The organism is Pseudomonas sp. MIL9 (assembly GCF_016887925.1).
Classification (GTDB): Bacteria; Pseudomonadota; Gammaproteobacteria; order Pseudomonadales; family Pseudomonadaceae; genus Aquipseudomonas; species Aquipseudomonas mohnii.
Window position 1 is genome coordinate 112,281 of record NZ_JAFEHE010000003.1, and the last position, 54,180, is coordinate 166,460.

The 54,180-nt window shown below is 59.0% G+C and carries 60 protein-coding genes (2 of these 60 running past the window's edge); 35 read left to right on the forward strand and 25 right to left on the reverse strand.

Going from position 1 to position 54,180, the window contains the following annotated elements; genetic code table 11:
* The 7 genes from JQF37_RS03750 to JQF37_RS03780 all read right to left on the reverse strand — a co-directional run.
* Positions 1-17, reverse strand: partial view of an N-6 DNA methylase gene (locus tag JQF37_RS03750; protein WP_130210566.1) — the 5' end (the start) only. 1,531 nt of this gene lie to the left of the window's left edge; the window shows 17 of its 1,548 coding nt (coding positions 1-17); its start codon is at positions 15-17; the stop codon falls past the left edge of the window.
* Between the two features lie 9 nt (positions 18-26).
* Positions 27-680 (reverse strand): hypothetical protein, encoded by a 654-nt coding sequence (locus JQF37_RS31280; RefSeq protein WP_130210564.1) that lies wholly within the window; start codon positions 678-680, stop codon positions 27-29.
* Complete coding sequence (locus JQF37_RS03760) at positions 677-1,321, reverse strand: hypothetical protein (RefSeq protein WP_130210562.1); 645 nt, start codon at positions 1,319-1,321, stop codon at positions 677-679. The genes JQF37_RS31280 and JQF37_RS03760 overlap by 4 nt, the downstream gene beginning before the upstream one ends.
* A gap of 79 nt (positions 1,322-1,400) precedes the next feature.
* Positions 1,401-4,877, reverse strand: a complete 3,477-nt coding sequence (gene hsdR, locus JQF37_RS03765) for a type I restriction-modification system endonuclease (protein WP_130210560.1) — start codon at positions 4,875-4,877, stop codon at positions 1,401-1,403.
* Positions 4,878-5,069: 192 nt separating this feature from the next.
* A complete protein-coding gene (locus JQF37_RS03770; RefSeq protein WP_130210558.1) occupies positions 5,070-6,119 on the reverse strand; it encodes an alkene reductase in 1,050 nt (349 codons plus the stop codon).
* Between the two features lie 30 nt (positions 6,120-6,149).
* Positions 6,150-7,316 (reverse strand): MFS transporter, encoded by a 1,167-nt coding sequence (locus tag JQF37_RS03775; protein WP_130210556.1) that lies wholly within the window; start codon positions 7,314-7,316, stop codon positions 6,150-6,152.
* 66 nt (positions 7,317-7,382) lie between these two features.
* Positions 7,383-7,685 carry a metalloregulator ArsR/SmtB family transcription factor gene (locus tag JQF37_RS03780; RefSeq protein WP_047526527.1) on the reverse strand — a complete coding sequence of 101 codons (303 nt, stop codon included), beginning with the start codon at positions 7,683-7,685 and terminating at the stop codon, positions 7,383-7,385.
* A 169-nt stretch (positions 7,686-7,854) separates the two neighbouring features.
* Between JQF37_RS03780 and JQF37_RS03785 the strand changes: the two genes are divergently transcribed.
* A complete protein-coding gene (locus tag JQF37_RS03785; RefSeq protein ID WP_130210554.1) occupies positions 7,855-8,454 on the forward strand; it encodes an ACP phosphodiesterase in 600 nt (199 codons plus the stop codon).
* A 67-nt stretch (positions 8,455-8,521) separates the two neighbouring features.
* Here the strand turns inward: JQF37_RS03785 and JQF37_RS03790 are convergent, their stop codons facing one another.
* The gene (locus tag JQF37_RS03790; RefSeq protein ID WP_130210552.1) at positions 8,522-9,313 is read right to left on the reverse strand and encodes a lysophospholipid acyltransferase family protein; all 792 of its coding nucleotides are present in this window, start codon (positions 9,311-9,313) and stop codon (positions 8,522-8,524) included.
* Positions 9,313-10,068 (reverse strand): L-ornithine N(alpha)-acyltransferase, encoded by a 756-nt coding sequence (gene olsB / locus JQF37_RS03795; RefSeq protein WP_047526532.1) that lies wholly within the window; start codon positions 10,066-10,068, stop codon positions 9,313-9,315. The genes JQF37_RS03790 and olsB overlap by 1 nt, the downstream gene beginning before the upstream one ends.
* A 154-nt stretch (positions 10,069-10,222) precedes the next feature.
* On the opposite strand from olsB, the gene JQF37_RS03800 reads away from it, so the two are divergent.
* From JQF37_RS03800 to JQF37_RS03840, 9 genes are all read left to right on the forward strand, one after another.
* A complete protein-coding gene (locus JQF37_RS03800) occupies positions 10,223-11,101 on the forward strand; it encodes an acyl-CoA dehydrogenase family protein (protein WP_204149538.1) in 879 nt (292 codons plus the stop codon).
* A 180-nt stretch (positions 11,102-11,281) separates the two neighbouring features.
* Positions 11,282-12,376 (forward strand): serine hydrolase, encoded by a 1,095-nt coding sequence (locus tag JQF37_RS03805; protein WP_130210548.1) that lies wholly within the window; start codon positions 11,282-11,284, stop codon positions 12,374-12,376.
* Entirely contained in the window at positions 12,373-12,702 is a 330-nt protein-coding gene (locus JQF37_RS03810) for an amidase (protein ID WP_130210546.1), read from the forward strand. The genes JQF37_RS03805 and JQF37_RS03810 overlap by 4 nt, the downstream gene beginning before the upstream one ends.
* Before the next feature lie 149 nt (positions 12,703-12,851).
* Positions 12,852-14,027 carry a M20 aminoacylase family protein gene (locus JQF37_RS03815; RefSeq protein ID WP_130210544.1) on the forward strand — a complete coding sequence of 392 codons (1,176 nt, stop codon included), beginning with the start codon at positions 12,852-12,854 and terminating at the stop codon, positions 14,025-14,027.
* 81 nt (positions 14,028-14,108) lie between these two features.
* Complete coding sequence (locus JQF37_RS03820) at positions 14,109-15,419, forward strand: citrate-proton symporter (RefSeq protein ID WP_204149539.1); 1,311 nt, start codon at positions 14,109-14,111, stop codon at positions 15,417-15,419.
* On the forward strand, positions 15,413-16,855 hold the full coding sequence (locus JQF37_RS03825; protein WP_262984260.1) for an amidase: 1,443 nt from the start codon (positions 15,413-15,415) through the stop codon (positions 16,853-16,855). Before JQF37_RS03820 ends, JQF37_RS03825 begins: the two co-directional genes overlap by 7 nt.
* Before the next feature lie 92 nt (positions 16,856-16,947).
* A complete protein-coding gene (locus tag JQF37_RS03830; RefSeq protein WP_130210540.1) occupies positions 16,948-17,718 on the forward strand; it encodes a helix-turn-helix domain-containing protein in 771 nt (256 codons plus the stop codon).
* 102 nt (positions 17,719-17,820) lie between these two features.
* Positions 17,821-18,411 carry a YceI family protein gene (locus tag JQF37_RS03835; RefSeq protein ID WP_130210538.1) on the forward strand — a complete coding sequence of 197 codons (591 nt, stop codon included), beginning with the start codon at positions 17,821-17,823 and terminating at the stop codon, positions 18,409-18,411.
* A gap of 1 nt (position 18,412) precedes the next feature.
* Positions 18,413-19,570 (forward strand): phosphatidylserine/phosphatidylglycerophosphate/cardiolipin synthase family protein, encoded by a 1,158-nt coding sequence (locus tag JQF37_RS03840; RefSeq protein ID WP_130210536.1) that lies wholly within the window; start codon positions 18,413-18,415, stop codon positions 19,568-19,570.
* 116 nt (positions 19,571-19,686) lie between these two features.
* Here the strand turns inward: JQF37_RS03840 and bglX are convergent, their stop codons facing one another.
* Positions 19,687-21,978, reverse strand: coding sequence for a beta-glucosidase BglX (gene bglX, locus JQF37_RS03845; RefSeq protein WP_130210534.1), 2,292 nt, complete (start codon positions 21,976-21,978; stop codon positions 19,687-19,689).
* Positions 21,979-22,241: 263 nt separating this feature from the next.
* On the opposite strand from bglX, the gene JQF37_RS03850 reads away from it, so the two are divergent.
* From JQF37_RS03850 to JQF37_RS03875, 6 genes are all read left to right on the forward strand, one after another.
* Entirely contained in the window at positions 22,242-22,847 is a 606-nt protein-coding gene (locus tag JQF37_RS03850; RefSeq protein WP_090467557.1) for a LemA family protein, read from the forward strand.
* 28 nt (positions 22,848-22,875) lie between these two features.
* Positions 22,876-23,610, forward strand: a complete 735-nt coding sequence (locus JQF37_RS03855) for a TPM domain-containing protein (protein WP_204149540.1) — start codon at positions 22,876-22,878, stop codon at positions 23,608-23,610.
* A gap of 32 nt (positions 23,611-23,642) precedes the next feature.
* Positions 23,643-24,260 (forward strand): TPM domain-containing protein, encoded by a 618-nt coding sequence (locus JQF37_RS03860; protein ID WP_090467562.1) that lies wholly within the window; start codon positions 23,643-23,645, stop codon positions 24,258-24,260.
* Between the two features lie 136 nt (positions 24,261-24,396).
* A complete protein-coding gene (locus JQF37_RS03865) occupies positions 24,397-24,678 on the forward strand; it encodes a helix-turn-helix domain-containing protein (RefSeq protein ID WP_130211110.1) in 282 nt (93 codons plus the stop codon).
* Positions 24,675-25,031, forward strand: a complete 357-nt coding sequence (locus JQF37_RS03870) for a putative holin (RefSeq protein WP_130211109.1) — start codon at positions 24,675-24,677, stop codon at positions 25,029-25,031. The genes JQF37_RS03865 and JQF37_RS03870 overlap by 4 nt, the downstream gene beginning before the upstream one ends.
* Entirely contained in the window at positions 25,028-25,309 is a 282-nt protein-coding gene (locus JQF37_RS03875; RefSeq protein ID WP_239142505.1) for a phage holin family protein, read from the forward strand. The genes JQF37_RS03870 and JQF37_RS03875 overlap by 4 nt, the downstream gene beginning before the upstream one ends.
* Positions 25,310-25,333: 24 nt before the next feature.
* Here JQF37_RS03875 and JQF37_RS03880 read toward each other — a convergent pair whose 3' ends face one another.
* Positions 25,334-25,759 (reverse strand): helix-turn-helix domain-containing protein, encoded by a 426-nt coding sequence (locus JQF37_RS03880; RefSeq protein ID WP_130211107.1) that lies wholly within the window; start codon positions 25,757-25,759, stop codon positions 25,334-25,336.
* Between the two features lie 301 nt (positions 25,760-26,060).
* Between JQF37_RS03880 and JQF37_RS03885 the strand changes: the two genes are divergently transcribed.
* The 3 genes from JQF37_RS03885 to JQF37_RS03895 all read left to right on the forward strand — a co-directional run bounded on the left by JQF37_RS03885 (position 26,061) and on the right by JQF37_RS03895 (position 28,054).
* Complete coding sequence (locus JQF37_RS03885) at positions 26,061-26,339, forward strand: ogr/Delta-like zinc finger family protein (RefSeq protein WP_130211106.1); 279 nt, start codon at positions 26,061-26,063, stop codon at positions 26,337-26,339.
* A gap of 2 nt (positions 26,340-26,341) precedes the next feature.
* On the forward strand, positions 26,342-26,704 hold the full coding sequence (locus tag JQF37_RS03890; RefSeq protein WP_130211105.1) for a hypothetical protein: 363 nt from the start codon (positions 26,342-26,344) through the stop codon (positions 26,702-26,704).
* Between the two features lie 135 nt (positions 26,705-26,839).
* Positions 26,840-28,054: an SAM-dependent methyltransferase gene (locus JQF37_RS03895; RefSeq protein WP_130211104.1), complete on the forward strand. Its 1,215-nt coding sequence runs from the start codon at positions 26,840-26,842 to the stop codon at positions 28,052-28,054.
* Positions 28,055-28,091: 37 nt separating this feature from the next.
* Here JQF37_RS03895 and JQF37_RS03900 read toward each other — a convergent pair whose 3' ends face one another.
* Entirely contained in the window at positions 28,092-28,982 is an 891-nt protein-coding gene (locus JQF37_RS03900; protein WP_090317304.1) for a DMT family transporter, read from the reverse strand.
* A 288-nt stretch (positions 28,983-29,270) separates the two neighbouring features.
* On the opposite strand from JQF37_RS03900, the gene JQF37_RS03905 reads away from it, so the two are divergent.
* The 3 genes from JQF37_RS03905 (at position 29,271) to JQF37_RS03915 (ending at position 30,600) form a co-directional block, all read left to right on the forward strand.
* Positions 29,271-29,852, forward strand: coding sequence for a DJ-1/PfpI family protein (locus tag JQF37_RS03905; RefSeq protein ID WP_130211103.1), 582 nt, complete (start codon positions 29,271-29,273; stop codon positions 29,850-29,852).
* Positions 29,853-29,866: 14 nt separating this feature from the next.
* Complete coding sequence (locus JQF37_RS03910) at positions 29,867-30,172, forward strand: ribbon-helix-helix domain-containing protein (RefSeq protein WP_130211102.1); 306 nt, start codon at positions 29,867-29,869, stop codon at positions 30,170-30,172.
* 83 nt (positions 30,173-30,255) lie between these two features.
* Positions 30,256-30,600, forward strand: a complete 345-nt coding sequence (locus JQF37_RS03915) for a YegP family protein (protein WP_130211101.1) — start codon at positions 30,256-30,258, stop codon at positions 30,598-30,600.
* 55 nt (positions 30,601-30,655) lie between these two features.
* Here the strand turns inward: JQF37_RS03915 and JQF37_RS03920 are convergent, their stop codons facing one another.
* Positions 30,656-31,543 (reverse strand): dihydrodipicolinate synthase family protein, encoded by an 888-nt coding sequence (locus JQF37_RS03920; RefSeq protein ID WP_130211100.1) that lies wholly within the window; start codon positions 31,541-31,543, stop codon positions 30,656-30,658.
* A 29-nt stretch (positions 31,544-31,572) separates the two neighbouring features.
* Entirely contained in the window at positions 31,573-32,355 is a 783-nt protein-coding gene (locus tag JQF37_RS03925; RefSeq protein WP_130211099.1) for an aldolase, read from the reverse strand.
* A 110-nt stretch (positions 32,356-32,465) separates the two neighbouring features.
* On the opposite strand from JQF37_RS03925, the gene JQF37_RS03930 reads away from it, so the two are divergent.
* Positions 32,466-33,008 carry an XRE family transcriptional regulator gene (locus JQF37_RS03930; protein WP_130211098.1) on the forward strand — a complete coding sequence of 181 codons (543 nt, stop codon included), beginning with the start codon at positions 32,466-32,468 and terminating at the stop codon, positions 33,006-33,008.
* Positions 33,009-33,066: 58 nt separating this feature from the next.
* Here the strand turns inward: JQF37_RS03930 and JQF37_RS03935 are convergent, their stop codons facing one another.
* On the reverse strand, positions 33,067-34,086 hold the full coding sequence (locus tag JQF37_RS03935; protein WP_130211097.1) for a DUF4917 family protein: 1,020 nt from the start codon (positions 34,084-34,086) through the stop codon (positions 33,067-33,069).
* Positions 34,087-34,242: 156 nt separating this feature from the next.
* Here JQF37_RS03935 and yiaY point away from each other — a divergent pair, with 156 nt between their 5' ends.
* Complete coding sequence (gene yiaY / locus JQF37_RS03940; RefSeq protein ID WP_130211096.1) at positions 34,243-35,391, forward strand: L-threonine dehydrogenase; 1,149 nt, start codon at positions 34,243-34,245, stop codon at positions 35,389-35,391.
* 96 nt (positions 35,392-35,487) lie between these two features.
* Here yiaY and JQF37_RS03945 read toward each other — a convergent pair whose 3' ends face one another.
* The gene (locus JQF37_RS03945; protein ID WP_204149541.1) at positions 35,488-35,976 is read right to left on the reverse strand and encodes a DMT family transporter; all 489 of its coding nucleotides are present in this window, start codon (positions 35,974-35,976) and stop codon (positions 35,488-35,490) included.
* A gap of 77 nt (positions 35,977-36,053) precedes the next feature.
* Between JQF37_RS03945 and JQF37_RS03950 the strand changes: the two genes are divergently transcribed.
* The 5 genes from JQF37_RS03950 to JQF37_RS03970 all read left to right on the forward strand — a co-directional run bounded on the left by JQF37_RS03950 (position 36,054) and on the right by JQF37_RS03970 (position 39,974).
* Positions 36,054-36,962 (forward strand): LysR family transcriptional regulator, encoded by a 909-nt coding sequence (locus JQF37_RS03950; RefSeq protein WP_130211094.1) that lies wholly within the window; start codon positions 36,054-36,056, stop codon positions 36,960-36,962.
* A gap of 87 nt (positions 36,963-37,049) precedes the next feature.
* Positions 37,050-37,688 (forward strand): LysE family translocator, encoded by a 639-nt coding sequence (locus tag JQF37_RS03955; RefSeq protein WP_130211093.1) that lies wholly within the window; start codon positions 37,050-37,052, stop codon positions 37,686-37,688.
* A gap of 90 nt (positions 37,689-37,778) precedes the next feature.
* Positions 37,779-39,119: a sensor domain-containing diguanylate cyclase gene (locus JQF37_RS03960; RefSeq protein ID WP_204149542.1), complete on the forward strand. Its 1,341-nt coding sequence runs from the start codon at positions 37,779-37,781 to the stop codon at positions 39,117-39,119.
* A gap of 117 nt (positions 39,120-39,236) precedes the next feature.
* Positions 39,237-39,395, forward strand: a complete 159-nt coding sequence (locus tag JQF37_RS03965; RefSeq protein WP_007976786.1) for a KGG domain-containing protein — start codon at positions 39,237-39,239, stop codon at positions 39,393-39,395.
* 75 nt (positions 39,396-39,470) lie between these two features.
* Entirely contained in the window at positions 39,471-39,974 is a 504-nt protein-coding gene (locus tag JQF37_RS03970) for a DUF4142 domain-containing protein (RefSeq protein ID WP_130211091.1), read from the forward strand.
* A gap of 46 nt (positions 39,975-40,020) precedes the next feature.
* Here the strand turns inward: JQF37_RS03970 and JQF37_RS03975 are convergent, their stop codons facing one another.
* Positions 40,021-40,437 carry a low affinity iron permease family protein gene (locus tag JQF37_RS03975; protein WP_130211090.1) on the reverse strand — a complete coding sequence of 139 codons (417 nt, stop codon included), beginning with the start codon at positions 40,435-40,437 and terminating at the stop codon, positions 40,021-40,023.
* A 166-nt stretch (positions 40,438-40,603) separates the two neighbouring features.
* On the opposite strand from JQF37_RS03975, the gene tam reads away from it, so the two are divergent.
* Positions 40,604-41,374 carry a trans-aconitate 2-methyltransferase gene (gene tam / locus JQF37_RS03980; protein ID WP_130211089.1) on the forward strand — a complete coding sequence of 257 codons (771 nt, stop codon included), beginning with the start codon at positions 40,604-40,606 and terminating at the stop codon, positions 41,372-41,374.
* Between the two features lie 437 nt (positions 41,375-41,811).
* Here the strand turns inward: tam and JQF37_RS03985 are convergent, their stop codons facing one another.
* Positions 41,812-42,303, reverse strand: a complete 492-nt coding sequence (locus JQF37_RS03985; RefSeq protein WP_130211088.1) for a GNAT family protein — start codon at positions 42,301-42,303, stop codon at positions 41,812-41,814.
* An 82-nt stretch (positions 42,304-42,385) separates the two neighbouring features.
* A complete protein-coding gene (gene csiR, locus JQF37_RS03990) occupies positions 42,386-43,084 on the reverse strand; it encodes a DNA-binding transcriptional regulator CsiR (protein WP_130211087.1) in 699 nt (232 codons plus the stop codon).
* Between the two features lie 190 nt (positions 43,085-43,274).
* Between csiR and glaH the strand changes: the two genes are divergently transcribed.
* Both glaH and lhgO read left to right on the forward strand, forming a co-directional pair.
* On the forward strand, positions 43,275-44,261 hold the full coding sequence (glaH, locus tag JQF37_RS03995; protein ID WP_103406592.1) for a glutarate dioxygenase GlaH: 987 nt from the start codon (positions 43,275-43,277) through the stop codon (positions 44,259-44,261).
* Positions 44,262-44,326: 65 nt separating this feature from the next.
* A complete protein-coding gene (lhgO, locus tag JQF37_RS04000; RefSeq protein WP_130211086.1) occupies positions 44,327-45,577 on the forward strand; it encodes an L-2-hydroxyglutarate oxidase in 1,251 nt (416 codons plus the stop codon).
* A 66-nt stretch (positions 45,578-45,643) separates the two neighbouring features.
* On the opposite strand, the gene JQF37_RS04005 is transcribed toward lhgO, so the two are convergent.
* Positions 45,644-45,799 (reverse strand): hypothetical protein, encoded by a 156-nt coding sequence (locus JQF37_RS04005; protein ID WP_189340501.1) that lies wholly within the window; start codon positions 45,797-45,799, stop codon positions 45,644-45,646.
* 343 nt (positions 45,800-46,142) lie between these two features.
* On the opposite strand from JQF37_RS04005, the gene JQF37_RS04010 reads away from it, so the two are divergent.
* The 3 genes from JQF37_RS04010 (at position 46,143) to JQF37_RS04020 (ending at position 49,250) form a co-directional block, all read left to right on the forward strand.
* Positions 46,143-47,657, forward strand: coding sequence for an amino acid permease (locus JQF37_RS04010; RefSeq protein WP_130211085.1), 1,515 nt, complete (start codon positions 46,143-46,145; stop codon positions 47,655-47,657).
* Positions 47,658-47,809: 152 nt separating this feature from the next.
* Entirely contained in the window at positions 47,810-48,808 is a 999-nt protein-coding gene (locus JQF37_RS04015) for a methyl-accepting chemotaxis protein (protein WP_130211084.1), read from the forward strand.
* 37 nt (positions 48,809-48,845) lie between these two features.
* The gene (locus JQF37_RS04020; RefSeq protein WP_130211083.1) at positions 48,846-49,250 is read left to right on the forward strand and encodes a GFA family protein; all 405 of its coding nucleotides are present in this window, start codon (positions 48,846-48,848) and stop codon (positions 49,248-49,250) included.
* A 76-nt stretch (positions 49,251-49,326) separates the two neighbouring features.
* Here the strand turns inward: JQF37_RS04020 and JQF37_RS04025 are convergent, their stop codons facing one another.
* From JQF37_RS04025 to JQF37_RS04045, 5 genes are all read right to left on the reverse strand, one after another.
* Positions 49,327-50,148, reverse strand: coding sequence for a cache domain-containing protein (locus JQF37_RS04025; RefSeq protein ID WP_223272729.1), 822 nt, complete (start codon positions 50,146-50,148; stop codon positions 49,327-49,329).
* Positions 50,149-50,203: 55 nt separating this feature from the next.
* On the reverse strand, positions 50,204-50,950 hold the full coding sequence (locus JQF37_RS04030) for an FCD domain-containing protein (RefSeq protein WP_130211082.1): 747 nt from the start codon (positions 50,948-50,950) through the stop codon (positions 50,204-50,206).
* A gap of 223 nt (positions 50,951-51,173) precedes the next feature.
* Positions 51,174-51,893, reverse strand: coding sequence for an ABC transporter substrate-binding protein (locus JQF37_RS04035; RefSeq protein WP_130211081.1), 720 nt, complete (start codon positions 51,891-51,893; stop codon positions 51,174-51,176).
* Complete coding sequence (locus JQF37_RS04040; protein ID WP_130211080.1) at positions 51,890-53,263, reverse strand: glutamine synthetase; 1,374 nt, start codon at positions 53,261-53,263, stop codon at positions 51,890-51,892. Before JQF37_RS04040 ends, JQF37_RS04035 begins: the two co-directional genes overlap by 4 nt.
* A gap of 309 nt (positions 53,264-53,572) precedes the next feature.
* Positions 53,573-54,180: the 3' portion of a type 1 glutamine amidotransferase gene (locus JQF37_RS04045; protein ID WP_130211079.1), read on the reverse strand. The gene runs 112 nt beyond the window's last position; only the last 608 of its 720 coding nucleotides appear in the window; its start codon lies off the right edge, out of view; the stop codon is at positions 53,573-53,575.

Genomic DNA, 54,180 nt, shown 5'->3' on the forward strand with positions numbered 1-54,180 from the left:
ATGTCGCTGTTGGTCATGGTAGCGCTCTAAACAATGGGGTGGGCGATGACGCTCAGGCAGCTGATGTCGTCATCGGTGGGCGGGGCGGGCACGTGGCCGTCGCGCAAAAACAGTGGTTGGGTCCGGGGGCATAAGCCGGCCCAGAAGCCATCGCTCGCCAGTAACCAGTGTCGGTTCGGGCGGGCAGGCCAAACGTTGATCTCAGGGTTGCTCGGGCGCCGGGCGCTGAAGCAGCGGGTCAGGCAGTGACGCGATGAGTCCAGGGCAATCTGCGCCGGGGTCAGGTCACGCTGCCAATTGGGTGCGCAATGTACAGCACTCAGCCAGTTGATTTCACTGTCCTGATCAATGACGCCCAGGCAGCAGTCACCTTCGTGAATCGAGATTGCTGCATCGGGGAGCAGCTCGCCCAGGCGCAGGCGACAAATGACTTCGTCTTGTGGCGATTGCGTGAAGCCTTTTTGCTTGAGCTGTGTCACCAGTGTTTGCCACTGGGCATAGCCGGTCAGGTGCACCACCAGGTCGACATCGTCGGTGTAGCGCACGTCTTCCCGGGTGAATTCGTCGGTCAGCAATAAGGCGGTGGTGCAACCGCCGACAAAGGCGACCTCTTGGCACAGGTCTTCGCCGAGCGCCTTGGCCACGACTTCGAGCATCTGGATGTTCTGTGTACGGCTCATGGTTGAAGAATCTTCTCGCGCAGCAATTGGTTCGCCAGATTGGCTTCACGGGCGTTACCCAGGCGAACGGCATCGATCAGTGCCAGGTACTCATACAAGCGCGGGTCTTTTTTGACGGCGCCCGGTACGGTCTTGAACAGTGGCGTGATGGACTGCCCCTTGCGAGTGCCGTAGGCGTCAGGCCAGACGTAGATCAAATCGCCACCGCTCATCAACTTGTCCTGTAAAACAGGGGCGGAAAAGCTGGTCGGGATACCGCGGACAATTTCGGCGGGTTTGACCGGGAAGACATAGCGCAAGCCATGCTCGATAAAGCCCAACAGGGCTTTGCTGTTGACCTGGAGGAAATGGGAGCGAGGGTCCAGGCGCAGTAATCCGATCTCCAGGCAGCGTTTCAACGCTGCGCCGACCTCGGTTTTGCTGATACCCAGCGAGGCTTGCAGGGCGCGAACAGAGTAGCTCTCGTGATGGACTGGCGGATCTTGTTCCGAGTCGTCCTCCCAGCCTTGCCAGTCGTCCAGGCGGTCGGTATCGCTGAGCTTGGCCAGTGCTTCAATTTCGCTGTCGAGCTGTTGCTGTGACCGCTGGCGCTGCTCCAGGCAGATCAGTTTGATCAGCAACAGTATGTCTTGACTCTTCATGTGGCCTCAGCTAGCAACTGTCCTCTGTCCTGGGACTGAGGACAGTTAAAGCATTTCTGCTCAATGGCTGTCAACTGGCTCAGCCGACCGCTGGCCACAGGTTGTCGTTCAGGGCTTCCAGCACTTCGTCCAGTTTGCCGCCGAGGTAATCATTCAGGTTCTTGATACCCCCGTCGTTCGAGAAAGCTTCTCTGACTTGCTGCTTATCAATGACCACTTCATGCACCAATTGCTTGGCTAAACGATCCAGCCATTTGCGTTGAACGGGCGTCCACGGTTGAAGCGTATAGATTTTCTGCATGGCGTTCGCCACGCGCTGGTCGAAGGGCAGCAAGGCTTCGCCAATGGCGGCCTGGCGGATATAGCCAATGATGCTGGCGGCGATTTCCTGATTGGTCTGATTACGCCAGGCGCTTTTCAGGCTGACTTCGCTGAAGCCATGTTGATCCAGCAACAAGCGCACATTGCGCAGTTGCTCGCGTGTCAGGTCCTTGGGTCGATTGACCACCACGCCCAGCGCAGTGGATTGGTTGAGTTGGCTGTGGACGAAGTCGTGGAAGCTTTCGAGGTAGTCCTGGGGTTTCTGATAGGCGCCGTAGCTTTGCTCACGCACGAGCAACTCATCGCTGTGGGTGGAAATGATCGGGTAGTTTTCCGAGCCCAGCAACGTGCTGACGGCATTCAATTGGGTCAGCAACTGGCTATGCTCGCGAACGAACTCGGCCGCCTGTCTCGGCCCCAGATCATGCAGGTGTTTGTGCAACTGCGCGGGTTCCACCCCCCAGATGTCCTGCAACTCTTCGAGCTTTTTCTTTAGCGTGGGTTTGGTTTCAGCTTTGTGATCGGCTTTGCGCAGAATCCGCATGATGCGCTGGCTGAGTACATCGAGCACATCGTGGGCGTGGCTGCTGTCCTCCTGGTTGCCGGGCGCGTCATGACTGGCATCGCTGGTGAGTTCGCTGACCAGTTGCTCCAGCGAGACATTGGGGTTTTTCACCAGCGGTTTCATGGTGTCCACGGCTTCGAGGCTGGCGTAGAGGTCGACGGGGTCGTAGATGCGGAAAACCGTTTTGCCAATCTCGTCGCAACGCCTCGTTGCACGGCCTTTCATCTGTTCATAGAGAATGCGTGAGCGCACCCGGCGCATGAACACCAGATTGCAGATGGTCGGCACGTCGATACCGGTGGTCAGCAGATCGACGGTGATGGCGATGCTGGGGAGCGGTTCGTTTTTGTACTTGCGGATCAGTTGTTCAACCTTGTCGCTCTGGCCTGTGATGATTTGCACTGTCGCCTGGTTGTATTGCTCGCCGTAAACAGCTTTAAAGGCGTCGTTTAGCAGGTTTTTCACCCGTTCGGCATGGGCCTGATTGACGCAGAAGACCATGGTCTTTTCTTCGCCGAAGGGGTCCAGCTCATTGGCCAGGGCATCGCAGATGACTTTGTCAAAGGCAGGCGTGATCACGCGGCGGTTGAACGACTCAATGTTGAAGTTGAGTTCGTCCTCGAGCTCGGCGACATCGACTTCCCCAGTCTGGGTATCGATGACACTGACCGATTGTCCCTTGTCAAAGTGGATGCCGTGCTTGCTCAGTTGAGTTTCGTAGCGGATCGGCGGTTCGTGGTCGATCAGCCAGTCATCGGCCACGGCTTCGCGGTAGCTGTAGGTGAAGACCGGCTTACCGAAAATTTCGCTGGTGTGTTTGGCCGGGGTGGCCGTCAGACCAATTTTGCAGGCGTCGAAATAATCCAGCACGCGTCGGTACTGTGAGAGGTACTGATTGTGATCGCGCACCGCCAGTTCGCCCTCGCTCATTTCCTGATCGAGGGTATAACCGCGGTGGGCTTCGTCGACGATGATGCAGTCGAACTCACCCACCGAAGGCGGCGCGTCAGAGCGGAAAATCCGGCTAACCATGGCCTGTACGGTGGCCACCTGGATGCGGGTTTCCGCCTCGGCGGCCATGTCGCCCAACTCTTTGATGTCATAAATCTGGGCGAGGGTGTGGTTCTGCTCGAGGGTGGTGTCGTTGAACGAGTCGATCGCTTGTTGGCCGAGGGCGCTGCGGTCGACCAGAAACAAAATGCGTTTGAAGCGTTCAGTTTTCAGGAAGCGGTACATCAGGCCAATGATGGTGCGGGTTTTACCCGTGCCCGTTGCCATGGCCAGCAGGCAGTCGCGTTGGTTATTGGCCAAGGCTTGTTCGACGGCGTGAATGGCCTTTTCCTGATAGTCGCGCAATTTCAGGTAAGTAAAGCCTTCTTCCTTGAGCTTGGCTTCGGCCTCCTCACGGCTGCGCTTGAGCAGTTCGAGCAAATCATCAGGCTTATGGAAATCTTGCAGCGGTCGGGCGGTGTTGGCCGGGCTGCGCAGATCCCGGAACCAGGTGCCGGATTGCTCGGCCAGTTGCTTGATGAACGGGCGGCCGTTGCAGGCAAAGGCAAAGGGCACCTGGAAATGTTTCCCTTCACCGTCGTTCCAGGCCGTGGCGTGACCGGACAGCAGCCAGGGTTTTAGCTGGTCCTGGGCGAATTTGAATTCGCGTGAATAACGCTCTGCCTGGGGAATGCGGTCGGCAACATTGACGCGTTTACGCTTGGCTTCAACGATGGCCACCGGCGTCAAACCGGCAAACAGGACGTAGTCGGCATCAGCCTTTGGAATGCTGGTGGGCCACTCGGCGATGGCTTTGTTCTTGCCCTTTTCGGGGCGAGCGCCTTTGGCGTACGTCAGGTCGAGGGAGTCTGCTTCCCAGCCTGCATCGACCAACTGTTGATCAATGAGAATTCGGGTGAGGTCTTCGCTCAGGTCGAATTTTTTACTGGCCCGCATGGTGCGGTGCATGACCTGTGAAGAGGCCTGCGGCTGGGTTAGCAGCTGAATTTGCAGGTCTTTGATGCGTTGCTCGTGCTCGATGCGCAACTTCGCCAATTCGGCTTCATGTTGTTTGGCTTGCTGCTGATGGAGGCGCGATTCGGCGTCCATTTGCTCCGCGAGAACGGCGTACTCTTCAGCCTCACGCTTAATCAAGTCAGCCAACTGCTGGTTGTTTTCAAGTTGCTGGCTGGACTCGCTCAACTTGGTTTTCAGCAGCTCAATCTGGTTTTGTAGGTCGCGCAGTGGCGTGCTGGGGTCTTGCGGATTGACAAAGGGGCCGGGGCTGAACTTATCGCCTAGTTTGCCGAATGATTGGTGGTACCAAATGGCCAGGGCACGGGCAACTCTAAGCCCGTCCAATGCTTCACGGTGTTGAGTACGAAATTGGTGAGTGGCTTTATTGCCTTCGGTGCGCAGCGTGTGAAAAAGGTTGCGAATTTTTTGATCGAGCTGGATGTCGCGGCTTAATTTGTAGAGCAGGTCGGACTGTTTGGTATTGGCATCGAACTCAATACCGGCACGGCTGGCCAGGTCTTGAGCCAAAGCCTCGCCCAACTGACGCAACTTGATAAGGGTGGTATTGGGATCGCTGGAAAAGATCTGTTCGGCCGTGGTCGCCAACTGCAGGAATATGGGGTCATGTTCCTGGAGAAAGGAGAAATTACTGTTCGCGGCCATGGTCATTCCTATGCATGCTGATCCCTTAATGCGCGTCTTTGCATTTATTGCGCAAAGTTACGTGGAGCTTACCCAAGATGAAGCAGCTTTGACCATGGCTTGGCAGCGTTTGATCAGGCAGGGCATATGTTTGCGCAACAAAAAGCCCCAACTCTTACAAGTCGGGGCTTTTGCATTTTCAACGGCTGACCATTACAACGTCGGGTAGTCGATGTAACCCACCGGGCCTTTGCCGTAGAAGGTTTCCGGATGTGGCTCGTTCAGCGGCGCGTCGGCCTTCAGGCGTGCCGGCAGGTCCGGGTTGGCAATGAACGGTACGCCGAAGGCGACGGCGTCAGCCTTGCCGGCGGCCAGCCAGGCGTTGGCGCTGTCCTTGGTGAAGCGTTCGTTGATGATGTACGGGCCGCCGAAGGCTTCCTTGATTTGTGGGCCGAGGCTGTCGGTGCCTTCTTTCTCGCGCGAGCAGATAAACGCGATGCCGCGCTTGCCCAGTTCGCGGGCCACGTAGGTGAAGGTTTCGGCCAGGTTGTCGTCGCCCATGTCATGGGAGTCGGCACGTGGCGAGAGGTGTACACCGACACGGCCGGCGCCCCAGACTTCGATCGCGGCATCGGTCACTTCCAGCAACAGGCGCGCACGGTTTTCCAGGGAGCCGCCGTAGTGGTCGGTGCGCTGGTTGGTGCTGCTTTGCAGGAACTGGTCGAGCAGGTAGCCGTTGGCGCCGTGGATTTCCACGCCGTCGAAACCGGCGGCCTTGGCGTTCTCGGCACCGACGCGGTAGGCGTCGACGATATCGGCGATTTCAGCGGTTTCCAGGGCGCGCGGGGTCGGGTAGTCGGACAATGGGCGAACCAGGCTGACGTGACCTTTTGGCTGGATGGCGCTTGGCGCGACCGGTTTTTCGCCGTTCAGGTACGACTCATGGGAGATCCGGCCGACGTGCCACAGTTGCAGGAAGATCTTGCCGCCGGCGCCGTGGATCGCTTTGGTGACGTTGGTCCAGCCGCGTACCTGATCGTTGGACCAGATGCCCGGGGTGTCCGGGTAGCCGACGCCCATCGGCGTGACCGAAGTGGCCTCGCTGAGGATCAGGCCGGCGGAGGCGCGTTGTACGTAGTACTCGGCCATCAGCGCGTTCGGCACACGGCCTTCGTCGGCGCGGCAGCGGGTCAACGGGGCCATGATGATGCGGTTGGACAGTTCCAGGTCGCCCAGTTTGATCGGATCGAAAATAGTCGTCATTAATTAAAACCCTCGTGAGGTAATAGTGAATCAGTGGGTAGCAGGAGCCAGTTCGGGATTGCCGCTCTGGCGGAAAGTGATCAGGGTCGCCAGCAGGGCGAGCACCGCCAGCGCCGCGGCGGCGAGTGGCACGCTGGTCAGGCCGAACCCGTGGGCAATCACGCTGCCGCCCACCCAGGCGCCGAGTGCGTTGCCAACGTTGAACGCGCCGATGTTCAGGGTCGACACCAGGTTCGGCGCAGCCTTGCCGTAGGTCACCACGTTGACTTGCAGGGCCGGTACGGCGGCGAAACACGCGGTGGCCCAGAGGAACAGGGTGATTTCGGTGGGGATCAGCGCGACGCTGGTCCAGGTCAGTACGGTGGAGACCACGGCCATGGCGATGAAGACGCCGATCAGCGTTGCGGCCAGGCCTTTGTCCGCCAGCTTGCCGCCGATGATGTTGCCGACGGTCAGGCCCAGGCCGATGAGCATCAGGCTCCAGGTCACGCCACGGGGCGAGACGCCGGTGACTTCGCCCAGCAGCGGCGCGACGTAGGTAAAGAGGGTGAACACCGAGGCGGCGAACAGCACGGTCATGCTCAGGGATAACCAGATGCCGGCGCCTTTGAGGGCACGCAGCTCGGCACGCATGTCGAGTGTTTCTTCATCGCGCTTGGCCGGCAGAAAACGAATCAGGCCGATCAGCGCGATCACACCGATGACCGTCACCGCCCAGAAGGTCGAGCGCCAGCCAGCTTCCTGACCGAGCGCGGTGCCCAGCGGCACGCCGAGGACGTTGGCCAGGGTCAGGCCGGTGAACATCAAGGCCACGGCCGATGCACGTTTGTTCGCTGGCACCAGGCCCGCCGCCACCACCGAGCCAATGCCGAAGAAGGCACCGTGGCACAGCGCCGTCACCACACGGGCGAGCATCAGCAGGTTGTAGTCACTGGCCACCGCACACAGCAGGTTGCCGATAATGAATATGCCCATCAACGCCACCAGCGCAGCCTTGCGCGGCAGTTTGGCGGTGGCCAGTGCCATGAACGGCGCACCGATGGCCACGCCCAGGGCGTACCCGGTCACCAGCCAGCCGGCACCGGGGATCGACACACCGAGGTCGGCCGCCACGTTGGGCAGCAAGCCCATGATGACGAACTCCGTGGTGCCGATGGCGAAGGCGCTCAAGGCCAGGATGAGTAGTGAGAGGGGCATGGTTTAAATCCTTTTGGGCTGGCTGACGTTCGGGGGCGTAGAGAATTGGTTTTCCCGCCCCCGGGGTCAGAGCTCTTTGCTGAAGGTCTTGAGGAATTCCTGAATGGTTTCCTCGTTGCGCTTGAAGAAATGCCACTGGCCGACTTTGCGGCTGCTGATCAGGCCGGCGCGTTGCAGGGTCGCCAGGTGCGCGGACACCGTGGACTGCGACAAGCCGCAACGTTGATCGATCTGCCCGGCGCAAACGCCGTGCTCGTTGCTGTGGGTCTGGTCTGGAAATTCGACGTCCGGGTCTTTGAGCCAGTGCAGGATTTCTCGCCGTACCGGGTGCGCCAGGGCTTTTATTATTTCGTCGAGATTGAGGGTCATGGGTGTGGGCTCGTGATGATTAAAACGCTATATCGCGATGGGGCGAACTTTAAATCGGTATTTCGCGATATACAAATATGATTTGGCTCTGACCAACTCACATTTCGGTATATCGAGTTATAACGATACGTTGGTGTGTAGATACAAGGGGCAGTGCTAAGCTGCGACCATGAACTATCTCGCACATCTTCACCTCGGTGGCCAGCGTCCCGGTCAACTGCTCGGCAGTCTGTATGGCGATTTCGTCAAGGGACGGCTGCAAGGGCAGTTCGATCCGGAGATCGAAACGGCCATCCAGCTGCATCGCAGCATCGACGTGTTCACCGATCGCCACCCGTTGGTGGACGCTTCGTTGTCGCGGTTTTCCCTGACGCGCAGACGCTATGCCGGGATCGTCCTCGACGTGTTTTTCGACCACTGCCTGGCGCGGGACTGGGCGCTCTACGCCGATCGGCCACTGGAGCATTTCACTTCGGACGTGTACCGGGTGTTGTCCAGTGAACGGCAGTTGCCCGAACGGCTGGCGAAAATCGCACCGCACATGGTGGCCAATGACTGGTTGGGGTCTTACCGGGAGTTTGAGGTGCTGGAGCAGGTGTTGCGGGGGATTTCCCGGCGCTTGACCCGGCCTGAGGAACTGGCCGCCGCGATGCAGGAATTGCGGGTTTTGTATGAGCCGTTGAGCGAGGATTTCCGCTTGTTCTATCCGCAGCTTCAGGATTTTGCCCAAGCCAATGTGGGAGCGAGCTTGCTCGCGATGAGACCATAGCCGTCACCATTGCGGTGTCTGTTAGATGGCTATCGCGAGCAGGCTCGCTCCCACAGGGGATCTTTGTTCAGGCTGCGATGGCGGGGCGCATCGGGACCGGTTGTGTTTCCGGAATCGCCCCAAACAACGCCTTCTGCACCGCCTGCTGTGCCTCGAACGCCAGCGCCGCGCGTTCGCGACCTTCGCAAGCGATTGGCTTGAGCAGATGAATTTCGACTTGCCCCCGGTCGTTGGCAAACAAACGCATCAGGTGCGACAGCAAATCATCTTCGCCAATGAACGGTGCCAGCAGGCAAGGCTCACCGTCACGCACATAACGAATCGCCACCGGTTGCAGCGCCACCTCGGAATCAATGGCCGCCGACAACAAGCGACCGTGAAAGGTGCGCAGCGAACGGCCATCGGTGGTGGTGCCTTCCGGGAACATCAGCAGCGGGTGTGCCTGCTCCAGGTGGCGAGTCATCTGTTTGCGGATCAACTGGCTGTCGCCCGAACCGCGACGGATGAACAGGCTGCCGGCCTTGGCCGCCAGCCAACCCGCCACCGGCCAGGTCCGCACTTCGGCCTTGGACAGGAACGACAACGGCGTGAGCATCCCCAGCAACGGGATGTCGGTCCAGGACACATGGTTGCTGACCCAGAGCATCGACGTCTTCGGCAATTCCCCTTGTACCGTCACGTCGAAGGGCAGGGCGTTGCTCAGGCGCGCCATGAAAAAACGCGACCAGCGCTGACGGCGCTCCATCGAATGCGCCATGCCCAGACGCTCGAACACTCCGAACACGGTGGCCATGCTCAGGCCGAGCCCGACCACCAGCAGCACCCGTGCGATTCGCGCGTACACGCGCAACCGACGCATCACACAGCCGCCTTGAAGTGTTTGGCGTAACGCGGGCACAGCTCATCGCGCTTGAGCAGGATGAACACGTCGGCGACCTGGAAGTCTTCGTCCCAGCACGGCTCGCCGCAGATTTTCGCGCCCAGGCGCATATAGGCCTTGAGCAGCGGGGGCATTTCGGCGATCACGTTCGATGGAATATCCAGGGTCGGCAGCGGTTTTTTCGGTTCGGCCCGCAGGTGCTCGGTGCACAGGTAGCGTTCGCGCAGGCGCTGCATGATCGCGTGGGCCTGAATCCCGCCGTCCTGCATCGGAATGCTCGCGCAACCCATCAAGTAGCTGTAGCCACCCTGGTTCAGCACTTCGGCCAATTCGCTCCAGAGCACGGCGATGGTGCCGCCGTTGCGGTAGGCCGGGTCGACGCAGGTGCGGCCGATTTCCAGGATCGGGCCTTGCAGATGGATCAGGCCGTGCAGGCTGAATTCTTCTTCGCTGTAAAACCTGCCCAGGCTGCTGGCGGCGGTGTGATCGAGCAAACGAGTGGTGGCCACCAGGCGCCCGGTGTTGAGGTCACGCACGCCGATGTGGGCGCAGTGAACATCGTAGTCATCCATGTCCAGACCCAGTTCCGCGCCCTTGAGTGTGGCGTTGAATTCGCCGCTGAACACGTTGAAGCGCAGGGCCTGGGCTTCCTGAAGAGCCTCGATGCCGACCAGGCGTTCGGCTTGCAGGCGGCGTTCGTTGCCGGTGTCGCTGATGCGGGCGATCTGAGTCATGGCGAATCTCCGTGCGGGCTGTTCACTCGTCTTTGGGTGCAGCCGGTCGACTTTCTTTATGCAGCCGTGTTGTGCAAAGTCAGGCTATGTAGCGCCGGTGTCATCGCCGTTAAGCTTTGGTGATGCTTATATGACAGCCCACGAGGAGCCTCTTATGCCCTGGCAAAACCTGTTGATTCGCCGCGATCGCTTGCCCGCCAACCCGGACCTGGGTGAGGGCTTCGCGACCTTGTTGCACCTCTTGGGCGCGGTCACGCCCTTTGATTTGGCGGTGGCGGGGGGGCGGATGATGGCGACCCCGGGGCTGGCATTTCTGGTGGGGTATCAAGCAGCCTTGCGCATGTTGTGGCCGAGCGCGCCGTTGAGCCTCGGCGCGTTATGCGCCACTGAGCAACGCAGCCTGCGAGTGGCGGACATGCAAACCCGTCTGCACGATTTGCGCTTGAGCGGGCGCAAGGATTTTGTCACCGCTGGCGATGCCGCCGACTGGCTGTTGATCGCTGCGCGCAGTGAGGCCCCCGGCGACGATCCGTGCCTGAGCCTGGCGGTGGTCTATCCCGATGAGCCGGGCGTGCGAGTGGAAAAACTGGCTCCGATCCCGTTGATGCCGGACATCAGCCATGGCCGGGTGTTTCTGGACAACGCTTTGTGCGAGTTGCTGGCCGGGGACGGTTGGGACGCCTACGTCAAACCGTTCCGAACCCTGGAAGACATCTATGTGTTGAGCGCCATGACGGCGTGGCTGTACGGCGTCGGCCAGGACAGTGATTGGCCGCAAGCCTTGCAACTGCGCTTGCTGGCGTTGCTGGCCGGGTGCGCGGAAGTCAGCCGCCAGGCACCGAACAACCCGTGCGGGCATGTGTTGCTCGGCGGCTTGTTTGCGCAGTTCGAGGGGCTCAAGGCTGAAATCAATCAAGCGCTGGCCGAAGGCCCGCCACAGTGGGCGGCGATGTGGCAGCGCGATCAGGCGGTGATGGATCTGGCAGCGGGGGCACGGGGCAAGCGATTGGCCAAGGCGTTGGCGGCGATCTGACGGGTCCCTTCGCGAGCAGGCTCGCTCCCACGGGTGTTGTGCCATGCACAATATTTCACTCACCCAAAAACCTTGTGGGAGCGAGCTTGCTCGCGATGGCTATTGTTCTGGCGACACAAATTTCAAAACTGTCATCAACCTCGACTAGGCTCAGCAGGTTAACCCCCATGAGCACTCGTCATGCCCAAAGGCCTGTGGCTGTTTTTTGTGCTGCTGTTCAGTCTCGCGGTCCACGCGGAAAACTGGCCTGGCGAACAGTGGTCACCCGGCCCGAGCGTCACCGGGCCGGCGCTTCGGACGTTTGAGAATTACGCTTTCCCACCGCGCAACGACACCACTCGCCAGGGTATCCGCACCGATGCCTTGCTGGTGATTCGCGATGGCCAGTTGATCTACGAGCGCTACGCTGGCCCGACCACCGCCGCAACGCCACACCTGACCTGGTCCATCAGCAAGAGCCTGATGGCCACGGTGCTGGGCGTGGCCTACGGCGAAGGCCGGTTCAATCTGCAGGACCCGGTGGCGAAGTTCTACCCGCCGCTGAAAAAACACCCCGACATGAGCATGGCCGACCTGCTGCACTGGGCTTCGGGCCTGGACTGGCAGGAGGATTACGAATACGCGCCATTGAAATCCTCGGTGGTGGCGATGCTCTACACCCGTGGGCACCGCGACATGGCGGCGTTTACCGTCGATCAGGACGCCTACGCCGCACCGGGTCAGGTGTTTCGTTACTCCAGTGGTGACAGCGGTCTGTTGTCCGCTGCACTGAAGGGCATCGTCGGCCCGGCCCGCTATGCCGACTATCCGTGGACTGCGTTGTTTGAACCCCTGGGCATTCACCATGCCATCTGGGAAACCGACGCCACGGGTATCTTCGTCGCCTCGTCCTACGCCTACCTCACCGCGCGGGATCTGGCGCGGGTCGGCCTGTTGATGGCCCGCGACGGGCGCTGGGGCGAGCGCCAGTTGCTGCCCAAGGATTGGGTGGCCTTCAACCGCGAACCCTTTGCCCGTTATCACGCCAACCAGGATGACGCCGTGCCCGGCGGCCACTGGTGGCTCAACCGCGCCGTGGAGGGCGCGCCTCGGCCCTGGCCCGACGCACCCGCAGACACTTTCGCCGCACTCGGACACTGGGGGCAGGCGATGTACGTGATCCCCAGCGAAAACCTGGTGATCGTGCGCTACGGCGATGACCGCGACGACAGTTACCAACACAACCAATTACTCAAACTCGCGCTCAAGGCCTTTGGCGGCAAGGTGCAGCCATGAACCGTCGCAGCTTCGTTCGTCGCCGGCCGTTCAGCACCCTGCTGTTGATTGTGCTGATCGTCTTATTCGGCTGGATTTGGCGGGAGCGGGTGGCGCTGTCGGCGTTCCCGGACATCATCAGCGCCTACACGGCCAAGGAATATTGCTCGTGCCGCTACGTGATGAACAACGGCGCCGAGTACTGCCGTGGCTACGTGAAACAGTGGCTGCCCATCAGCGGCTTTACCGATGACGCCGCCAGCAAGCGCGTTACCGTCAGCGGTTTGGGACGCAGCAACAGCGCCGTGTGGATCGACGAGCGTCAGGGTTGCCGCTTGAACCCCTGACCAACAGGTTCCATCTGGCGGAACCACATTCGATTGTCCTCGCGCGCGAGTCGCGGTTATCTGGCGGTGAGCGCGACCTGCCTTGATGTGTCGCGAAATCACAGCGAACAAAAAGAACGGGAATACACCCGGCCCGAGGACAAATCGTCATGACCCGACATCAGCACATTCTTGCCTGGCTCAGCGACGTGGCCAGCGATCTGCACGCCACCCGCCAGGACATCCACGCCCACCCGGAACTCGGCTTCGAGGAAAACCGCACGTCGGCGCTGGTGGCCGACTCCCTGAAGGAGTGGGGTTACGAGGTACACACCGGGATCGGCAAGACCGGCGTGGTCGGCGTCCTGCGCAACGGCAGCAGCCCGCGCAAACTCGGCATACGGGCGGACATGGATGCGCTGCCGATCATTGAAAATACCGGTGCCACTTATAGCAGCCAGCACAAGGGCTGCATGCACGCCTGCGGGCATGATGGCCACACCGCGATGTTGCTGGGCGCGGCGCGTTACCTGGCGGCGACCCGTCAGTTCGACGGCACCCTGACCCTGATCTTCCAGCCCGCCGAAGAAGGCCAGGGCGGTGCCGAAGCCATGCTCGCCGATGGCTTGCTCGAGCGTTTCCCCTGCGACGCGCTGTTCGGCATGCACAACATGCCGGGCTTGCCGGCCGGACGCCTGGGCTTTCGCGAAGGGCCGATGATGGCCTCGCAAGATTTGCTGACGGTGACGATCGAAGGCGTCGGTGGCCACGGCTCGATGCCGCATCTGGCGGTCGATCCGCTGGTGGCGGCGGCCAGTGTGGTGATGGCGTTGCAGACCGTGGTTGCACGCAACATCGATGCGCAACAGGCGGCGGTGGTCACCGTTGGTGCATTGCAGGCCGGGGAGGCGGCCAACGTGATTCCGCAGCAGGCGATCCTGCGTCTGAGTCTGCGCGCGCTGAACGCCCAGGTGCGTGAGCAAACCCTCGAGCGGGTGCGGGCAATCATCGAATCCCAGGCCACGAGTTTCGGTTGCAGTTCGAAGGTCGAGCACCGCCCGGCGTACCCGGTGCTGGTCAATCATGGCGCCGAAACCGAGTTCGCCCGGCAAGTCGGCGTCGAGCTGGTCGGCGCCGATGCGGTGGACGGCAACACGCCCAAGCTCATGGGCAGTGAAGACTTCGCCTGGATGCTGCAACGCTGCCCCGGCACCTACCTGTTCATCGGCAACGGCGTGTCGCGGCCGATGGTTCACAACCCTGCCTATGACTTCAATGACGACATCCTGCTGACCGGCGCGGCGTATTGGGGCGCGCTGGCCGAGAGCTGGCTCAAGCCGGCCTGACCTCCTCACTTTCTACTGCCGCTGGAACGGGTGCGCGAAGACGCGCCCGTCATCACCCAACAGGTTTTTGGAGAGTTCCCCATGCAGACTTCGAGCACAGGTGTTTCGCGTACCCGGCAGGTGATCGCCGCCGTTATCGGCAATGCCCTGGAATGGTATGACTTCATCGTTTACGGCTTTCTGGCGAGCATCATCGCCCGGCAGTTTTTCCCGTCCGAGGACGAATACGCGTCGTTGCTAATGGCCTTGGCGACCTTTGGCGTCGGCTTCTTCATGCGCCCGGTGGGCGGCATTTTGTTGGGCATGTATTCGGATCGCAAAGGGCGCAAAGCGGCGATGCAGATGATTATCCGCCTGATGACCGTCTCCATTGCGCTGATCGCTTTCGCGCCCAATTACGCCGCCATTGGCATGGGCGCGCCGCTGTTGATCGTGGTCGCGCGGATGCTCCAGGGCTTCGCCACCGGCGGTGAATACGCCAGTGCCACCGCGTTCCTGGTGGAAAGCGCACCGGCGCACCGCAAGGGTTTGTATGGCTCGTGGCAGTTGGTCGGGCAATGCCTGGCGGTGTTTGCCGGCGCGGGCATGGTGGCCTTGTTCACCCATTTGCTGAGCCCCGAAGCGCTGGACAGCTGGGGCTGGCGGATTCCGTTCATGATCGGCCTGTTGATCGGCCCGGTGGGCTTGTGGATTCGCAAGCACATGGAGGAGCCGGAAGAGTTTCTCGAAGCACGCAAGCAAGCCAAAGGCGAGAGCCCGGGGTTGCTGCAAGTGATTCGTGAACACCGCCGCGCCATTCTGGTGTCCATGGGCCTGGCGTGCGGCGCAACGGTGTCGTTCTACGTGGTGCTGGTGAACATGCCGACCTTTGCCCACAAAAACCTCGGCCTGCCGCTGGATCAGGTGCTGTTGGTGCAGATGATTGCTGTGGCGGTGATGACCGTGGTGATTCCACTGTCCGGCGCGTTGTCGGATCGCCTTGGCCGCCGCCCAGTGCTGATGGCCTTCACCCTCGCATTCTTTCTGATGGTGTATCCGCTGTATGTGTGGGTGGCGGCCGCGCCGTCGGTGGAGCGCCTGTTGGTGATGCAGCTGTTGCTGTGCAGCGCGATCGGCGGGTTTTTCGGCCCGGCACCGACGGCACTGGCCGAGCAGTTTCCAATCGAAGTGCGTTCCACCGGGGTGTCGGTGGCGTACAACGTCGCGGTCATGGTCTTCGGTGGTTTCGCGCCACTGATCGTCACCTGGCTGAGCAAGGTTCTGGCCACGCCTGTGGCGCCATCCTTCTACGTATTGTTCGCTTGCCTGCTGACGCTACTGGGTACTTACTGCATGCAGGAGGCGCCGCGTGCAAAGAAATCCGTCGCACTTAACCTTGAGGTGAAATCTTGAGCATCCATCCGATTGTTGAAATGGACGCCGATTCGTTGTCCCGGGCCATTCACGGGCGACAGGTGTCCTGCCGTGAAGTGATGCAGGCGTATCTGGCGCAGATCGAGCGCTTCAATCCGCAGGTCAACGCGCTGGTGTCGCTGCGCCTGGCCGAAGAGTTGCTGGCAGAGGCTGACACGTGCGATCGGCAGCTGGAGCAGGGCCAATCCCGCGGCTGGATGCACGGCATGCCGCAAGCGATCAAGGACCTGGCGGCCACCGCCGGGTTACGCACGACCATGGGTTCGCCGCTGTTCGCCGAGCAAATCCCGCAACACGATGCCATCAGCGTGGCGCGGGTTCGCGACAGTGGCGCCATCATTATCGGCAAGACCAACGTGCCGGAGTTCGGCCTCGGTTCGCAGACGTACAACCCTGTATTCGGCACCACCACCAACGCTTACGACCCGAGCCTGGTGGCCGGTGGCAGCAGCGGCGGGGCGGCGGTGGCACTGGCGTTGCGCATGCTGCCGGTGGCCGATGGCAGCGACATGATGGGCTCGCTGCGCAACCCGGCGGCGTTCAACAACGTGTTCGGGTTTCGTCCGTCCCAGGGGCGCGTGCCCCACGGTCCGCAGCCCGAGGTGTTCGTGCAGCAACTGGCCACCGAAGGGCCGATGGGCCGTACCGTCACCGATGTCGCCCGATTGCTCGGTACCCAGGCCGGGTACGACCCGCGCGCGCCGTTGTCGCTGACGCAGGATCCGGAGATTTTTCATCAGTCACTGGTGCAGGATTTCAGCGAGGTTCGCGTGGGATGGCTGGGCGACTACAACGGCTACTTGCCGATGGACCCTGGCGTGATGAGCCTGTGCGAATCGGCGTTGCAGGACTTCGCGGCGCTGGGTTGCAAGGTCGAAGCCTGCCAGCCGGATTTTTCCATGGAACGCCTGTGGCAGATCTGGTTGGTACATCGCCACTGGCTGGTGCAGGGCAGTCTCGGCGCACTGTATGCCGACCCGAAGAAACGCGAGCAACTCAAACCTGAAGCCCAATGGGAAATCGAGGGCGGGCTGCGTTTGACGGCGGCGGATGTCTATCAGGCCTCGCTCGGCCGCAGTGACTGGTACCGCGCTTTGAACGAATTGTTCGAACGTTACGATTTTCTGTTGCTGCCCACCGCCCAAGTGTTCCCTTTTGATGCGCATACCCTTTGGCCTCGCGTCGTCGGCGGGCAGAGCATGGATACCTATCACCGCTGGATGGAGGTGGTCATCGGCCCGACCCTGGCCGGCTTGCCGAGCATGAACGTACCGGTGGGCTTCAACCCGGCGGGCTTGCCCATGGGCCTGCAAATCATTGGCCCGGCCCAGGCCGACCGTGCGGTGCTGCAACTGGCTTATGCCCATGAACAGTTGACCCAGTGGGTCAAGCGTCGCCCGCCCGGTTGTCTGTAAAACGCCTGAGCGCGTCGGACGGGCGCGCATCTTGCTGTACTTTGTAACAAGAGCACACGATCAACCATTTCGGGCAAAGGGAGGGCGAACACATGGACAGCAAGGCAGAAACCGGCAGCGTACGTTCCGTCGAGCGCGCCCTGGCAATCGTCGAGTTGCTGGGCGAGCATCAAGCGCTGGGTCTGGAGCAGTTGCACTACCTGACTCGCCTGCCCAAGGCCACGGTCTCGCGCATGTTGCTGACGTTGCAGGAGCAGGGCTGGGTCTATCGCGGGCTGAGCGACCGGCGTTATCGCCTGTGCGCCAAACGCCTGTTTGGCGACAGTCAGCAGCGTTTTAAGCGACGCCTGGTGGAAAACGCCGCGCCGCAGTTGCTGGAGTTGAGCGAGCGCACCGGGCTGGTGGTCGACCTGTCGTGTTTCGACGGCGAGCGCGTGGAAGTCATGGAAAGCGCGATTCCCACGGTGCTGCGCAAGCGCTATCCGAACAACTGCCAGATCGTCGGTCAGCATTCCAGCCTGTTTCATTCGGCCATGGGCCGGGCTTGCCTCGCCGAATTGCAAAGCGCTGAAGTGGAGCGTCTGGCCAATCGTGAACGTCTGACCGATGAAAGCCTGTTCAGCGCCACGCAGCAGGCCTTGCATCAAGGCTTCGGCCAGCGCACCGAAGGTTATTGGGAATACCCGGTACGCCTGCCATTCCTGATTCGCGCGGTGGCCTTGCCTATCCATACCGACGGCCGCCTGGTCGGCAGCATGGCGTTGCACTGGCCGATGGATCAGGCGCCGGTGGAGCGAGTGCTAAGTCTGCATCTGAACAGCCTGGCGGCGACCATCGGCAATGTGCAGCAGGCGATGACCTGAGTGGAACCTTTGGCTGTTTAACGACTCAAGGCAACACAAAGTTTGCAACCTGTGTCAGGCCAGTTAAGGTTCAGCACAGGTTTATCTGCCCCACGAGTCACTATGTTCAAGCGTTCCATCATCAAAAGCTTCTCCATCCTGCTGTTGGCCGGCGCTTCGTTGTCGGCCCAGGCCAACTGGTACCTGGACGGCGAGTCTTCGCGGCTGTCGTTCGTCAGCACCAAAAACGCCAATGTTTCCGAAGTGCAGCGCTTTCTGGTGTTGCACGGCAAGGTCGATCCCAAAGGGGTGGCCGAAGTGGAGGTCGAGCTTGAATCGATCAACAGCGGCATTCCGTTGCGCGACGAGCGCATGCGCAAAGAGCTGTTCGAGATCGACAAGTTTCCCGAAGCGCTGATCACCACGCAGATCGATCTGCGCCCGATCAACGATCTTGCCCCCGGTGCGCAGCTGGAACTGCGCTTGCCGCTCACCGTCAACCTGCATGGCAAACAACACACGTACAACACCGAGTTGCTGGCGACCCGTCTCGATGACCGGCGCTTTCAGGTGGTGACGCTGGAGCCGGTGGTGATCAATGCCGAAGACTTCGACCTGGCCCCCGGCCTGGAAGCGTTGCGCAAGCTTGCCGGACTGTCGGCGATCAGCCTGTCGGTGCCGGTGGGTGCGGTCCTGATCTTCACGGCGCGCTGACATGGCCGGCCCCGTCTTTCCCTGGCGCGAAGGCAACCACTTCGAACTGCTGATCGACGGGCCACAGTTTTTTCCGCGCATGCTGGTGGCGATTGCCCGTGCTGAAGAGCAAGTCGAACTGGAGTTGTACCTGGTGGAGGCGGGTGCCTGCGCCGAGGCCATGGTTCAGGCGCTGGTCCAGGCCGCCGAGCGCGGTGTGCGGGTGCGTTGCCTGTTCGACGATTACGGCAGCCTGGCCTTCACGTTGAACCTGCGTCAGCGCCTGATGGCCGCCGGGGTCGAGCTGCGTTTCTACAATCGCCTGAGTTGGCGGCGTTGGGTCGGTAATTTCTACCGCGATCACCGCAAGCTGTTGCTGGTGGATCAGAGCCTGGCGGTGGTCGGCGGCACCGGTGTCACCGATGAGTTCTGGACGCCGGGCGAGGATGTCAGCGAGTGGCACGAGGTGATGGTGGAAATCACGGGGCCGCTGGTCCTCGACTGGCAGTTGCTGTTCGATCGGCAATGGATCGCCAACCGCCATCGCCGCGCCTGGAAACCCGCCTCGCACTTTGGCCTGCCGCGTCTGCCCCGTGTGCCACCGATGGGCGAGGGCATGGGCCGCGTGGCCTATGCCGACGCCCGCCAGCATCGGGACATCCTGCATTCGCTGGTTCGTGCGTTGAGCAGCGGGCAAAAGCGAGTCTGGCTCGCCACCCCGTATTTTCTGCCGACCTGGAGAGTCCGGCGTTCATTGCGTAGCGCGGCCAGCCGCGGTGTCGATGTGCGGCTGCTGCTGACCGGGCCGCGCACCGATCACCCTTCCGTGCGCTACGCCGGGCATCGCTACTACCCGCGACTGCTCAAGTCCGGGGTGAGGATTTTTGAGTACCAGCCCTGCTTCCTGCATTTGAAAATGGTTCTGATCGATGACTGGGTGAGCATCGGCTCGTGCAATTTCGATCACTGGAATTTGCGTTTCAACCTCGAAGCCAACCTTGAATCACTGGACGCCGGACTGACCCGGGCGGTGAAGGCGAGTTTCGAAAACGACTTCGCCTTGAGCCAGGAAGTGAGCCTGGAGTCGTGGAAACGCCGACCGCTGTGGCGGCGGGTCAAGCAGAGGGTATGGGGATGGGTGGATCGGCTGGTGGTGAATCTGCTGGATCGGCGGGGATAGGCGTTACACCCTAAAACACTGTGGGAGCGGGCCTGCTCGCGATGGCGGCCTGACAGTCAACGGTGTTGTTGAATGTTATGGCCTCATCGCGAGCAGGCTCGCTCCCACAGGTTTATTTACAGCAGTTCAAAGCTCTGCTGCGTCACGTCCTGGGAATCCAGGCCAATCTGCACGTTGAACTTGCCCGGTTCCGCCGCGTACTTGAGCTGGGCGTTGAAGAACTTCAGGTCGTCCTCGGTGATGGTGAAGTGCACGACTTTCTGTTCGCCGGCCTTGAGCATCACTTTCTGGAAGTTCTTCAGTTCCTTGATCGGCCGGATCATTGAGCCGGTCACGTCCTGGATGTACAGCTGGACCACGGTTTCACCATCACGCTTGCCGGTGTTTTTCACCGTGACGCTGGCGTCGAGCTTGCCGGTCTTGTTCAGTGTGGTCGATGACAGGGCCATCTCGCTCAGGCTGAAGTCGGTGTAGCTCAGACCGTAGCCGAACGGGTACAGGGGGCCGGTGGTGTCATCGAAATACTGCGAGGTGTAGTTGCCCGGTTTGCCTGGCGTGAACGGCCGGCCAATGGTCAGGTGGTTGTAGTAGGTCGGAATCTGCCCCACCGACCGCGGGATGGAGATCGGCAGTTTGCCCGACGGGTTGTAGTCGCCGAACAGCACGTCGGCGATGGCGTTGCCACCCTCGGTACCGCTGAACCAGGTTTCCAGGATCGCATCAGCCTGTTCCTTCTCTTCGAGAATCGACAGCGGACGTCCGTTCATCAGTACCAGCACCAGCGGTTTGCCGGTGGCTTTCAAGGCGCGGATCAGCTCGCGCTGGTTTTCCGGGATATTGATGTCGGTGCGGCTCGAGGATTCGTGGGACATGCCACGGGATTCACCCACGGCGGCGACCACCACATCGGCATCCTTGGCGGCCTTGACCGCTTCGTCGATCAGCACATTGGCCGGACGCGGGTCATCCACCACTTCGGGGGCATCGAAGTTGAGAAAGTTCAGGTAATCGAGGACTTTCTTGTCGTTGGTGATGTTGGCGCCACGGGCGTAGATCAGCGTTGCCTTGTCGGCGACGGCGGCGTTCATGCCGTCGAACAGGGTCACCGATTGCGCAGGTTTACCGGCGGCTGCCCAGCTGCCCATCATGTCGATCGGCGCCTTGACCAGCGGACCGACCAGCGCGATTTTTGCGGTTTTCTTCAGCGGCAGGGTTTCGTTCCGGTTCTTCAGCAGCACCTGGCTGCGACGCGCCACATCGCGGGCTTCGGCGCGGTGCAGGCGGCTGTCGGCATAGGTGTCGGCCGGGTCGTCCTCGGCCTTGCCGATACGCAAGTACGGGTCCTTGAACAGGCCCATGTCGTACTTGGCGTCGAGCACGGCACGCACGGCGTTGTCGATGTCGCTCTGCTGGATCTCGCCAGACTTCAACAGCCCCGGCAGCTCCTGGCGATAGAGGGTGTCGTTCATGCTCATGTGGATGCCGGCCTTGATCGCCAGCTTCGCCGCTTCGCGACCGTCAGCGGCGACACCGTGCTTGATCAGCTCGAAAATCGCGCCATGGTCACTGACCGCCAGCCCCTTGAAGCCCCACTCCTTGCGCAGCAGGTCGTTCATCAGCCAGGTATTGGCGGTGGCCGGCACGCCGTTGATCGAGTTCAGCGCGACCATCACCCCGCCAGCGCCGGCGTCAATGGCGGCGCGGTAGGGCGGCAGGTAGTCCTGGTACATCTTGACCGGGCTCATGTCGACCACGTTGTAGTCGCGACCGCCCTCGACCGCGCCGTACAAGGCGAAGTGCTTGACGCTGGCCATGATGCTGTCGGCGGCGTTCGCACCGGCGCCCTGGAACGCCTTGACCATCACGCCGGCAATCCGCGAAACCAGATAGGTGTCTTCGCCGAAGCCTTCGGACGTGCGACCCCAGCGCGGGTCGCGGGAGATGTCGACCATCGGCGCGAAGGTGATGTCGAGGCTGTCAGCCGCGGCTTCCTTGGCGGCGATGCGCCCGGACAGGCCGATGGCATCCATGTCCCAGCTCGAGGCCAGGGCCAGCGGGATCGGGAAAATGGTGCGGTGGCCGTGGATCACGTCATAGGCGAAGAACATCGGGATCTTCAGCCGGCTGCGCATGGCCGCGTCCTGCATCGGACGGTTTTCCGGGCGGGTGATCGAGTTGAACGTACCACCGATGTTGCCGGCCGCGATTTCCTTGCGGATCAGCTCCCGGGGCATTTCCGGGCCGATGCTGATCAGGCGCAACTGGCCGATTTTTTCATCGAGGGTCATCTGCTTCATCAGGTTGCTGATGAAGGCGTCCTTGTTCTCCAGAGGTGCGGGTGTCGTGGCGGCCAATACGTTATGACTGGCCAGGCTGACGAGCAGGCCCAGCAAACACAGCTTCTTCATGAATAGTTTTCTCAAGGGCCCAAACGGCGATGTACACATGCCGGCCAGCCAAAATTTAGGGAGCGACTATTGTTGTTCGGGTGCAGACTCGATAAACGACAGCCAAAATACGGCAGCCGAATCGGATGCGTCTTTGCGCAGGGGCTCTTTTTAGCCCATCGGCCCGTTGCAATCCAGAGGCGCGGGCGATTATGCCCCAAGAGCCGACTCAGAAGGTTTCATGGTCGGTTTTTTCATTAAAAGTACAAGGGAGCATCATCCAGATGAATGTCAGTCCAACCTACCGTTCTCGCTTGCAGGTCGCCACGCTGCTGGTGCTGGCCACATTGCTGACCGCCTGCGGCATCAACAATATTCCGACCCTCGATGAACAGGCCAAGGCTGCCTGGGGCCAGGTGCAAAACCAGTATCAGCGCCGTGCCGACCTGATTCCCAATCTGGTGGAGACCGTCAAGGGCTACGCCAAGCACGAAGAGGCAACCCTGACTGCCGTGATCGAAGCCCGGGCCAAGGCTACGTCGATCCAGGTCGATGCTTCGACCCTGGACGACCCGGCAAAACTCAAGCAATACCAACAGGCCCAGGATCAGCTCAGTGGTGCGTTGAGCCGGTTGATGGTGGTCTCCGAGCGCTACCCGGACCTCAAGGCCAACCAGAACTTCCTGGCCCTGCAATCGCAACTTGAAGGTACCGAGAACCGCATCGCCGTCGCCCGCCGCGATTTCATTCTCGCGGTGCAGAAGTACAACACCGAGATCCGCACGTTCCCCGGTCGCCTGTGGCACAGCGTGATGTACAGCAATCTGCCGATTCGCGAGACCTTCGAAGCCACGCCGGGTTCGGAGAAGGCGCCCGAGGTCAAATTCTGAATTACCGTCGGTGCTGTCGAGGTTGCCAATGCGAGCGTTGAAGGTAGGCCTGATGCTGTTGTTCTGGGTGGTTGCCCTGGCGGCCCAGGCCGAATTGAAGTTTCCGCCACTGACCGGTCGGGTGGTGGATAACGCCCAGATGATTGAGCCTGCGGTGCGCGAGCAACTGACCCAGCAGCTTCAGGCCCATGAAAAAGCCACCGGCGAGCAGGTGGTCGTGGTCACGGTGCCGGACTTGCAGGGCACCGACATCGCCGATTTCGGCTATCAACTGGGGCGCTACTGGGGGATCGGGCAGAAGGACAAGAACAACGGCGCACTGCTGATCGTTGCCCGTGACGAGCGCAAACTGCGTATCGAAGTCGGTTATGGCCTGGAAGATCGGCTGACCGATGCCCAGAGTTCAGTGATCATCCATCAGGTCATCACCCCGGCGTTCAGGGCCGGTCACTTCAGCAAAGGCATCAGCGACGGGGTGGCGGCGATGTTGGTGGTGCTGGGTGGCAATGCCCTGGACGAGCCATCGACCGCCTATGAATCCCGGGGTGATCCGGAGGGCGATTTCGTTTCGCGGCATCCGGGTGTCTTCGTGTTTTTGGTGCTGCTGTTCATCCTGACTGTGTTTGTCTGCCAGATGCTCGGTATCCTTCCTGCCGGCCGTGGTGGTTCGGGCGGCTCCGGAGGCGGTTTCGGCGGCGGTGGCGGTGGCTTCAGCGGCGGCGGGGGCAGTTTCGGGGGCGGTGGTTCGTCGGGCGGCTGGTGATAAAAACAATAGCGAACAGGCATCTTCAAGACATGGCATTACTCACTGAACACGAACAACGCAAAGTGGCCGAGGCCATCGCCCGGGTCGAGCGCGACACCGACGCGGAGCTGGTGACGGTGCTCGCGGCCCGCGCCGACGACTATGCGTACATCCCGCTGCTCTGGGCCAGTCTGCTGGCGCTGGTGGTGCCGGGGATCGTGCATTACCTGACGGGGTGGTTGACCCTGCACAGTTTGCTGCTGGTGCAATGGATCAGTTTCATCGTCCTGTGCCTGGTGTTCCGCCTGCCGAAAATCACCACTCACCTCATCCCGCGCGCGGTGCGGCACTGGCGTGCTTCCAACCTGGCGCGGCGGCAGTTCCTGGAGCAAAACCTGCACCACACGGTAGGCCGCACCGGCATGTTGATTTTCGTCTGTGAGGCCGAGCGCTATGTGGAAATCCTGGTGGATGAAGGGATCTCCAGTCGCCTGGACGACAAGAACTGGGACGCGATTGTCGCGACGTTCACCCAGCAAGTGCGGCAAGGACAGACGTTGCAGGGGTTCGTCAACTGCGTCGAGGCGTGCGGCGAGTTACTCAAGGTTCATGTGCCGGTGACCCATGTGCGCAATGAGTTGCCCAATCGCCTGGTAGTGCTTGGCTAAGCCTTTTCATCGGGCTTTGTAGCGCACGACGGCACAACGCCTGTCGGTTGTCCGGGCCCGGGCTTGTCTCCAACATCTCTCTCCATAGCCAACGCCCCGTGACGGGCGTTCCGACGTAGAGGGAGTTCTCATTTCAATGCATCAGACACTCGACTTTTTAGTGGAGGCCCCCGGCGGCGTGAAGACCCCGCCAGCGCGCTTGACCGCAAAAGAAACCCAAACCCTGATGTGGTGCCTCAAAGGTAAAACTTCGTGGGAGATCGCGAAGATTCAGAATTGCTCGGAATCCACGGTCAACTTCCACTTCTCCAATATTCGCCGCAAGTTTGACGTCAAGTCTCGCAGTGAAGCGCTGATCAAGGCCCTCGAATCCGGCGTCCTCAGCGTGGGTGAAATCCGATTCGCGAGGCGCCCATGAGCCTGACTGATTCGACCTACAACAGCGTCGGCGGTCTATTGTTGGGATTGGGTATTGCGACAATGCCTTCGATAGATGGCGAGGTGCTGTTCGGTGCCTCGCTGGGGGCCTGGTTGGTGACCACGACCCGCACCAATTTCAAGGCATGGCAGCGTATCGGTTCCTGGTTGCTGTCGGCGGGTGTCGGTTATCTCTTTACGCCCGTCGCACTCCCGCTGGCCCCTTTCCTGACGGCAGGCGTGACGGCATTTCTCTGTTCGGTGGTCGTCATTCCCATCAGCATCAAGCTCATGCTGTGGATTGACGGTGCCGGCCTGGGCGACATCATTCAGCATCTGAGAGGGCGTGGATGATGGGCGATGAAACGATTGCACTGGTCTTCATAACCGGCATCGCTCATTTGTTGAGCGCGTTCAGGCTGGCCTGCTATCAGCGTGACGAAGAGCGCCACTGTTGGCGAGGCGGACTATTGACCAGTCTGTGCGGGGGACTGTTATGCATTGCCGGCATGGATGTATTCCTGACATCTGTGCCGGTGAGTCCATGGCATTCGGTCGTGAGCGTCTTCCTGTGTGTGCTGATTATTCGAAGTGGCGGAAACATTAAGGTGCTTTGGCGCGCCTTGAAGTAATCGCGCTTCGGGTGATCTATGACGTTATGTTTCGTTCGACTGCTGGAGTGTCGACAGGATAGAGGCCATTTCTGCAAGTTTAACTTCCATGTCGCGCAGGCGCCGTTTCTCCTCCAGTGCGTTTTGAATGGCGCAACGATCATCTTCGTTGAGCAATCTCCAGAGCGCGAGAATGGTGTTTTCTCGGGTTGTGCTTTCCTGGTTGTTGTCCTGCGACTGTGCCGTGACAGGCCGCAGGATTGGCCCTTCACCCAGTAGCAACCAGTCGAGAGAGATGCCTCGCGCTTGCGCGATGTCTACGCATAATGAATATGGTGTGCTGTCGCGGCCTTTCCAACTGCTCAGGGTTTGCGGACTGATCTTTAGCGCAGAAGATAAAGAAGCATCGCTTTTTGTGCCGGTAATTTGCTTCAGTCGCGCCAGAACAGCTTGTGATTTTTTGCTACGCAATTTGAGCCTCTTCCTTTTGACATATGCTTTTCGAGTGCATAGCGTATGCGTAATGAGTACTTTTTTTTCTTGTGAGTAATCAATCGTTAACTATGGATCAGAAGAATACGATGTTGAAACTTCCTAATGGTAGCAAGGTGATTTCCTACGGCTTTAGTTCTAACCCCATTCGCGTTTACCCATTGCACTTCCTTTTGTCCGGCAGGCGTTACTCGCATGTGCCAAGCACCGCGATCAATGCATCCAGCAGTATTGCGTTTGATAATGTCGATTACCACCAGATGACCACCGGGAGCCAGGCATGAGCACATACAAAATGGTGTGTCCGCACTGTTTGAGCCGGATGCGCATCCGGACCAGCGAGGGCCGTCATATTTTTCTTCGGGTGGCCTATTTGCAATGCACGTCGGAAGCCTGCGGCTGGTCGGTGCGCGCCGAGTTCGAAATGACCCATGAGCTTTCCCCCAGTGGAATGCCCAACCCGGCGGTGCGTTTACCCTGCGCGGGCCCGGACTTGCGCCGTGACGCACGGCCTGTTGCGGTCAGTGACTCATCGACGGACGCACAACAGGAGTTGTGAACATGAACGAAGTCGATGAACACCCGGAATTGAATGAGGATCTGCTGGCCATGGCCCAGGCCTTTCTGGTTCGACATGAAAGCGACGGATTGCTCGATGACCAGGTGTTGTTCTGTCGTGCGGTCAAGCATTTGCAAAGTGTCGATGTGCCCATGCATGTGGCGGAAAGACTGGTCAGCCATGCTTATGGGGAGCTTAAATCGAGCCATGATCGTCGGCGCCTGGACATCGCCGCGAGCTCTGAAACCGTCGCTGTGGTGACTGACCCGCTCAACGGTCTTACCTGGGCGGTACCGGTCGGGCTGATTGTCAAATACGTGATCAATTCGCCGAGTAACCGCAAGCTGCGACTGGTTGAGCCGTGATGCTTTAAAGGCGTTTATTCAGGTCTTGGGTGGCGTCACCAAGACCTGCCACAAAATAACCCCGTGCCCAAAACCCTCGGCCCCCCTAAAATACCCGGCATTCCCCCGATTCGTATTGCCCGAGGCCGTTTTTCCATGTCTGTCACCGCCACACCCGCCAGCCTCGTGCCGGATCATCACGCCCAATTCATCGACTTGCTGCAATCGAGCCTCGATCAGAATGCCTTCATCAAACTGGTGCTGGCCAAATACGTCGGCGAAGAGGCGGAGTTGCAGCGGATCATCATCAAGCCGGTGACCGTCAAGTCGCAGCCGTGCCTGTCCTTCGTCTATCGCTACAAAACCCGCGACATCACCAAGAACCTGCCGCTGGCCGAAGGGGTGGCAAGCATTGCCGAGTTACTCCCGGCGTCGTTTAAAAATGCGCATTTGCTGTCGCTGACCGATGAAGCCCAGCTCGAATACAGCAAAAAGGGCAAACCTTCGCTGTTCAAGAGCAAACCCCAGCAATTGCGTGAAGTGCCGTCCGCCGAGCACAACCGCGAGAAAAACCGCTTTCTTGACCTGAGCCGACCGTTTCTCGCCGACCTTGGCGTGACCAACAAGCAACACGAGTTGATCCCGGCGATGTCGCGCAAGTGGAAGCAGATCAACAAGTTCATCGAAGTGTTCAGCCATGCGCTGACCTCGTCACCCTTGGCACTGGACAAGCCAGTGCGCGTGGCGGACTTCGGGTCGGGCAAGGGGTACCTGACCTTTGCCATTCACGATTACCTGCGCAACACCTTGAACGCCGAGGGCGAAGTGACGGGTGTCGAGTTGCGTGAGGACATGGTCACCCTCTGCAATGCCGCTGCGGTCAAGCTCGAGCATCCGGGGCTGATCTTCAAATGTGGTGACGTGCGCAGCGTGGCGCCGAGCGAGCTGGAGGTGATGATCGCGCTGCACGCCTGCGACATCGCCACTGACTATGCGATTCACACCGGCATCCGTTCCGGCGCGTCGATCATCATGTGCTCGCCGTGCTGCCACAAACAGATTCGCCTGCAAATCCAGAGCCCGGCGCTATTGAAACCGATGCTGCAGTACGGTTTGCACCTGGGCCAGCAGGCTGAAATGGTGACCGACAGTCTGCGTGCGCTGTTCCTTGAAGCCTGCGGTTACGAGACCAAGGTGTTCGAGTTCATCTCACTGGACCATACCAACAAGAACAAGATGATCCTGGCGGTCAAACGCGCCGAGCCGGTGGACCCGGCCCAGCTGTTGGTGAAGATTCAGGAGCTGAAGGATTTCTACCACATCAGTGAGCATTGCCTGGAAACGCTGCTGCGGGCTGACGGTTACCTGTGATCCCATGTAGGAGCCAGCTTGCTGGCTCCCACAGGATTTATGCGGTGGCAATTCGCGCGGGTTTGATGGCGGTCTTGCGTCCCAACATCACCGTCACAATCACCCCCGCGGCAAACAGCCAGGTGATCGGCTCGACGTGTTCGCCGAAGAACAACGCCGAGAAGGCGATGGTGAAGAAGATCTGCAGCAACTGGATCTGGCTGACCCGCGCAATACCGCCCATGGCCAGCCCGGCGTACCAGGCAAAGAACCCGATGAACTGCGAAAACAGCGAGACATAGCCGAAGGCCCACCAGGTTTTCGCCGAGATCTCGCCTTGATGTTGCAGCGCCAGATACACCACCGGCCCGATCAACACGGGCGTCGACAGCACCAGCGCCCAGCAGATCACCTGCCAGCCGCCCATTTCCTTGGCCAGGCGCCCCCCTTCGGCATACCCCAGGCCGCCCACGGCAATCGCTCCGAGCATCAGCAAATCGCCGGCCTGAATGCTCCCGGCACCGCTGATCAGCGCATACCCGAGCACCAGCGCGCTGCCCAGTGCGGCGCAGGCCCAGAACGCTTTCGACGGTCGTTCATGGGACAACCACGCCGCGTACAGCGCCACGCACAGGGGCTGCAGGCCATTGACCAGGGCGCCATGGGACGCCGGCAAGGTTTGCATGGCCCAGGCCGACAGCACCGGGAAGCCCAGGATCACCCCGGCAATCACCAGGGTCAGGCCTTTGACCTGCTTCCAGGTTGGCCATTTCTCACGACGCCAAAGCAACAGCAGTGCGGCGGGAATCGCCGCGAACAGGGCCCGGCCCAAGCCGTTGAGCAGTGGATGGAGTTCCTGCACGACGATTCGCGTGAAGGGCAGGGTGAGGCTGAAGATCACAACGCCGAGCAGGCCCAGGGCCATGCCGGTGTTTTCGCGGGAGGACATGATGGCAACCAGAATCGAGGGGGGTGGGAGTTGCCTTCATCTAGCCATAAATGGCGGGGGGCGCGCTGTTACAGCTAGGTGCAGAGTTATCCGTACAGTTGGAGGACGCCTTCGCAGGCAAGCCCGCTCCCACAGGTCCCGTATAGTTCTTTCGGCCAATGCAGTACCTGTGGGAGCGAAGAACGGTACCGCGTTCCATCAGGTAGTAGCAGGTTATTACCCGACCCGCCGGATAAGGACTACCTTGAATACTCCTGCAAGCCCACGTTTTCCAGAGGAGTCCTCCCCATGGCTGCTAAAAAAATTCTGATGCTGGTTGGCGATTACGTCGAAGACTATGAAGTGATGGTGCCTTTCCAGGCGCTGTTGATGGTCGGCCACACGGTACACGCCGTATGTCCGGACAAAACCGCCGGCCAGACCGTGCGCACCGCGATCCATGACTTCGAAGGCGACCAGACCTACAGCGAAAAACCCGGTCACCTGTTTGCCCTGAACTTCGACTTCGCCAAGGTTGTGGCAGCGGACTACGACGCGTTGCTGGTGCCCGGCGGTCGTGCGCCGGAGTACCTGCGGCTGAACGAAAAAATCCTGGAGCTGGTACGGGATTTCGACAAGGCCGGCAAACCGATTGCTGCCGTGTGCCACGGTGCGCAATTGCTGGCGGCGGCAGGGATTCTCGAAGGCCGTGAGTGCAGCGCTTACCCGGCCTGCGCGCCGGAAGTGCGCCTGGCCGGCGGTACGTATATCGATATCCCGGTGACGGACGGCCACGTTCAAGGCAATCTGGCCACCGCCCCGGCCTGGCCTGCCCACCCGAACTGGCTGGCGGGTTTCCTTGGGTTGCTGGGCACCAAAATCACGCTGTAACGAGGGACCTATTCATGTGCGAGCTCTACGTCAAAGCCGACCCGATTCTCTACGAATCGCGCTCCCGCTCGCTGCGCATCTGCGGAGTGGTTACCACCCTGCGGCTGGAGAATCAGTTCTGGGACATCCTCAGCGAAATCGCCGAGGTCGACGGCATGACCACCAACCAGTTGATCGCCAAGCTGTATGAAGAGGTGATGGACTACCGCGGCGAGGTGGTGAATTTCGCCTCGTTCTTGCGGGTGAGTTGTACGCGGTATTTGAGTCAGCGGCGAGGGCAGGTGCCGGAGTTGTCGGTGGTGAAGCGCTCAGTGAGTTAGGTTTTTCGGCTCAGGCGACAGATTTGCCGGGCTGGTCTTTACTCTGAAGCGCGCAACCTCTCAATCGCCAAAGGAGAAAGAGCATGTCCGGATGGTACGAAGTGAGCAAAAGCATCAGCGGGCAATTCAGGTTTGTGCTGAAGGCGGCCAATGCCGAGACCATTCTGACCAGCGAGCACTACAGCACGCGCGCCGCAGCCGATAAAGGCATCGCGGCGGTGCAGGCCAACAGCCCGCTGGATGAGCGCTACGAGAAGAAAACCACCAAGGATGGCCACCCGTATTTCAACCTCAAGGCCGCCAACCACGAGATTATCGGCAGCAGCGAGGCTTATTCTTCCGCTGCCGCGCTGGAAAAAGGCATCGCCAGCGTCAAGGCCATCGGGCCGACCAAGGTGATCAAGGACAAGACGTTGCCGGTGCTTTGAGGCACTTGTGGGAGCGGGCAATCTCGCTCCCACAGTGGTTTTATGGGGTTGGAAATCAGCGCAAAGTGTTCAGCAGCCCCTGGAGCTGATCGCGTCCTGCCTCACTCAACGGAAAAACCGGTAACCGCGGATCGCCCGATTCCAGCCCGGTGGCACGCAACCCAGCCTTGATGGTCGCCGGCAGGCCACCCTTGAGAATGAAGTCCAGCAAGGGCAACTGGCGATAGAACAGCTCGCGCGCCTTGCTCAAGTCGTTTTCCAGCACCGCCTGATACAGGTCGAGGTTGAGCTGCGGGATCAGGTTCGGTGCCGCCGTGCACCAGCCTTTGGCCCCGGCGGCAAACGCTTCCAGCGCCAGCGGGTTGCAACCGTTGTAAAACGGCACCTGACCTTCGCCCAGGCGTTGCAGTTGATGCATGCGCTGGATGTCGCCGGTGCTCTCCTTGACCATGGTCACGTTTTCCACGCCTTTGACGATGCGCAAAATCAGGTCCACCGACATGTCGGTGCCGCTGGTGGCCGGGTTGTTGTAGAGCATGATCGGCACACCGATGCTGTCGCCGATGGCGCGGTAGTGGGCGAGGATTTCCGCTTCGCTGAGTTTCCAGTAGGCGGTTGGCAACACCATCACCGCATCGGCACCCTGGGCTTCGGCGAAACGTGCGCGGCGCACTGCTTTGGCAGTGGTCAGGTCGGACACGCTGACGATGGTCGGCAGGCGTTTGGCCACTTGCCTGATACTGAATTCGGCGACTTGATCCCACTCTGCGTCGCTCAGGTAGGCGCCTTCCCCGGTGCTGCCCAGTGGTGCGATGGCATGCACGCCGCTGTCGATCAAACGGTCGATGGAGCGCCCGAGCGCGCCGAGGTCGACACTTTCACCCTTGGCGGTGAAAGGCGTGATGGTGTAGCCGATGATGCCGTGAATGGTTGTGCTCGACATGGTGTCTCTCCGTAATAAAAGGTCGGGGTTCAGTTCAGGCAATCGGCGTGTTGACGCAGGTTCTGCCGGGCGTAGTAGTTGAAAGCGGCGGCGTGTCGCTTGGGCCGGGCGATCCAGTCATGGGCTTCTCGGCCCAGCTCGGGGATGATCGGCTTGATGGTCCCGGCACTCATTGCCAGCAGTTGCAGCCTGGCGGCGCGTTCGATCAGTTGGGCAATCACACAGGCTTCCTCGATGGTGCCGCCGGTGGACAGTTGGCCGTGGTGGGAAAGCAGGATCGCCCTTTTGTCGCCCAGGGCCCCGGCAATCAACTCGCCTTCTTCATTACCGACCGGCACACCAGGCCAGCCTTCGAGAAACGCGCAGTCGTCGTAGAGCGGGCAGAGGTCCATGTGGGAAATCTGCAGCGGCACTTCCAGCATCGACAAGGCCGCAACGTGGGTCGGGTGGGTGTGAATGATGCAGTTCACATCCGGCCGGGCGCGGTACACCCAACTGTGGAAACGGTTGGCCGGATTGGGCATGCCATGGCCGGCAAGCACGTCCAGGTCTTCATTGACCAGCAGCAGGTTGCTCGCGGTGATTTCGTCAAAACCCAGGCCCAGTTGTTGAGTGTAATAGGTGCCTGGCTGCGGGCCGCGGGCGGTGATTTGCCCGGCCAGTCCGGAATCATGGCCGTTCTCGAACAGAATGCGGCACGTCAGGGCCAGCTTTTGCCGGTCGGTCCACGTATTATCCGCGAGGGTGTTTTGCATCTGGGTCAGCGCTTGCTTGACCAGTTGCTCTTTGGGCAGTGCTAAGGTCTTGGCCATATCGGTGTCCTTTGGGGTGATTCATGCAGATGACACTAAAGAGGCTATATGACACTTTGTGTCATAGGCAAGGACAAATCGTCGGCTCCTTGATGGATTAATCGCTCCACATGTCTATCCGTTTGAAATTACTCAGAAAAAAACTTGGCGTGACACTCGAATCCTTGGCCGAAAAATCCGGTATGACCAAGAGCTATCTGTCGAAAGTCGAGCGCGGGCTGAACACGCCGTCGATCGCGGCTGCCCTGAAACTGGCCAAGGCGCTGAACGTGAAGGTCGAGGAGTTGTTTTCCGAGGACAAGGTCAGCCTCGACAGCTACAGCCTGGTGCGCAGCCATGAGCGCCAGTCCCTGGCGGCCAACGATCAAAGTCCTGGCTACGCGGTGCTGGCCCATCAGGTCAGTGAACGCAGCCTGCTGCCATTCATCATTTATCCGCCCGCCGAATTCACCGACAAAGCCTTCAAGGAACACACCGGGGAGGAGTTTCTGTTCGTCCACGAGGGGCAGGTGGAAGTGGACTTCATGAACGAGCGAGTACTGCTCGATCGCGGCGACGCGCTGCACTTCAACGCGCAAAAACCGCACCGGATCCGGTCAGTGGGAGAGGTTCAGGCGCAGTTGCTGGTGGTGGTGCACAGCAACGAGGAATGAGTCCTGGCGCTTTTGTGGCGAGGGCGCTTGCTCCCTCGCCACCGGTCAGGGTCTGGCCTCAGACTTCGACCGGAACGGTCAGTTTCGGGCTACCCAGTGCATGAGTCTTCGAGTCAAAAAAGCGCAACTCAACACCCGTCCCCTCAAACACCTTCGCGTAATAGCGCTTCTGATGCTGGATAAACGCCTTGCTGCGCGGATAGATCGAGATCGCCACCACCTGCGGTTTCGCCTGACGCAAGGCGTGCACGATGTGGCTGTCCTGCTCACCCAGGGCATGGCCGAAAATGCACAAGCCTTCGCCATGACCCAGTAACTGGTCGTAGCAGAACGACAGATAATCCGAGCTGCGAATGGTCTTGAGCTTGTCCGCGCTCGGCCCTTCGTTGACGAACAGCGGTACGTCGTCGAGGGTCTTGATCGTATTGTTGATCGCGAAATTACCCAGCAATGTGCCCTCGGTCGACATCAGCTTGCGCGCCGTGCCGTCCTGATTGCGCACCAGGTGCAGGCCACCGTGCAGGTACAGCAAGCGGGTTTTGTCGGTGGCGGTGGCGCTGAGGTCGAAGCCGGGCTCGTCACCCTGGAACAGATCGGTGATCGCCTGCGGCGAGTGCTGGATCGCCCAGTAGTTGAGCAGATCGTAGTTGGTGGTGAATACCGTGCGGTAGCGGGTCAGCTCCTGATTGATCGACGCCAGGGTCGAGGCCTGGACCAACCGCCACGGGATATGCACCGCGTGCACGGTGTTGATCAAGGCTTCCTTGATCGCGTAGTAACGATTGCGCGGGGCGGCGGAGCTGACGGCCAGGGCCTTGTTGACCCGGCTGGTGGTTTTCAGCGCGCTGAGCACTTGTTCGAAACTGCGGGTTTGCAGCGCATCGAACACACTCAATTCCGATTGGCTCAGGGGTTTTTCTTCGACGGTGCGGGCGTTCTCGAACAGCGAGTCGTAGCCGAAATCGTCCCACACGGCGCGGCTGGCGCCGTTGCCCACCAGCAAGCCGGCGAACGCAGCGCTTGAGCGCAAGGCGTTCCAGTCTTCAAGTTGGGCGTCGACATCCTGTAAATCGGTCATTGCGTTTGTCGTCTCGAAGCAAAAGGTCTGATGGGCGGCGACTTTATCACGACCGGGCGTTGAGCCAGATCAACATGCAGTAGTGGCGACGAGTCGATCCTGAGCGCCTTCAGAGGATCGGTGCTGCCGGTCTGCCCCTCGTCAGGAGACTCGCGCATGAGTAGTACGTTTTTTATCCCCGCCGTGAACATCATGGGCATCGGTTGCCTGGACGAAGCCATGGATGCCATCCGCCAGTACGGTTTTCGCAAAGCATTCATCGTCACCGACGCCGGGCTGGCGAAGGCCGGCGTGGCGAGCATGATTGCCGGGAAACTGGCGCTGCAGGACATCGATTCGGTGATCTTCGACGGCGCCAAACCCAACCCCAGCATCGCCAACGTCGAGCACGGCCTGGGTCTGCTCAAGGAGACCCGTTGTGACTTCGTGGTGTCCCTGGGCGGGGGCTCGCCCCACGACTGTGCCAAGGGGATCGCCCTGTGCGCGACCAACGGCGGGCAGATTCGCGACTACGAGGGCGTCGATCGGTCCACTAAACCGCAACTGCCGTTGATTGCCATCAACACCACGGCCGGCACGGCCAGCGAAATGACCCGGTTCTGCATCATCACCGACGAGCAGCGGCACGTGAAAATGGCCATTGTCGATCGCAACGTCACGCCGTTGCTGTCGGTCAACGATCCGGACCTGATGATCGCCATGCCCAAGGGCCTGACGGCCGCCACCGGCATGGATGCCCTGACCCACGCCATCGAAGCCTACGTGTCCACCGCAGCCACTCCGATCACCGATGCCTGCGCCCTGAAGGCCATCACCCTGATCAGCCATAACCTGCGCCGGGTGGTCCAGGACGGGGAAGACCTCGGGGCGCGGGAAAACATGGCATACGCGCAGTTTCTGGCGGGCATGGCGTTCAACAATGCGTCCCTGGGCTTCGTGCATGCCATGGCCCACCAGTTGGGTGGCTTCTACGACTTGCCCCATGGCGTGTGCAACGCAGTGCTGTTGCCCCACGTGCAAAGCTTCAATGCCCAGGTCTGCGCCGTTCGCCTGACCGACGTGGCCCACGCCATGGGCGCCGACATTCGCGGATTCAGCCCGGAAGAGGGCGCCCAGGCGGCCATCGAGGCCATCCGCCGCCTTGCACACGATGTGGACATCCCCGCCGGTTTGCGTGAGCTCGGCGTTCGGCTCAACGACATTCCGACCCTGGCCAGCAACGCCCTGAAAGATGCATGCGGCGTAACCAACCCCCGGGCGGCGGATCAGCGGCAGATCGAAGAGATTTTCCGCAGCGCGTTCTAGGCGTTTTGACGGCCGGGCGCGAGCCTCGTGCCCGAGGCCGGCGACGTGCGTAGGCGTGGTGCATGTTTCCCCTCAGCGTGAGCTTGTGGCGGCCCTTTAACCCACGGCCGCCAGTGCTTTGTCATGCGACCCACTGAACTGAATCAACACCACACCCGCGATCAGCATCACGACGCCCAATACCCGCGGCAAGCTCACCTGCCGCTGCACCAACCCAAACCACCCAAAGTGATCCAGCACCAATGACGCGACCACTTGCCCGGCCAGCGCCAAGGCCATGAACCCCGAGGCGCCGAGTTTGGGCAGCAGTACCAGGGCCAGGGAAATGAAGCAGACCCCGAACGCACCGCCGGCCCACATCCAAAGGGGCGACTTGCTGATGAACGCCACTGATGGCAACGGCACGCGCATCGCCAGCATGATCGGCAGCAACACGAGGATACTCACCAGCAACGAGGCCAAGGTGGCCCATAACGGATGCCCCAGGCCCCGTCCAAGGTTCGCGTTGATCGCACTCTGAAAAGGCACCACCGCCCCGGCAATCACGGCCAGCAATAACAGGCCGATCCCATGCAACGTACTCATGATCATTCTCCAGCAGGTTTTGCTGGACTCTAGGGTATTCGTCGCGCAGATTTAAATTCCGTTTTGCTATCCAGAACATGCATCAAATGAATGATCTGCGCCGCATCGATCTCAATTTACTGGTGATTCTCGACGCCTTGCTCAGCGAGCAACACGTCACCCGGGCGGCTGAACGTCTGCACCTGAGTCAGCCGGCCGTCAGCCATGCTCTGGCGCGTTTGCGCGATCTGCTGGGCGATCCGCTGTTGGTGCGGGCAGGCGCCGGCCTGGTGCCGACCTCGCGGGCGCTGGAGCTGATGGCGCCGTTGACCGAAGCCCTGGCTCAGGTGCAATCGCTGCTGGCGCCCAATGCCTTTGATCCGGCGACCACCCGGCGCACCTTTCGCCTGGCCATGTCCGATTACGGTGCCGCCATCGTCCTGCCTGGCCTGATCCGCACGTTGCGCAGAGAGGCTCCGGGTATCGATCTGCAAATCAGTCACGCCAGCCGCGAAGGCATGCTCGACGGGATACTCAACGGTGACATCGACATCGCCGTCGGTGTGTTCCCGGAAATGCCCAACGAACTGCGCAGCACCCCGCTGTTCGAAGAGCACTACGCTTGCCTGGTGGATCGCGACCGTTTGCCGGCCGACGCTACCCTCGACCTGCCAACCTATCTGGCGCGCCCCCACGTTTTGCTGGAAATGCGCGGCAGTGGCACGCCGGAAATCGAGCGCGCCCTGACCGCGCTGCATGAACGGCGGCGCGTGGCGGTCAGCCTGCCGCACTGGAATGTCGCCCCGCAGTTGATCAGTGGCACGGATTTGATTCTGACCGTTGCCTCCCGCGGTTTGCGCGACCTCGACGAGGCGTCGCTGATCGTCGTGCCTCCACCGTTTCATATTCCGTCGTTTACCTTTGTGTTGGCGTGGCACCAGCGGCGGGGCGGGGATCAGGCGTTGAACTGGCTGAATCAACGAATCGCGGAGGGGATAAAACGCTGATGAAGTTCTTCGACGATCAGTCAATCAATGCCCAATGAGCTGATATAGACTGGCGCCCATTCGCCAAACAGTTCAAAAGGACTTCCCATGACCCCGTCGCTGTTAATGGCCGTTGTTGCCTCGGGTTTTATTTACGGGATTACGCCAGGCCCCGGCGTGCTGGCCGTATTCGGCATCGGCGCGGCCCATGGGCGACGGGCCGGGGCGGGGTTTCTCTGCGGGCATTTGCTGGGGGACGTGGTCTGGTGCGGCACTGCGCTGGTGGCGATTGTCGGGGCGCGGGAAATCGGCAGCACGGCGTTCGATGTGCTGGGCGTGCTCAGCGGTCTCTACCTGTTCTGGCTCGGCTGGCGTGCGGTGCGGGCGCGTCGCAGCAGTGCCCAGGCGCCGCAAGGGCCGGCGCGCCAGCCGTTCTGGCATGGCATCCTGTTTGGCCTGACCAATCCGAAGGCTTACCCGGTGGCCGTGGCCACGTTTACCGCCTTGTTGTCGAGCCGAGCAGAGTTGCTGACCTGGTCGATGCTGCCGTGGCTGATCCTGCTGAGTTTCGTGGGTGGCCTTATCGCCTACGCTATTCTCATTGGCGTCGTCGGTGCGCGGCGGGTGCGCACCTTGTATCAGCGCCATGAACTGGCCATCACCCGGCTTTGCGGGTTAATGTTCATCGGTTTCGCCATCAACGCCCTGGTACATGCCGTGCCGGGCCTGGTGACGAACAAGGCTTGAAGCCGGGTGCACGGAGGCCTCGGTGACACAGGATTTAACGGTCAGGGATGTTTTTTTATTGCCGCATTGTCCGGACATGCATTCAGCGCCATGACCACCAGAAATTCCGCGCCGCTGGCGAGCTACATCGATCTCTTGCTGGACGCCGTTTGCGCGGTCGACAAACAAGGTCGCTTCGTTTTTGTCAGTGCCGCCTGCCAGCGCATTTTCGGCTACAGCCCTGAAGAGTTGATCGGTCGACCGATGATCGACATGGTGCACCCGGCCGATCGTCAGCGCACCCTGGACGCCGCCCGGGAGATCATGGGCGGTGAGCCCCGGCTCAATTTCGAAAACCGCTACCTGCGCAAGGATGGCCGGGTGGCGCACATCCTCTGGTCGGCACGCTGGTCGGAGGTCGATCAACTGCGCATCGCCGTGGCGCGTGACATTACCGAGCGCAAGCAAGCCGAGTCCCGGCAAGCAGCGCTGTATGCGATTTCCGAGGCGGCGCATGCAGCGGAAGATCTCTTGGCGCTGTTCAAGCGTATTCATCTGATCATTGGTGAATGGTTGCCAGCGCTGAATTTTTCCGTGGCGTTGTATGACGATCACTGTGCCGAGCTGAGCTTCCCCTATCACGTTGATGCCCACGAACCCGAGCAGCCCTGCACGATGACCGGGCGCCTGTGTGCCGAGGTGGTCCGCAGCGGCCAGCCGATCCTGCTGACCCCGGATCAGGACGATCGACCTGCGGGGTTCGAGAGGCAAGAGAGCGCACAGAACACACCGTGCTGGCTCGGCGTGCCGCTGAACTCGCAAAACGGCACCATTGGCGCACTGATCGTCAAAAGCATGCCGGGCAGTGAGCGCTACACCGAGCAGGATAAAGAATTGTTGCAGTACGTCTGCGCGCAGGTCGCGACCGCGATCGAGCGCAAGCAATTGCACGCGCGCCTGGAGCGCATGGCCCAGTACGACCAACTGACGCAACTGCCTAACCGCGAATTGCTGCGCGACCGGCTCAAGACTGCGTTGGAAGCGGCGCGTGACGACTGCGGACGCTTGGCTTTGCTGTATGTCGATCTTGACCGCTTCAAGGAGGTCAACGACACCCACGGGCATGCGGTTGGCGACATGTTGCTGCAAACCGTGGCCAATCGGCTCAAGGGCTGCGTGCGTGAAACCGACACGGTGGCGCGTATTGGCGGCGATGAGTTTGTGGTGTTGTTACACAGCATTCACGCTTCGGGAGATGCCGACGGCGTGGCCGTGAAAATCCGTCAGGTCCTGGCTCAACCCCTGCGCCTGGACGGCCATAGCTTCAACATTCAGCCAAGCATCGGCGTTGCCCAATACCCCGAGCATGGCACGGAAGAAAAGCAGTTGTTCAGGCACGCCGATGAGGCGATGTACACCGCCAAGCGCGAGCATCACCTGCGGCTCGTCTGAATCACGCGCACCGTTCGTCGTGGCCTCGACGTTTTTTTCTAAACCTTTTGTATCGCGCCCATTCAGATTCTATGCGGGCGCCAGCTCGCCGCGATCATCACCAAGAGGTAGAGAATCATGCCTAATTCAAGAAACTCGAACTCGGGAAATTTCGCCAACGATCGAACCAAGGCGTCTGAAGCCGGTCGCAAGGGTGGGAAAACCACCACCACGACTGTCGATAAAGAGCCAGCGAAACCCGACATGGGCCGCAAGCCCGGACAGAAATCCAAGTAGTGGATGAAGGTGGTTTTGATTGAGAAGCGGGGGCGAAAGCTCCCGTTTTGAATGTTTACTGAGGAGGGCGCGACCATGAAGCGGATGGCCACCCAAATACGCTACACCGGTTTCGCCACGTTACTGGGCCTGTGCGCCAGCAGTGCCTTCGCCCAGTCCCCCGCCGAGTTCATCAACGATGCGTCGGCCCAGGGCATCGCCGATATCGAAACCAGTCGTCTGGCGCACCAGAAGTCGGAATCCAAAGAGGTCAAGGACTACACCATTGTCGTGATCAACGACCGCACCACTGCCAACCAGCACCTGGCGAAAATCGCCAAACAGCTGGATTTGCCGGTGGCCCCGCGTGAACAGGTGGTCGATAAGGCCAAGGCCTTGATGCCGCAAGTCATGGACGGCGCGAACTTCGATGAGGCCTATGCGGCCAGTCAGGTGAAGTCCACCGAAGAAGCCATCGCACAGCTTCAGCAGGAAGCGCAAACCACGGATGTGCCTGAGATCAAGGCGTTCGCTGAAGAGACGTTGCCCAAGTTGCAACATCACCTGCAGATGGCCAGGGCATTGCAAGCCAGTCGTTAGATCGTTCGATCACGCGGGCGACCCAGTGCCGCCCGCGCAGTGGCCTTCAGCACTTGTTCAAATCCTGTTTGTCTTTGTCTTTGTCTTCGACGACAGTGCCGTCAAGGGAGATGGTTTCGCCCTCGCCAAGTTGCCGATACTGCTTTCTCAGCGCTTCCAGCTCCTTGAGATCCAGCGCTTCGAGCCCCAGCATCGCGTTCTGCGCCTCCTTCGTCACCCGCAACAACTCATCGACTTTCAAATGCAGAATGTCCGTATCGCGGTTTTGCGTGTTCTGGATCAGGAACACCATCAGGAAGGTGATGATGGTGGTCGAGGTGTTGATGATCAGTTGCCAGGTATCGTTGAAGTGAAAGATCGGCCCGCTCAGTCCCCACAGGAAAATCAGAATGATCGCCCCCATGAACGTCTTGGGACTGCCGGTCCACAGGGCAAGTTTCTGGGCGATTTTTGCGAACTTCATGGCCGTTTTCCTTATTCTGAGAGCGCTTGAATTTCAGACAGTGGGGGCGCGATGAAAATTCGACCGGAGTGGCGGTGTGCCTGAAAAGGCTGTTTTTTGAAACCTTTGGTCTCGCCTGTCGCGGTATCGTAGCGGTCCGAGGACAACGCACCGACAGGAGAACGCAATGAGTTGGTCCGCCAAACAGTACGTCGCTTTTGAAGATGAACGCACCCGTCCCGCCCGTGACCTGCTGGCGGCTATTCCCGCCGGTGATGTGCGCTCGGCGATCGATATCGGATGTGGCCCCGGCAACTCGACCGAGTTGCTGGTGGAACGCTTTGCCAACGCCACGGTGCGCGGGCTGGACAGTTCGACCGACATGATCGAGGCCGCCCGCAAGCGTTTGCCGCAGGTGCGGTTCGATATCGCGGACATTGATCGCTGGAACGAAACTGGCCCATTCGATGTGATTTTCGCCAATGCGGTGTTGCAGTGGCTGCCTGATCACGCCACGTTGCTGCCTTCATTGGTGAGCAAACTTGCACCGGGTGGCAGCCTGGCGATCCAGATGCCGGACAATCTCAATGAACCCTCCCATCGCTTGATGCGCGAAGTGGCGGCGAGTGGTCCCTGGGCTAGCAAACTGACCGGCGCGGCCGGGCAACGCACGCAGATGGCCGATGCCAGCGGCTACTACTCAATGCTCAAACCGCACTGCGCCCGGGTCGATGTGTGGCGCACCACGTATCATCATCCACTCGCAGGCGGTGCCTCGGGTGTGGTCGAGTGGTTCAAGGGCAGTGGCTTGCGGCCGTTTCTCGATCCACTGGATGAGGCGGAACGGGCTGAATATCTGAAGCTGTATCTGGCCGCCGTCGAGCAGGCTTATCCGGCGCAGGCCGATGGTTCGGTGCTGCTGCCGTTTCCGCGGTTGTTTCTGGTGGCGACGCGCTGATGAAAGAAAGGGGGTAGATGACGCATCTGCCCCCTTTTTTTGATCGCCTGGAAACATCACTGCGGTTTGCTTCTCTTCGAGCGTCTGGCGCTCAAGTACTCAAAAACAAACGAAGCAAAGCCGAACAACCCGATCAATGAAATGATCATGATTCCCAACTCTGAATTTTGCATGTTGATCTCGGGGGCGGAAGGTGAGCCCGGAGCATAAGGTATCTGCCAGCGGGTTCAACGCAGCGCTATGGCTTCTTTACGGGCGAGCGCGGATCTATATGCAAACAATACGAGTGCCGGGCCGGCAAGGTCTGTTTAACGCTGAACAGCAACCAGCAACATCATCGGCCGTTCGCGTTCTTCGGCCAGTCGGTTGGTCACGCGTTCGCCCGCCATTCAGTGCTGAAGCACCTGAACCCGATCATGAGCGGGCCTTCACGGTGACTATTCTGGTCGGGCCGCTCTGCTGCGGGTCATATGGATGAGCGCTGATCTGCGACCATCCAGAGACGTTCGCTCTTCGACAGCAAAGGGCAAGAAGCCGAGTTTTGGATAAAGCAGTAAGCCAGCGGTATTTTCATTGAAACACGAGATCTGCACCTCGGTGGCGTCATAGCGCTCGAACGCCAGAGCCGTCATCGTCTCCACGATGAAGGTCGCCACACCTTTACCTCGTGCCTGCTGGGCAACGATGACATTGCCGATACAGCAAACCCCACCCGTTTCAGCCCGATAAAAGTTGGCAAAGCCAACGATGCTGTTCCCGGCCTCGACAATCGTCGAGTCGAATCGCTGGGTAATCGCGTTAGACAGCTGGGCTTCCGTCAGAGGGTATTGAGCTTTCGGGAACATATAAAACAGTTCCTGAGCATCAAGGGGAAAGCTGCAGATGGTTTTGATGTCAGCAGCCGTCACTGGCCTGTGTTGCAATATCATCGCGCGTCCTTGAGGTCTATGCATTCGGCCAAGTTAGTTTGAATGCAAAAGGGCTTGTTCAAAAGCCCCTTTCATTTGTGGACTACGCGTGTAATGCCGGCATCGAGTTTTTAATTATTTCTGAAATGATAGGAACAGGTGTCATCAGATGCTCCCTCATCAGGGCGCTCGCCTTTACCGCATCGCGAGCAAGGATTGCGTCAACGAGGGTTGCATGCTCGACCCTTTTTTGACGAAGTGCCTCTTCGGAAAAGACAGTGCTTTTGAGCCACAGGTGCCTGTACCTCTCAGCCTGGTCCAGCAGTTGCGATCTTAGTTGCAGCAGATGCTTGGATCCGCACCCGGAGGCTATCGCACTATGAAACGCCTTATGTCGAGAGTCCCATATCTCGAGCATTTGCTCCTGCGTTCTGAGCTCCATGACTTTCGATAGCGTGTGAGTTCGCGCCAGGATCGAGGCTTCCCACGAGTCATCTCCTCGTTCGATCGCGAGCGTGAGGATCAGGGCTTCCAGGTTGGCGCGCGCGTCGTAGATGTCGCGCATTTCCTCCAACGACATGGGGGCTACCCGATAGCCTTTCTGGTTAATCGCAATGACCAGGTGTTCCGCGACGAGCTGAGACAAAGCCTCTCTGAGTGGGCCAACCCCAAGACCATATCGATCTTTCAGGGCGCTCATCAGCAGCTTTTGTCCAGCCGGAAATACGCCACGAATAATGTCCTTCTTGAGCCTTTCGTAACCATCGAAAGTAGATTTCTGCTTTGGCTCAAGCTCTTCCATAGCGACCACTCATCGTCAAATTTTCCTAATGATACCCACATTTCAAAAGGCTCGCCGAATGGCTACTAAATCATTTTCTATCTACGTATTTTAAAAATGTAGACATTTTTGTTTAGTGGCGATATTTTTTGGCCGTCGCTTCACCAGACGCCCTGGAAAGCGCCCACACTCACTACGCCAGGACACAGCAATGAACGCCTTCTCTCAGATCAACGCTCCGGTAATGCAACAACCCACTGAGTGCGTGGGTTTCTCTCTCAAGCCTTCTGCTCAGTCCAAGCGCTTCCTGGAGCTCACATTTCCCAAGGTCACCGTCGACGCGTTTCTCTCTGCCGTGTCCCAATGGCCAGTTCAGGCACTTGAGTACAAGTCCTTTTTGCGTTTTCAGATTGGCAAAATCCTGGACGGAATTTGTGGCGAGACGCTGCGTCCGGTTTTGGTCAACACGCTGATGGATCGGGAAACGGGTGGTCTGTTGGTGAAGCCGGAAGGGCTGAACGATGTCTCCCAGGCAGAAGACATGGTCAAGTTTTCAACCGCCGTAGCGCACCTGCTCGGGCGTTCTAATTTCGATGCGATGAGCGGGCAGTTTTATGCGCGCTTCGTCGTAGAGAACGTTGATAACTCGGACAGCTACCTGCGTGCGCCACATCGTGTGATGGAGCTGCACAACGACGGAACGTTCGTGAATCAGATCACTGACTACGTCCTGATGATGAAGATCGACGAGCAAAACATGGAAGGTGGCAACTCCTTGCTGTTGCACCTCGACGACTGGGCTGATCTGAATAAGTTCTACAAGCACCCATTGGCTCGCCGCTCCCTGCGCTGGACAGCTCCACCGAGCAAGAACGTCAAAGAGGACGTGTTTCATTCCATCTTTGATACGGATGGTGAGGGGCGCCCGACCATGCGCTACATCGATCAATTTGTTCAGCCTGAAAACTTCGAAGAGGGCACCTGGCTTTTCGAACTCGGTGAGTCGCTGGAAACCAGTCAGGCGAAGTTGTCTATTCCCGTTGCGGTGGGTTCGTTCGTGTTGATCAACAACTTGTTCTGGCTTCACGGACGCGACCGCTTCGCAGCGCATCCAGGCCTGCGTCGTGAACTGATGCGTCAACGCGGCTACTTCAGCTATCCGAAGGTGGGTCACCACCACGGCCAGACATCCAACTAATTGACGGATGGGCCGCAGGCGACTGCGGCCCGTTCCCTGTCCGCCATCCTTGTGAGGTGATAGCTGTGTACGACTTTGTAATCATTGGTGGCGGCATTGTGGGAATGTCTACAGCCATGCAAATGGCATCTGAATACCCGGATGCAAAAATTCTGTTGCTGGAAAAAGAATCGGGTCCTGCCCAGCATCAGACCGGTCATAACAGTGGGGTGATCCATGCGGGTGTTTACTACACGCCTGGCAGTCTGAAAGCCAAGTTTTGCCTGGAAGGAAACCGGGCAACGAAAGCCTTCTGTGATCAGCACGGAATTCGTTATGACGCCTGCGGCAAAATGCTTGTGGCGACGAATGAAATTGAGAAGGAACGAATGAAAGCCCTTTGGGAGCGCACTGAGGCCAATGGCCTTGAGCGTGAATGGCTTTCAGCTGCCGAGCTTCGGGAAAGAGAACCGAATATTGTCGGGTTGGCGGGAATTTTCGTCCCTTCCAGTGGCATCGTGAATTACGCCGAAGTCACTCGACAGATGGCTGCAGAGTTTACGAAAGCGGGGGGCGTCATTCGCTACAACTCTGAAGTGACGGCTCTCGATGAGCGAGCGGACGAGGTCGTGGTCACGACGTCGACCGGCATTTACCAGGCCCGTTTTCTGATTTCATGCTCAGGCCTGATGGCTGATCGGGTCGTCAGGATGCTTGGGCTCGAACCGGAGTTCCAGATTTGTCCTTTCAGGGGCGAATACTACCTGTTGCCCAAGCAACACAATCAGATCGTCAATCACTTGATCTACCCCATCCCTGATCCGTCGATGCCATTTTTGGGTGTGCATCTGACTCGTATGATTGACGGTACTGTCACCGTAGGGCCGAACGCTGTATTGGCGCTCAAGCGTGAGGGGTACAAGAAAACTGATTTCTCCCTGGGGGATATGTTTGAAATCTTCACCTCGCTCGGGGTCTTGAAGGTTTTGAAGGCAAACTTCAAACCTGGCCTGATAGAGATGAGGAATTCTCTGTTCAAGAGCGGCTATCTCAAGCAAGTGCAGAAATACTGTCCGTCGATCAATAAAGAGGATCTGACACCGTACCCCGCCGGTGTTCGTGCCCAGGCTGTTTCGAACAGCGGCAAACTGATCGATGACTTCTTGTTCGTCAATACGAAGAGGAGCGTGAATGTGTGTAACGCTCCTTCGCCAGCCGCCACCTCGGCCATTCCTATCGGCGCCTACATCGTAAGCAAGGTCAAAGAGCAAATCGGTGAGCGGGCGTTCTTCGCCGCTCCGAAGGTCGGTCCAGCGGATGCCAGGGCGTTCGTATAAATAATAAAGCCGCTAGCGATAGCGGCTTTTTTTGAGCCAGGAAAGGGCTTGGGCAAGCTCGGATCCTCAACGCGCCAGGCTCAGACAGGCAAAAACCTGAACGAACAATGCGGCGAGCAGTGGCCAAGCGTTTGGTTGATCTGTTCTGGACTCGCTGATCGGCTCCTCCGCCTCTGGGGCCGGCATCACTCCGATCTCGAATGCACCGATTGTTTCACGCATGAGAAGCCTCCTGATGGGTCAAGGCCGGCTGCATGCCTGGCGCTGCATCATATAAAATTCTAATCCATATGTATTGTCAACGATATCTGCCGTTTTTTTGATCATATCTGGCCGATTTTTTAGTGTGCTGGTTATTTGTTTGCTGCGTATATCGGGTTTTTAGCCAGCGTTTACAGGGATTTTTGCCAATCGGCCAGGGATAAAACATTTTCCTTTGACTTCAAATGTATTTGGCGGTATTTCTAGACCTGCGATGAGCGTTCGCGTTTACAAGAGCAAAAAAATGCTAGATGGCCCCCCCTTCTACGTCGCTGCCGAGAACACAAAAATACGAGGTTGCACCATGACGAATCATCCCGTGAATTCCCCGGTTGACGCTGACGCCGAGCGTCTTGCATCCCTGGGATACCAGTCTGAATTCAAACGCGATATGAGCCTTTGGGCGAACTTTGCGTTGGGCTTCACTTATCTCTCGCCGGTAGTCGGCATTTACACCCTGTTCGCCTCATCTCTGATGCTGGGCGGCCCTCCGATGATTTGGGCATTGCTCATCGCCGGTGTTGGCCAGCTTCTGGTGGCGCTAGTGTTTGGTGAGATCGTCTCCCAATTCCCGCTCGCAGGAGGTGTATACCCCTGGGCGCGTCGCCTTTGGGGTCGCAAGTGGGCATGGATGACAGGGTGGGTTTACGTGATGGCGATGTTCTCGACCATTGCAGGGGTGGCATATGGCGCAGCGCCATACACCGCTTCAGTTGTCGGGTTCGAGCCTACGGTGGGTGCAAACGTCATCTGTGCATTGGTGATCCTGGCCATTGCGACAGCCATCAACATGATGGGCACCAAGGTCTTGGCGCAGGCAGCGCTGATCGGGTTCTTCGCCGAAATAATGGGGGCGTTGGTGGTAGGCGTGTACCTGCTGGTGTTTGAGCGTCACCACGATATGAGCATTTTCTTCAATACGTTCGGTTCGGAGAGTACGGGCTCATACACCGCAGCATTCCTGGCCGCTAGCCTTATCGGTGTCTTCCAGTACTACGGATTCGAGGCCTGTGGCGATGTCGCCGAGGAAGTCCCGGAGCCCGGTCTGCGTATCCCCAAATCGATGCGTCGCACGATTTACATTGGCGGTGTTGCAGCAACCTTCGTCTGCTTTGCCCTGATTATGTCCGTGGTCGATATTGGCGCGGTTATCAATGGCACTCTTGCTGATCCAGTGTCCGCCATTCTGGCCAATGCGTTTGGCCCGGTGGGATCCACTGCAGTGCTGTGCGTCGTGCTGATCTCCTTCCTCTCTTGCGTGATGAGCCTGCAAGCTGCGGCCAGTCGACTGATCTATGCGTACGCCCGCGACAAGATGATTTTTGCCAGCGGCCTGCTTTCCAGGTTTTCTCATGAGCGTCATGTCCCGCCCTATGCCCTGTTTTTGTCGGCGCTTTTGCCTGGTGTGATTGTCGTCGGCTCGATGATTTCAGCTGATGCGCTGTTGAAGATTATTTCCTTCTCGGCGGTAGGCATCTATATCGCGTTCCAGATGGTCGTTCTTGCTGCTCTGCGAGCTCGCTTGAAAGGCTGGAAACCAAGCGGCGAGTACCAGCTTGGATCGCTTGGTTTGATCACCAACGTTGGCGCGCTCGTCTATGGGGTTGCCGCTATGGTGAACATCGGCTGGCCACGCACACCCAATGCACTTTGGTATGACAACTGGATTGTTGTGCTGTCCTCATTCGCTGTGATCGCGGTCGGCTTCCTCTATATGTGGATTGCCCGCCCTCATTTGCGCAGCGCGGCCATTTACGGAGACGCAATTCCATCAAGGGAGGCGGTTGTAACCGGCGCGGTTCGAAGAACCACCGCATAGTTTCCGACGAGATCAAAACGCTCTTTAAGAAGGGCGTTTTTTTGTTTCTGAGGGCATTCCAATGATTGGCTGTATCCAAGGTGCCGATTTCAGCTTGAAAGCCGGAAGCTCCAGAAACCCATGGCTGAGTTGCGCAGTAAAGGAGCAACGTGATGTGGTTCAAAGGTTCATTGAGTGCAGAATTTAATGAGGTGGATCGCGCCCTGCATGCACTGCTGGGGCAAGAGCCTTTGACCCCGGACAGTTTGCAGTTGTTGAAAAATGGTCATGCTACGACGCATTCAAATGTGTTCGCTCTGGCCGAGCGGATAAAAGCGCTGGAGGACCAGGTTGAGAGCCTGAAGCAGGCGCAAGAGAACGGGGCGCGGAACGCAACCGCCAGCGCGGATAAAATCAGCGCCCTGACAAGTGAGGTCGCTTACCTGAATCTATGTTCAGCTGAGAAAAGCCTGGCCTTCGAGTCGGTCAATAGAGAATTGACTGCACTGAGTGGAGAGGCGCAAGTGTGGGAGCTTGTCAAACAGACCCTCACGGAAGGCTGTTGGGATCTCAAGATCGTTGACGGAGACCTGGAGCATCCCTCCAATGAGCTTCGTTGGTCTCGTCAGTTCAAGGAGCTGGTTGGCTATTCAGATTCGGAGTTTCTCGATGGCTGGGAAACGTATAACCAGATCGTTGATCCCGACGATCTCCCCAGGATGCTGAAGATTATCGAAGAATACGTGCGGGCTCCGCAAAGCGCCGACCATTACGTCGTGGAGTATCAAATGAGGCATAAGCAACGGGGCATGGTTTGGTATCGAGAGCGGGGGCGGGCCATGACGGGGGCTGACGGCAAGGTCTGCAGGCTGATTGGCGCCGTTCGAGACATTTCTTCCGAGCGGCATGCCATTGATTTACGTCAGCGGGAGCAGGCTGCCATGCAGGCAACCTATGCTCAGATTTCCACTGCTCTTGGAGTGATAAAGGCCATTGCAGATCAAACAACCATGCTCGCGCTTAATGCCGCGATTGAAGCGGCGAGGGCAGGGGATTCGGGGCGTGGGTTTTCTGTTGTGGCTGATGAAGTAAAAAAGCTCGCTTCAAGAACGCAGGAGGCCACTCAGCAGATCCACTCAATGCTGTCGAATGTCTCAGTGAGTGGTGAGTGAGCCTGTATAAGCAGGTCGCTTGCGCTGGTGTTTCGCGATGATAAAACGTATTGGTAAAACCATAATCCAGCCGACCCATACTGCATCCTGCCATTGCGGCGCGGTGGTGTTTGAGCTGGATCTTCCTGATGGGGTGGTCGACCCCAAGCGATGCAACTGTTCGCTCTGCAGGCGCAAAGGCGCAGTGATGGGGACTGTAGCGCTATCCGGCATACGCATCACCCAGGGTGCGGATGTTCTGACGGCCTATCGTTTCCATACGGGCGTCGCGTGCCATTACTTCTGTTCTCGATGCGGTATCTACACGCATAACGTGCGGCGCTCCGATCCGACCCAATGCGGCTACAACATAGGTTGTCTGGATGGCGTGGATCCGGCGGCGCTGGAGCATGTCTCGATGAGCGATGGGGCCAACCATGCGCTTGATCGAGGCACTGAATGATTTGGAAGAGGTGGGGCGAAAAGGGTTTCGAGCTGCGTAGAGAGGCTTGGGCCTCTCTACGGCGAAATGCGTCGGCTTATGCCGCGCCTCGGTGTTTACGCTTGCAGGGGCGCTGAACCAGCGACCAGTGCGCAGCGGCCTCGCCGAGTTCGATAACCCGACAACCTGTTTCCTGGCGATTCATTGCGTGATGAGCCATGTCTCCAACCGTCCAATTGGCCGTGTTGGCAGCGATGACACGACCTTCCTCGGATACGATCAGGGCTTCGTTTTCCATTTTGATCAGGCTGGAAAGCAGGATTCGTTCGAACTTATGCAAGGCGATGTCCGCACCGGCGATACCCACGAAACGACCATCAACGTGGATAGGCAGGGAGAAGGTCAATATGTACGTATCGGCCCCGTAAAGATCGACGTAAGGGCCTATGACAACATTGCTGCCTGTATTTTTCGGGCGAGCAAACCACTGCATGCTCTGGTAGTTGTAGAAGCTTTCGCTGCGTCGATTGAAGTTGAGGGTCATGGGTACGACCTTGCCCGCAGTCCCCATTCTCCACCACTCAAGGTACATCTCGCAGTCTTCCAGCTCTCCCGGCTCAAGAACAACGCCAGTGCCATGAATGCATGATTTGGAACCCTGGAGCTGTGCATCGATTTTTGGTTTAAGCACGGCCAGGTCTTTGGATGAGGGCTTCTTGCCCAGCGCAGCCTCACGTCGCCAAATCTCCACGACTTCGTTTGCCAGGATCGTCAACTGGTCGAAAACGTTACCGATCGAAGCATTGATGCTGGCGGCGCAGTCGTCTGCGTCGGTGCGAAAAAGTGGTACTGGCATGATGTGGGCCCCTGTTGCATTCTCGTGACGCCGTTTCAGCTTGATGCCGTGGGTAGCTTCCACCCACTTCGCATCAAAAAGCCGCTTGCGGGAGAAGGAGCAAGGCGCATGCCATTTTCTAGGCTATCTCGGATAAAAGATCTAATCTCAGATCTATGAGCCTTTTGATGCCGCGCGTGACATGCGCTTCTGCCAATGCGCCTGCAAGATTGGGATCATTTGCCATGATCGCATCGGCAATCGCTCGGTGTTCTGATTGGACCGCTTCGGGCGTTATGGAGCCTTCTCCGGGGATCCACATCAGCTCGCCGATTTCTGCCTGAAGGCTCATTTCTGCGTGGGTCAGTCTGACTGACTGCGCGGCAACGGCAATCTCTATATGGAATCGCGCATCGGCACGACGCCGTTCCGTTCGGGTTGTCGCATCGCCCAGCGCATCAATGTAGTGCTGGAGCTTGGCATGATGCTCCGATGAGGAGCGCTTGGCGGCGAGTCGAGCCGCAGCCCCCGAGATGGCAACATGTTCGTCGCAGAGATCGCGTAGTTCCAGCGCGCTCATATCGGCAAGGCGGGTACGCAAATGAACTTCCGGGAGTTCAACGGCGGGGCATACGAAACTTCCGCCGTTACGACCTCTCTTTGTCTCGATGACACGGCGTTCGCGAAGGTAGGCCAAGGCTTCACGCAGTGTTACGGTCGCTACCCCAAACTGCATGGCCAGTTCGTTTTCGCTTGGCAATTGCTCGCCTTCGGCGAAAAGCCCCAGGTCGATCACTTCAATTAATCTGCGAACGACTTCTTCTGTCCGGCCTTCTTGTCGCAACCTCATGAACGAGGCTGTTCTTGCGCTGGAGTTGTTGTTCATCATCCATCGGCAGTGAATGTTGCTCGAGCGAGCTCAATTGACTTGCCAATCCTCCCAAATGGTTGTGTCTCATGGCCTCAATTTACCAGAGTCAGCCGGCACTTCGCGCTAAAACCTCTCAAATTAAATTTTAAAAAAAAGGCCGCCCCCTCGACAGGTGCGGCCAAAAACTCGGGTGGTAACGCCGAGTGGACAAGCTGAGATGCAGGGTGAGTGCTGTTTCTCAACGGGTCCCGAAGGGGTAGCTCAGCGAGGGCATCCATTTGCGCCAAAGCTGTTCCAGTTGGCCGTTCGATTTGATCGTCGCAAGGGCCTCATTGACGTGGGCGAGCCAAGCCTCATTTCCCTTTTTGACCGCAATGCCCCATTTGTTTTGAGTGGGAACACTGAACCCGATTTCCAGATCCGGTTCCTCGGCAAGCGGAACCAGCGCGACGTCGTCATCCACGAATGCATCGATAATGCCGTCGCGTAGCGCGCTGACCATGTCACCCAAAACATCGTCGCTATCCCCGCCGAAAGGCACGCAGATGCAGCCGGTGAACGTTTCGGCCAGTGCCATGTTCAGGCTTTGGGCAATCGCACCGACTTTCTTGCCCTTCAGGTCTGATGGGGATCGCAGATTTGAGCCACGTCGAATCATCACGGCTTCATCGAATACCGCGTACGGCTCAGTGAAGTCAGCCAATGTCTTGCGATGAGCGGAAATGCCCTGACCGCACAAAATGACGTCGCCTTCCCCGGCCTGTAACGCGGGATAAAAATCGGCCCAGTTCTGATAGGCGAACTGAAAAGGCAGGCCCAGTGTCTGGGCCAGCAGCCTGCCCAGATCCGATTCGTAGCCGTGTCGGAATCCTTTGTCGTCTCTCCAGAAAAGCGGTGGGGCAGGGAGGTCTGCACAAATCATTCGCAATTCTGGTGCTTGGTGGGCTTTGTCGGTCATGGCAGGTAGTCCAGGTACATTTTGCGTTCCCAGTCGGTCACTACGCCGCAAGAGCGAGCCCATTCATCGGCCTTCAGTTCGCGATAGAGACTGGACAGTTCTGCAGGGAATGCGTTGCGAACGACTTCATCGCGATCAAATGCTGCAACCGCGTCACCCAGGGTGAGAGGAATCCCCACCGACTCGCTGCCGTCGACATAGCTGTCTTTGGACTCGGACGGACCTGGGCTTGTCTTATTGCGAAGACCGTCGAGCATGCCGGCCAGAAGCAGGGTGTGCGAGAGGTAAGGGTTCACGCTGGCATCGGGAAGCTTGTACTCAAGACGGCCGTTGGCGGACAGCCGCACGGTGCAGGTTTTGTTGTCCATGCCCCAGTTGATTCGAGTTGGAGCGAATTGGCCGATATCCCAGAAGCGTTTATAGGAGTTCACGGTCGACGCCATGATCATCATGGAGCCAGGGGCGTGAGCGAGCATGCCGCCCAAGGCATGCATGCCTGTTTCAGTCAGGTGCAGTTCACGTCGACCGGGTTCAGCCAGAACGTTGCGGTCGTCTTTCCACAAGCTGACGTTGTGGTGGCAGCCGTTCCCCATGCTGCCGGTGCTCGGCTTCGGCATGAAGCTCGCCTTGACACCGAACTCGCTCGCGACCTGGCGACAGATCAAGCGATAGGTCATCAGTCGGTCTGCAGTCAGTTCGCACGAGTCAAACATCCAGTTGAGTTCGAGCTGACCTGGGTCCTCGTAATCGCCTTCGATCATGTCCAGGCCCATGGAGATCGCATATTCCATGACGCGTTTGTAGATAGGGCGCATCAGCTCGAGGTTGCCCATGTGATAGGCCGGGCTTGCACCTGGGCGCACTTGAACTTCCAGCTTGTCGCCGAACCAGGTCATCTCTGGCTCGCAGCCCGATTTCATACGGAAGCCGGTTTCCTTGATGAAGGCTTCATGCGAACGGATCAAGTGTCCACGGGCATCGGTGCCCAGTGGGGCGCCGCCGTTTTCGAGGCGGTGATCCGGCTCGTACATACGGCAGAAGAACGAACCAATGGATTTGTCCCAGGGAAGAATGTTGAAGCTATCAATGTCCGGAATGGCGGTGAACTCCGCCGCTTGTGCGCCCCCGCCCAGCAGTTCGCCAGTACGGGTCGTTTGAAGATCCGAGACGGCCGTGCGATGGAATTGCACGCCTTTCTCAAGGTTGCGCAGCAGATGTTTCGCCGGCACAACCTTGGCGATGACGCGACCAGAGAGGGTGACAACTTGGTAGTAGAGGTATTCGACGCCGGCATCTTTGATGCGTTTGGCCAGTTCCTGGGACGCTTGGGAGCTGGTGTTGAATTCTCTGTGCAGGTCTAACGCAGTCATTCGAGTTCTCCTGGCGCTGCATGGGCAAGGCATGGCAGCAGCACATTCTTTTTGTATTCCTGCTCTGACGGCTGGCACGTGGCACCTGGCAGGGACGTATTTAATTTAAGATATGGTTTTATATCTTTCAAGCTTTAAATTTTGAATTTGCCGATCTGTAAGGCTGTTTTGTGCGGATATTTTGATTTTTTATAAGGTAAAACGCATCAATAGCGACCTTTCTGGCGTGAGGTGAGGCGCTTATGAAGGAGAAAGGCAAAAAAAAGGGCCTATACATACAGGCCCAGAGGTTAACTGGTCGGGGGATGTTTACTTCGTACGATGGGTGCGGAAGAAGTCAGCGACCCATTTCGCCACAGGAGACGCATCGACGGGTAAATGAGCAATGGAGTCCAGGGCGTTGGCCGACACATAGTCGCTTAGAAGATCGCCGCGAAATTTTTTTGCCAGTGCCTGGATGTATTCCGGTGAAAACTCAGGATGGTACTGAACGGAGATCGCCGGAAAGGAATAGGCGAAGACACCGTTTTCACAGTGAGCTGATCCACCTATGCGAGTCGCTTCTGGCGGAACCTTCTGAACCTGATCTTGATGGAAGACAAATGAGGCAATGCTTCCCGGAAGGTCGGGCGTCTCATAGTTGTATCGCTGAGAGCCGACGCCCCATCCCTTGCTTGATTTCGCGTTCAGGCCGCCGTACGCATCCGCCATGATTTGGTGGCCAAAGCAAATCCCGAAAACCGGAATTCGCTTCTGTCTCAACTGTTGAAGAAGTGCGATCAGGCCAACCATCCAGGGACTTCGCTCATAGGTGCTGTGTTTCGACCCGGTGAGGATAAAACCATCGAAGTCACCCGGGGCCGGGAGCTTTTCTCCACGCACTGGCGACAGGTAGGTGAACGTGGCTTCCGGAAGAT

Bases quoted from the DNA above. Each gene is read 5' to 3' on its own strand.
- JQF37_RS31280 (WP_130210564.1), bottom strand. From the start codon at position 680: ATGAGCCGTACACAGAACATCCAGATGCTCGAAGTCGTGGCCAAGGCG.
- JQF37_RS03760 (WP_130210562.1), bottom strand. From the start codon at position 1,321: ATGAAGAGTCAAGACATACTGTTGCTGATCAAACTGATCTGCCTGGAG.
- hsdR (WP_130210560.1), bottom strand. From the start codon at position 4,877: ATGGCCGCGAACAGTAATTTCTCCTTTCTCCAGGAACATGACCCCATA.
- JQF37_RS03770 (WP_130210558.1), bottom strand. From the start codon at position 6,119: ATGACGACTATTTTCGATCCGATCAAACTGGGCGACCTGGAACTGTCC.
- JQF37_RS03775 (WP_130210556.1), bottom strand. From the start codon at position 7,316: ATGCCCCTCTCACTACTCATCCTGGCCTTGAGCGCCTTCGCCATCGGC.
- JQF37_RS03780 (WP_047526527.1), bottom strand. From the start codon at position 7,685: ATGACCCTCAATCTCGACGAAATAATAAAAGCCCTGGCGCACCCGGTA.
- JQF37_RS03785 (WP_130210554.1), top strand. From the start codon at position 7,855: ATGAACTATCTCGCACATCTTCACCTCGGTGGCCAGCGTCCCGGTCAA.
- JQF37_RS03790 (WP_130210552.1), bottom strand. From the start codon at position 9,313: ATGCGTCGGTTGCGCGTGTACGCGCGAATCGCACGGGTGCTGCTGGTG.
- olsB (WP_047526532.1), bottom strand. From the start codon at position 10,068: ATGACTCAGATCGCCCGCATCAGCGACACCGGCAACGAACGCCGCCTG.
- JQF37_RS03800 (WP_204149538.1), top strand. From the start codon at position 10,223: ATGCCCTGGCAAAACCTGTTGATTCGCCGCGATCGCTTGCCCGCCAAC.
- JQF37_RS03805 (WP_130210548.1), top strand. From the start codon at position 11,282: ATGCCCAAAGGCCTGTGGCTGTTTTTTGTGCTGCTGTTCAGTCTCGCG.
- JQF37_RS03810 (WP_130210546.1), top strand. From the start codon at position 12,373: ATGAACCGTCGCAGCTTCGTTCGTCGCCGGCCGTTCAGCACCCTGCTG.
- JQF37_RS03815 (WP_130210544.1), top strand. From the start codon at position 12,852: ATGACCCGACATCAGCACATTCTTGCCTGGCTCAGCGACGTGGCCAGC.
- JQF37_RS03820 (WP_204149539.1), top strand. From the start codon at position 14,109: ATGCAGACTTCGAGCACAGGTGTTTCGCGTACCCGGCAGGTGATCGCC.
- JQF37_RS03830 (WP_130210540.1), top strand. From the start codon at position 16,948: ATGGACAGCAAGGCAGAAACCGGCAGCGTACGTTCCGTCGAGCGCGCC.
- JQF37_RS03835 (WP_130210538.1), top strand. From the start codon at position 17,821: ATGTTCAAGCGTTCCATCATCAAAAGCTTCTCCATCCTGCTGTTGGCC.
- JQF37_RS03840 (WP_130210536.1), top strand. From the start codon at position 18,413: ATGGCCGGCCCCGTCTTTCCCTGGCGCGAAGGCAACCACTTCGAACTG.
- bglX (WP_130210534.1), bottom strand. From the start codon at position 21,978: ATGAAGAAGCTGTGTTTGCTGGGCCTGCTCGTCAGCCTGGCCAGTCAT.
- JQF37_RS03850 (WP_090467557.1), top strand. From the start codon at position 22,242: ATGAATGTCAGTCCAACCTACCGTTCTCGCTTGCAGGTCGCCACGCTG.
- JQF37_RS03855 (WP_204149540.1), top strand. From the start codon at position 22,876: ATGCGAGCGTTGAAGGTAGGCCTGATGCTGTTGTTCTGGGTGGTTGCC.
- JQF37_RS03860 (WP_090467562.1), top strand. From the start codon at position 23,643: ATGGCATTACTCACTGAACACGAACAACGCAAAGTGGCCGAGGCCATC.
- JQF37_RS03865 (WP_130211110.1), top strand. From the start codon at position 24,397: ATGCATCAGACACTCGACTTTTTAGTGGAGGCCCCCGGCGGCGTGAAG.
- JQF37_RS03870 (WP_130211109.1), top strand. From the start codon at position 24,675: ATGAGCCTGACTGATTCGACCTACAACAGCGTCGGCGGTCTATTGTTG.
- JQF37_RS03875 (WP_239142505.1), top strand. From the start codon at position 25,028: ATGATGGGCGATGAAACGATTGCACTGGTCTTCATAACCGGCATCGCT.
- JQF37_RS03885 (WP_130211106.1), top strand. From the start codon at position 26,061: ATGAGCACATACAAAATGGTGTGTCCGCACTGTTTGAGCCGGATGCGC.
- JQF37_RS03890 (WP_130211105.1), top strand. From the start codon at position 26,342: ATGAACGAAGTCGATGAACACCCGGAATTGAATGAGGATCTGCTGGCC.
- JQF37_RS03895 (WP_130211104.1), top strand. From the start codon at position 26,840: ATGTCTGTCACCGCCACACCCGCCAGCCTCGTGCCGGATCATCACGCC.
- JQF37_RS03900 (WP_090317304.1), bottom strand. From the start codon at position 28,982: ATGTCCTCCCGCGAAAACACCGGCATGGCCCTGGGCCTGCTCGGCGTT.
- JQF37_RS03905 (WP_130211103.1), top strand. From the start codon at position 29,271: ATGGCTGCTAAAAAAATTCTGATGCTGGTTGGCGATTACGTCGAAGAC.
- JQF37_RS03910 (WP_130211102.1), top strand. From the start codon at position 29,867: ATGTGCGAGCTCTACGTCAAAGCCGACCCGATTCTCTACGAATCGCGC.
- JQF37_RS03915 (WP_130211101.1), top strand. From the start codon at position 30,256: ATGTCCGGATGGTACGAAGTGAGCAAAAGCATCAGCGGGCAATTCAGG.
- JQF37_RS03920 (WP_130211100.1), bottom strand. From the start codon at position 31,543: ATGTCGAGCACAACCATTCACGGCATCATCGGCTACACCATCACGCCT.
- JQF37_RS03925 (WP_130211099.1), bottom strand. From the start codon at position 32,355: ATGGCCAAGACCTTAGCACTGCCCAAAGAGCAACTGGTCAAGCAAGCG.
- JQF37_RS03930 (WP_130211098.1), top strand. From the start codon at position 32,466: ATGTCTATCCGTTTGAAATTACTCAGAAAAAAACTTGGCGTGACACTC.
- JQF37_RS03935 (WP_130211097.1), bottom strand. From the start codon at position 34,086: ATGACCGATTTACAGGATGTCGACGCCCAACTTGAAGACTGGAACGCC.
- yiaY (WP_130211096.1), top strand. From the start codon at position 34,243: ATGAGTAGTACGTTTTTTATCCCCGCCGTGAACATCATGGGCATCGGT.
- JQF37_RS03945 (WP_204149541.1), bottom strand. From the start codon at position 35,976: ATGAGTACGTTGCATGGGATCGGCCTGTTATTGCTGGCCGTGATTGCC.
- JQF37_RS03950 (WP_130211094.1), top strand. From the start codon at position 36,054: ATGCATCAAATGAATGATCTGCGCCGCATCGATCTCAATTTACTGGTG.
- JQF37_RS03955 (WP_130211093.1), top strand. From the start codon at position 37,050: ATGACCCCGTCGCTGTTAATGGCCGTTGTTGCCTCGGGTTTTATTTAC.
- JQF37_RS03960 (WP_204149542.1), top strand. From the start codon at position 37,779: ATGACCACCAGAAATTCCGCGCCGCTGGCGAGCTACATCGATCTCTTG.
- JQF37_RS03965 (WP_007976786.1), top strand. From the start codon at position 39,237: ATGCCTAATTCAAGAAACTCGAACTCGGGAAATTTCGCCAACGATCGA.
- JQF37_RS03970 (WP_130211091.1), top strand. From the start codon at position 39,471: ATGAAGCGGATGGCCACCCAAATACGCTACACCGGTTTCGCCACGTTA.
- JQF37_RS03975 (WP_130211090.1), bottom strand. From the start codon at position 40,437: ATGAAGTTCGCAAAAATCGCCCAGAAACTTGCCCTGTGGACCGGCAGT.
- tam (WP_130211089.1), top strand. From the start codon at position 40,604: ATGAGTTGGTCCGCCAAACAGTACGTCGCTTTTGAAGATGAACGCACC.
- JQF37_RS03985 (WP_130211088.1), bottom strand. From the start codon at position 42,303: ATGATATTGCAACACAGGCCAGTGACGGCTGCTGACATCAAAACCATC.
- csiR (WP_130211087.1), bottom strand. From the start codon at position 43,084: ATGGAAGAGCTTGAGCCAAAGCAGAAATCTACTTTCGATGGTTACGAA.
- glaH (WP_103406592.1), top strand. From the start codon at position 43,275: ATGAACGCCTTCTCTCAGATCAACGCTCCGGTAATGCAACAACCCACT.
- JQF37_RS04005 (WP_189340501.1), bottom strand. From the start codon at position 45,799: ATGCGTGAAACAATCGGTGCATTCGAGATCGGAGTGATGCCGGCCCCA.
- JQF37_RS04010 (WP_130211085.1), top strand. From the start codon at position 46,143: ATGACGAATCATCCCGTGAATTCCCCGGTTGACGCTGACGCCGAGCGT.
- JQF37_RS04015 (WP_130211084.1), top strand. From the start codon at position 47,810: ATGTGGTTCAAAGGTTCATTGAGTGCAGAATTTAATGAGGTGGATCGC.
- JQF37_RS04020 (WP_130211083.1), top strand. From the start codon at position 48,846: ATGATAAAACGTATTGGTAAAACCATAATCCAGCCGACCCATACTGCA.
- JQF37_RS04030 (WP_130211082.1), bottom strand. From the start codon at position 50,950: ATGAACAACAACTCCAGCGCAAGAACAGCCTCGTTCATGAGGTTGCGA.
- JQF37_RS04035 (WP_130211081.1), bottom strand. From the start codon at position 51,893: ATGACCGACAAAGCCCACCAAGCACCAGAATTGCGAATGATTTGTGCA.
- JQF37_RS04040 (WP_130211080.1), bottom strand. From the start codon at position 53,263: ATGACTGCGTTAGACCTGCACAGAGAATTCAACACCAGCTCCCAAGCG.